At 69.3% G+C, this 55970-nt stretch carries 52 protein-coding genes and 1 tRNA gene (1 of these 53 cut by a window edge); 27 read left to right on the forward strand and 26 right to left on the reverse strand.

Going from position 1 to position 55970, the window contains the following annotated elements:
• A protein-coding gene (locus FA743_RS04420; protein WP_136884658.1) for an alpha/beta hydrolase family protein crosses the window boundary here: on the reverse strand, nucleotides 1-1257 show its 5' portion. The gene continues 54 nt to the left of window position 1, outside the view; 1257 of the gene's 1311 nt are visible here — the first part of the coding sequence; its start codon is at nucleotides 1255-1257; its stop codon lies off the left edge, out of view.
• Nucleotides 1258-1395: 138 nt separating this feature from the next.
• Here FA743_RS04420 and FA743_RS04425 point away from each other — a divergent pair, with 138 nt between their 5' ends.
• Together FA743_RS04425 and FA743_RS04430 are read left to right on the forward strand one after the other, a co-directional pair.
• The gene (locus FA743_RS04425; protein ID WP_136884659.1) at nucleotides 1396-2757 is read left to right on the forward strand and encodes an aminotransferase; all 1362 of its coding nucleotides are present in this window, start codon (nucleotides 1396-1398) and stop codon (nucleotides 2755-2757) included.
• Nucleotides 2758-2819: 62 nt separating this feature from the next.
• Nucleotides 2820-3044 (forward strand): DUF2798 domain-containing protein, encoded by a 225-nt coding sequence (locus FA743_RS04430; RefSeq protein WP_136884660.1) that lies wholly within the window; start codon nucleotides 2820-2822, stop codon nucleotides 3042-3044.
• Nucleotides 3045-3208: 164 nt separating this feature from the next.
• Here the strand turns inward: FA743_RS04430 and FA743_RS04435 are convergent, their stop codons facing one another.
• A complete protein-coding gene (locus FA743_RS04435) occupies nucleotides 3209-5368 on the reverse strand; it encodes a ComEC/Rec2 family competence protein (RefSeq protein ID WP_246054823.1) in 2160 nt (719 codons plus the stop codon).
• Between the two features lie 112 nt (nucleotides 5369-5480).
• On the opposite strand from FA743_RS04435, the gene gltX reads away from it, so the two are divergent.
• From gltX to FA743_RS04450, 3 genes are all read left to right on the forward strand, one after another.
• Nucleotides 5481-6875, forward strand: a complete 1395-nt coding sequence (gltX, locus tag FA743_RS04440; protein ID WP_136884661.1) for a glutamate--tRNA ligase — start codon at nucleotides 5481-5483, stop codon at nucleotides 6873-6875.
• A 78-nt stretch (nucleotides 6876-6953) separates the two neighbouring features.
• Nucleotides 6954-8243, forward strand: a complete 1290-nt coding sequence (locus FA743_RS04445; protein ID WP_136884662.1) for a citrate synthase — start codon at nucleotides 6954-6956, stop codon at nucleotides 8241-8243.
• Nucleotides 8244-8345: 102 nt separating this feature from the next.
• Nucleotides 8346-9011, forward strand: coding sequence for an SDR family NAD(P)-dependent oxidoreductase (locus FA743_RS04450; protein WP_136884663.1), 666 nt, complete (start codon nucleotides 8346-8348; stop codon nucleotides 9009-9011).
• Nucleotides 9012-9071: 60 nt separating this feature from the next.
• On the opposite strand, the gene FA743_RS04455 is transcribed toward FA743_RS04450, so the two are convergent.
• From FA743_RS04455 to FA743_RS04475, 5 genes are all read right to left on the reverse strand, one after another.
• Nucleotides 9072-10871, reverse strand: a complete 1800-nt coding sequence (locus FA743_RS04455; protein ID WP_136884664.1) for an aminopeptidase P family protein — start codon at nucleotides 10869-10871, stop codon at nucleotides 9072-9074.
• Nucleotides 10868-11560, reverse strand: a complete 693-nt coding sequence (locus FA743_RS04460; protein WP_136884665.1) for a metal-dependent hydrolase — start codon at nucleotides 11558-11560, stop codon at nucleotides 10868-10870. Before FA743_RS04460 ends, FA743_RS04455 begins: the two co-directional genes overlap by 4 nt.
• 84 nt (nucleotides 11561-11644) lie before the next feature.
• On the reverse strand, nucleotides 11645-13381 hold the full coding sequence (recJ, locus tag FA743_RS04465) for a single-stranded-DNA-specific exonuclease RecJ (protein ID WP_136884666.1): 1737 nt from the start codon (nucleotides 13379-13381) through the stop codon (nucleotides 11645-11647).
• A 78-nt stretch (nucleotides 13382-13459) separates the two neighbouring features.
• Nucleotides 13460-14425 (reverse strand): class II fructose-bisphosphatase, encoded by a 966-nt coding sequence (glpX, locus tag FA743_RS04470; RefSeq protein WP_136884667.1) that lies wholly within the window; start codon nucleotides 14423-14425, stop codon nucleotides 13460-13462.
• A 78-nt stretch (nucleotides 14426-14503) separates the two neighbouring features.
• Entirely contained in the window at nucleotides 14504-14755 is a 252-nt protein-coding gene (locus FA743_RS04475; protein ID WP_136884668.1) for a BolA family protein, read from the reverse strand.
• Nucleotides 14756-14836: 81 nt separating this feature from the next.
• Here FA743_RS04475 and FA743_RS04480 point away from each other — a divergent pair, with 81 nt between their 5' ends.
• Nucleotides 14837-15466 carry a J domain-containing protein gene (locus FA743_RS04480; RefSeq protein ID WP_136884669.1) on the forward strand — a complete coding sequence of 210 codons (630 nt, stop codon included), beginning with the start codon at nucleotides 14837-14839 and terminating at the stop codon, nucleotides 15464-15466.
• A gap of 89 nt (nucleotides 15467-15555) precedes the next feature.
• Here the strand turns inward: FA743_RS04480 and lnt are convergent, their stop codons facing one another.
• Both lnt and FA743_RS04490 read right to left on the reverse strand, forming a co-directional pair.
• Entirely contained in the window at nucleotides 15556-17085 is a 1530-nt protein-coding gene (lnt, locus tag FA743_RS04485; RefSeq protein ID WP_136884670.1) for an apolipoprotein N-acyltransferase, read from the reverse strand.
• Complete coding sequence (locus tag FA743_RS04490; RefSeq protein WP_136884671.1) at nucleotides 17085-19367, reverse strand: DEAD/DEAH box helicase; 2283 nt, start codon at nucleotides 19365-19367, stop codon at nucleotides 17085-17087. Before FA743_RS04490 ends, lnt begins: the two co-directional genes overlap by 1 nt.
• A gap of 274 nt (nucleotides 19368-19641) precedes the next feature.
• On the opposite strand from FA743_RS04490, the gene FA743_RS04495 reads away from it, so the two are divergent.
• From FA743_RS04495 to FA743_RS04530, 8 genes are all read left to right on the forward strand, one after another.
• Nucleotides 19642-21525, forward strand: coding sequence for a cation:proton antiporter (locus FA743_RS04495; protein WP_246054825.1), 1884 nt, complete (start codon nucleotides 19642-19644; stop codon nucleotides 21523-21525).
• 69 nt (nucleotides 21526-21594) lie between these two features.
• Complete coding sequence (gene argS / locus FA743_RS04500; protein ID WP_136884672.1) at nucleotides 21595-23337, forward strand: arginine--tRNA ligase; 1743 nt, start codon at nucleotides 21595-21597, stop codon at nucleotides 23335-23337.
• Between the two features lie 82 nt (nucleotides 23338-23419).
• On the forward strand, nucleotides 23420-24592 hold the full coding sequence (locus FA743_RS04505) for an SPOR domain-containing protein (RefSeq protein ID WP_246054826.1): 1173 nt from the start codon (nucleotides 23420-23422) through the stop codon (nucleotides 24590-24592).
• Nucleotides 24582-25577 (forward strand): glycoside hydrolase family 3 N-terminal domain-containing protein, encoded by a 996-nt coding sequence (locus FA743_RS04510; RefSeq protein ID WP_246054827.1) that lies wholly within the window; start codon nucleotides 24582-24584, stop codon nucleotides 25575-25577. The genes FA743_RS04505 and FA743_RS04510 overlap by 11 nt, the downstream gene beginning before the upstream one ends.
• The gene (locus tag FA743_RS04515) at nucleotides 25556-26410 is read left to right on the forward strand and encodes a segregation and condensation protein A (protein WP_136884674.1); all 855 of its coding nucleotides are present in this window, start codon (nucleotides 25556-25558) and stop codon (nucleotides 26408-26410) included. Before FA743_RS04510 ends, FA743_RS04515 begins: the two co-directional genes overlap by 22 nt.
• A complete protein-coding gene (gene scpB, locus FA743_RS04520; RefSeq protein WP_136884675.1) occupies nucleotides 26394-27071 on the forward strand; it encodes an SMC-Scp complex subunit ScpB in 678 nt (225 codons plus the stop codon). Before FA743_RS04515 ends, scpB begins: the two co-directional genes overlap by 17 nt.
• A 12-nt stretch (nucleotides 27072-27083) precedes the next feature.
• On the forward strand, nucleotides 27084-27299 hold the full coding sequence (locus tag FA743_RS04525; protein ID WP_136884676.1) for a hypothetical protein: 216 nt from the start codon (nucleotides 27084-27086) through the stop codon (nucleotides 27297-27299).
• A 62-nt stretch (nucleotides 27300-27361) separates the two neighbouring features.
• Nucleotides 27362-28468 (forward strand): THUMP domain-containing class I SAM-dependent RNA methyltransferase, encoded by a 1107-nt coding sequence (locus FA743_RS04530; protein WP_136884677.1) that lies wholly within the window; start codon nucleotides 27362-27364, stop codon nucleotides 28466-28468.
• 19 nt (nucleotides 28469-28487) lie between these two features.
• Here FA743_RS04530 and FA743_RS04535 read toward each other — a convergent pair whose 3' ends face one another.
• The 5 genes from FA743_RS04535 to ihfA all read right to left on the reverse strand — a co-directional run bounded on the left by FA743_RS04535 (nucleotide 28488) and on the right by ihfA (nucleotide 31072).
• Nucleotides 28488-28820 (reverse strand): transporter, encoded by a 333-nt coding sequence (locus tag FA743_RS04535; protein WP_136884678.1) that lies wholly within the window; start codon nucleotides 28818-28820, stop codon nucleotides 28488-28490.
• A gap of 89 nt (nucleotides 28821-28909) precedes the next feature.
• On the reverse strand, nucleotides 28910-29980 hold the full coding sequence (locus tag FA743_RS04540; protein ID WP_136884679.1) for a 2'-deoxycytidine 5'-triphosphate deaminase: 1071 nt from the start codon (nucleotides 29978-29980) through the stop codon (nucleotides 28910-28912).
• Between the two features lie 72 nt (nucleotides 29981-30052).
• A tRNA-Pro gene (locus tag FA743_RS04545) sits at nucleotides 30053-30130 on the reverse strand.
• 79 nt (nucleotides 30131-30209) lie between these two features.
• Nucleotides 30210-30755: a MerR family transcriptional regulator gene (locus FA743_RS04550; protein WP_136884680.1), complete on the reverse strand. Its 546-nt coding sequence runs from the start codon at nucleotides 30753-30755 to the stop codon at nucleotides 30210-30212.
• A 14-nt stretch (nucleotides 30756-30769) separates the two neighbouring features.
• Nucleotides 30770-31072 carry an integration host factor subunit alpha gene (gene ihfA / locus FA743_RS04555; protein ID WP_111299768.1) on the reverse strand — a complete coding sequence of 101 codons (303 nt, stop codon included), beginning with the start codon at nucleotides 31070-31072 and terminating at the stop codon, nucleotides 30770-30772.
• Between the two features lie 232 nt (nucleotides 31073-31304).
• On the opposite strand from ihfA, the gene FA743_RS04560 reads away from it, so the two are divergent.
• The gene (locus FA743_RS04560) at nucleotides 31305-31583 is read left to right on the forward strand and encodes a DksA/TraR family C4-type zinc finger protein (protein ID WP_136884681.1); all 279 of its coding nucleotides are present in this window, start codon (nucleotides 31305-31307) and stop codon (nucleotides 31581-31583) included.
• Nucleotides 31584-31656: 73 nt separating this feature from the next.
• Here FA743_RS04560 and FA743_RS04565 read toward each other — a convergent pair whose 3' ends face one another.
• The 4 genes from FA743_RS04565 to FA743_RS04580 form a co-directional block, all read right to left on the reverse strand.
• Nucleotides 31657-32628, reverse strand: coding sequence for a beta-ketoacyl-ACP synthase III (locus FA743_RS04565; RefSeq protein ID WP_136884682.1), 972 nt, complete (start codon nucleotides 32626-32628; stop codon nucleotides 31657-31659).
• On the reverse strand, nucleotides 32628-33737 hold the full coding sequence (gene plsX / locus FA743_RS04570; protein WP_136884683.1) for a phosphate acyltransferase PlsX: 1110 nt from the start codon (nucleotides 33735-33737) through the stop codon (nucleotides 32628-32630). The genes FA743_RS04565 and plsX overlap by 1 nt, the downstream gene beginning before the upstream one ends.
• 21 nt (nucleotides 33738-33758) lie before the next feature.
• Nucleotides 33759-33965, reverse strand: a complete 207-nt coding sequence (gene rpmF / locus FA743_RS04575; protein ID WP_136884684.1) for a 50S ribosomal protein L32 — start codon at nucleotides 33963-33965, stop codon at nucleotides 33759-33761.
• A 232-nt stretch (nucleotides 33966-34197) separates the two neighbouring features.
• Nucleotides 34198-34731 carry a YceD family protein gene (locus tag FA743_RS04580; RefSeq protein ID WP_136884685.1) on the reverse strand — a complete coding sequence of 178 codons (534 nt, stop codon included), beginning with the start codon at nucleotides 34729-34731 and terminating at the stop codon, nucleotides 34198-34200.
• Nucleotides 34732-34863: 132 nt separating this feature from the next.
• Between FA743_RS04580 and FA743_RS04585 the strand changes: the two genes are divergently transcribed.
• Entirely contained in the window at nucleotides 34864-35313 is a 450-nt protein-coding gene (locus FA743_RS04585; RefSeq protein ID WP_246054829.1) for an outer membrane protein assembly factor BamE, read from the forward strand.
• A 24-nt stretch (nucleotides 35314-35337) separates the two neighbouring features.
• Here the strand turns inward: FA743_RS04585 and FA743_RS04590 are convergent, their stop codons facing one another.
• On the reverse strand, nucleotides 35338-36348 hold the full coding sequence (locus tag FA743_RS04590; protein WP_136884686.1) for a serine hydrolase domain-containing protein: 1011 nt from the start codon (nucleotides 36346-36348) through the stop codon (nucleotides 35338-35340).
• Nucleotides 36349-36450: 102 nt separating this feature from the next.
• Here FA743_RS04590 and FA743_RS04595 point away from each other — a divergent pair, with 102 nt between their 5' ends.
• Together FA743_RS04595 and FA743_RS04600 are read left to right on the forward strand one after the other, a co-directional pair.
• Nucleotides 36451-37194 (forward strand): SseB family protein, encoded by a 744-nt coding sequence (locus FA743_RS04595; protein WP_136884687.1) that lies wholly within the window; start codon nucleotides 36451-36453, stop codon nucleotides 37192-37194.
• Nucleotides 37195-37243: 49 nt separating this feature from the next.
• Nucleotides 37244-37942, forward strand: a complete 699-nt coding sequence (locus tag FA743_RS04600) for a CDP-alcohol phosphatidyltransferase family protein (RefSeq protein WP_136884688.1) — start codon at nucleotides 37244-37246, stop codon at nucleotides 37940-37942.
• Here the strand turns inward: FA743_RS04600 and fucP are convergent.
• The 3 genes from fucP to FA743_RS04615 form a co-directional block, all read right to left on the reverse strand.
• Nucleotides 37939-39240 (reverse strand): L-fucose:H+ symporter permease, encoded by a 1302-nt coding sequence (gene fucP / locus FA743_RS04605; RefSeq protein WP_136884689.1) that lies wholly within the window; start codon nucleotides 39238-39240, stop codon nucleotides 37939-37941. The two genes, FA743_RS04600 and fucP, sit on opposite strands and share 4 nt — an antisense overlap.
• 157 nt (nucleotides 39241-39397) lie before the next feature.
• Nucleotides 39398-40927, reverse strand: a complete 1530-nt coding sequence (locus FA743_RS04610) for an alanine/glycine:cation symporter family protein (protein ID WP_425467165.1) — start codon at nucleotides 40925-40927, stop codon at nucleotides 39398-39400.
• Nucleotides 40928-40953: 26 nt separating this feature from the next.
• Nucleotides 40954-41388, reverse strand: coding sequence for a universal stress protein (locus tag FA743_RS04615; RefSeq protein WP_136884691.1), 435 nt, complete (start codon nucleotides 41386-41388; stop codon nucleotides 40954-40956).
• Between the two features lie 364 nt (nucleotides 41389-41752).
• On the opposite strand from FA743_RS04615, the gene FA743_RS04620 reads away from it, so the two are divergent.
• The 7 genes from FA743_RS04620 (at nucleotide 41753) to FA743_RS04650 (ending at nucleotide 50096) form a co-directional block, all read left to right on the forward strand.
• Entirely contained in the window at nucleotides 41753-43315 is a 1563-nt protein-coding gene (locus FA743_RS04620) for a 2-isopropylmalate synthase (RefSeq protein WP_136884692.1), read from the forward strand.
• Between the two features lie 201 nt (nucleotides 43316-43516).
• Nucleotides 43517-44551 (forward strand): rod shape-determining protein, encoded by a 1035-nt coding sequence (locus FA743_RS04625; protein WP_136884693.1) that lies wholly within the window; start codon nucleotides 43517-43519, stop codon nucleotides 44549-44551.
• Between the two features lie 26 nt (nucleotides 44552-44577).
• Entirely contained in the window at nucleotides 44578-45516 is a 939-nt protein-coding gene (gene mreC, locus FA743_RS04630) for a rod shape-determining protein MreC (protein ID WP_136884694.1), read from the forward strand.
• Nucleotides 45513-46034 carry a rod shape-determining protein MreD gene (locus FA743_RS04635; protein ID WP_136884695.1) on the forward strand — a complete coding sequence of 174 codons (522 nt, stop codon included), beginning with the start codon at nucleotides 45513-45515 and terminating at the stop codon, nucleotides 46032-46034. The genes mreC and FA743_RS04635 overlap by 4 nt, the downstream gene beginning before the upstream one ends.
• Before the next feature lie 57 nt (nucleotides 46035-46091).
• Entirely contained in the window at nucleotides 46092-48038 is a 1947-nt protein-coding gene (mrdA, locus tag FA743_RS04640) for a penicillin-binding protein 2 (protein ID WP_136884696.1), read from the forward strand.
• A 5-nt stretch (nucleotides 48039-48043) separates the two neighbouring features.
• Nucleotides 48044-49183 carry a rod shape-determining protein RodA gene (gene rodA / locus FA743_RS04645; RefSeq protein WP_136884697.1) on the forward strand — a complete coding sequence of 380 codons (1140 nt, stop codon included), beginning with the start codon at nucleotides 48044-48046 and terminating at the stop codon, nucleotides 49181-49183.
• Between the two features lie 4 nt (nucleotides 49184-49187).
• Nucleotides 49188-50096 carry a 2-hydroxyacid dehydrogenase gene (locus tag FA743_RS04650; RefSeq protein WP_136884736.1) on the forward strand — a complete coding sequence of 303 codons (909 nt, stop codon included), beginning with the start codon at nucleotides 49188-49190 and terminating at the stop codon, nucleotides 50094-50096.
• A gap of 19 nt (nucleotides 50097-50115) precedes the next feature.
• Here FA743_RS04650 and FA743_RS04655 read toward each other — a convergent pair whose 3' ends face one another.
• The 4 genes from FA743_RS04655 to folK all read right to left on the reverse strand — a co-directional run bounded on the left by FA743_RS04655 (nucleotide 50116) and on the right by folK (nucleotide 54043).
• Entirely contained in the window at nucleotides 50116-50811 is a 696-nt protein-coding gene (locus FA743_RS04655) for a DUF2062 domain-containing protein (protein WP_246054830.1), read from the reverse strand.
• 46 nt (nucleotides 50812-50857) lie between these two features.
• Nucleotides 50858-52972 carry a RelA/SpoT family protein gene (locus FA743_RS04660; RefSeq protein ID WP_136884698.1) on the reverse strand — a complete coding sequence of 705 codons (2115 nt, stop codon included), beginning with the start codon at nucleotides 52970-52972 and terminating at the stop codon, nucleotides 50858-50860.
• A gap of 42 nt (nucleotides 52973-53014) precedes the next feature.
• The gene (gene rpoZ, locus FA743_RS04665) at nucleotides 53015-53371 is read right to left on the reverse strand and encodes a DNA-directed RNA polymerase subunit omega (protein ID WP_136884699.1); all 357 of its coding nucleotides are present in this window, start codon (nucleotides 53369-53371) and stop codon (nucleotides 53015-53017) included.
• Between the two features lie 72 nt (nucleotides 53372-53443).
• Nucleotides 53444-54043: a 2-amino-4-hydroxy-6-hydroxymethyldihydropteridine diphosphokinase gene (folK, locus tag FA743_RS04670; protein WP_136884700.1), complete on the reverse strand. Its 600-nt coding sequence runs from the start codon at nucleotides 54041-54043 to the stop codon at nucleotides 53444-53446.
• A 107-nt stretch (nucleotides 54044-54150) separates the two neighbouring features.
• Between folK and FA743_RS04675 the strand changes: the two genes are divergently transcribed.
• A complete protein-coding gene (locus tag FA743_RS04675; protein WP_136884701.1) occupies nucleotides 54151-54702 on the forward strand; it encodes a LabA-like NYN domain-containing protein in 552 nt (183 codons plus the stop codon).
• Between the two features lie 38 nt (nucleotides 54703-54740).
• On the forward strand, nucleotides 54741-55913 hold the full coding sequence (locus FA743_RS04680) for an MFS transporter (protein ID WP_281281763.1): 1173 nt from the start codon (nucleotides 54741-54743) through the stop codon (nucleotides 55911-55913).
• Nucleotides 55914-55970: the final 57 nt, after the last annotated feature.

Genomic DNA, 55970 nt, shown 5'->3' on the forward strand with positions numbered 1-55970 from the left:
GAAGCCCGCCCAATAGCTGTGGGCGGCATCGGGCTGGTCGTCCTCGCCCACCGACCAGACCCCGTCGGCGCCGTCGGGGACCAGATCCAGATACTCGGCACGGTCCTCGCCCTTCAGGTGCTGGTCCAGGAAGGCGGTCGAGAAATGCTGCAGGATGTTGTTCATCCGCACCGTGTCCCAGACCGGATCGGCGTAGTGGTCGAAGGGTGCCCGGCCCAGGCTCTCCGAAAAGGCCCAGGCCTCGAGCGGGGCGGGGATCGGGGCAGCGGCATTGTGGTTGGCATTCTGATAGGTCAGCAGGTGCCGGGTCGTGCCGGTCGTCTGGTCGAAGATCTGCCGGATCGCGTCATATTCCGACACGTCGTCGGCGCTGCCCGCGACCAGCATCAGCGGCTTTTCCAGACCGGCCAGCCCCTCGGCATCCCAGAAATCGGCCTGCCGGCCCCAGGGGGCGATGGCGATCACCGCCTTGACGCGCGGATCGACCAGCGCCGCGTGATCCTCGCTGCCCGCCGCCAGGCGGCCCAGCAGGTCCTGCGGCGGGACATAGCCCGCGGGCTCGGTCCGCGCGATTGCCGTCTGCGGCAGCCCGGCGCCGCCGAAGATCAGCGCGCCGTAGCCGCCCATGGAATAGCCCACCACCGCCGCCCGGTCGGCATCGGTGACGGCGGCCAGGTCGCCCTCCAGCCCGGCCATGCTGTCCAGCAGGAAGCGCTGGTCCACCGCACGGTTCACCAGCGTCGAGGCGAAGGCCCCCTGGTCGGCATAGGTGCTGTCGGGATGGTCGGCGGCCACGACGACATAGCCCTTCGAGGCCAGGTTCTCGCCCAGATGGCTCATCAGGTGGCGGTTGCCGGGATAGCCGTGCGACAGGATCACCAGCGGAAAGGAGCCCTCGGCCGGGTCCGCGTCGCGTGCCGCCGCGCCGCTCAGGACGGCGGGCGTCACCCCGTCGCGCAGGATCGTGTCATAGGTCCCGCCGGGCGGCGTCCTTTCGGCGGCGGGATACCAGATTTCGGCCTCCAGCACGCGATCGGCGGTGGGCGGCGTGCCTTGGGGGCCGGTGGCGATCACGTCGATGCGGTCCGCATCGGTGAAGGTCGCGGCCCGCACGCCGACCGGATGGTCCCCGGTGGCGGCCAGCTCGGGCGCGTCGGGGCGGATCAGGTCGATGCGGTTGTGGTTGGCAGGGTCTTGGGCGGCCAGCGGCCCGGCGCAGGCCAGGCTCGCGGCACCGGCGATCAGCAGATGTCTCATGTCGGGGGTCCTCCGGCGGTTCCTTGGGGCGGACTGTGCCCGGCTTGCACGATCTGCACAAGCGCCGCACGCGGCCCCCATTGAACGCGGTCCCGCGCCCGGATAGCCTGCCCCCGACATCCAGCAAGGAGCCTGACCATGACCACCCCGCAAAGCTGGGAAGCCCGCGCCGACGAATATTCGCTGTACGGCTTCACCGACCTGCCAAGCGTGCACCAGCGCAGCGCGGTGGTCCTGACCCATGGCGAGGGGCCCTATGTCGTCGACGTGAACGGCAACCGCTATCTGGATGCCAATTCCGGCCTGTGGAACATGGTCGCGGGCTTCGATCACAAGGGCCTGGCCCAGGCCGCCAAGGACCAGTACGACCGCTTTCCGGGCTATCACGCCTTCTTCGGGCGCATGTCCGACCAGACGGTGATGCTGTCGGAGAAGCTGGTCGAGGTCTCGCCCTTCCCGCGCGGCAAGGTGTTCTACACCAACTCGGGGTCCGAGGCGAACGACACCATGGTCAAGATGCTGTGGTTCCTGCATGCCAGTGAGGGCAAGCCCGAAAAGCGCAAGATCCTGACCCGCTGGAACGCCTATCACGGCGTGACGGCGGTCTCGGCCAGCATGACCGGCAAGCCCTACAACTCGGTCTTCGGCCTGCCGCTGCCGGGCTTCATCCATCTGGGCTGCCCGCATTACTGGCGCTTCGGCGAGGCCGGCGAGACCGAGGACCAGTTCACCGCCCGCCTTGCGCGCGAGCTGGAGGAGACGATCCTGCGCGAGGGCGTCGACACCATCGCGGGCTTCTTCGCCGAGCCGGTGCAGGGCGCGGGCGGGGTCATCCCGCCCTCCAAGGGCTATTTCCAGGCGATCCTGCCGGTCCTGAAGAAATACGGCATCCCGATGATCGCCGACGAGGTCATCACGGGCTTCGGCCGGACCGGCAACACCTGGGGCAGCGAGACCTATGGCTTCGTGCCCGACGCCATCATCAGCTCCAAGAACCTGACGGCGGGGCTGTTCCCGATGGGCGCGGTCATTCTGGGCCCCGAGCTGACCGACCGGCTGCAGGCCGCCATCGACGTGATCGAGGAATTCCCCCACGGCTTCACCGCCTCGGGCCATCCGGTCGGCTGCGCCATCGCGCTGAAGGCCATCGATGTGGTGATGAACGAGGGGCTGGCGCAGAACGTCATCGACCTGGCCCCGCGCTTCGAGGACGGGCTGCGGCAGCTGGCCCAGAACCCCAATATCGGCGAATATCGCGGCGTGGGCTTCATGTGGGCGCTGGAGGCGGTGCGCGACAAGGCGACCAAGACCCCGTTCGAGGGGCATCTGTCGGTCAGCGAGCGCATCGCCAACACCTGCACCGACATGGGCCTGATCTGCCGCCCCCTGGGCCAGTCCATCGTGCTGTGCCCGCCCTTCGTCATGACGCCCGCCCAGATGGACGAGATGTTCGAGAAGCTGGACAAGGCGCTTGGCAAGGTCTTCGCCGAACTGGCCTGACATGGCGCCTCCCGCCCCCGCCGGGGGCGGGGTCGTTTCCCTTCCCATAGGACATTGCCGCCATGATCCCCGCCCGCTACGCGCCCATCCTGTTCGGCTTCATCCTGTCCGGGCTGATGTCCGCGCTCGTCTCGGCCATCGCGACCTTCCGCGCGGTTGGCATGGGCGAGGGGGTTGCGGGCCTGTGGCTGGGCACTTGGCTGTCCAGCTGGGCGGTGGCCTTTCCGGCCGTGCTGGTCGTGGCCCCCCTGGCCCGGCGGCTGGTCGCGCGGCTGACCCGGGCCTGAGCCGGGACGGGCTGCGGGTCTGATCACCCAATGCCCCATATTGGGGCCTGCGCCGGCAGGGACCGGCGGTGCGAACAGACAGACCGCCACTGAAAGGGACTATCGAGTAAGGGGCCGGAGACGGGCAATCCGACCCCAGCAGGTGCCGCTCTCCGGTTCCGTCCTCAGTCATCCAGCCGCATCGGCGCGGTAGCGCGCAGGTGCGGACCTTCGGGCGTAATCTCGATGGCCAGCGCGCCCGTGGTGCGCAGCCGCTCCGGATCCAGCAGCAGGCAGGGCGGCGGGCCGTCGAAGGCCACGGGTTCCGAGGCGATGACGATGCGTCGGGACCGGCATTCGGGCAAAGCGCGCGCGCCCGATCCCTTGCCGGTCAGATGCACCACCTGCCAGTCCTGCGGCAGGTCGGCCCACCGGTCGCGCGTGTCTCCTGTCCAGGCGGGGCGGGCGGCGGCCACCACCTGGTCGGCCATGTCGCCATCCTCCTGCAGCCAGGTCGAGACGACGAAGGCCCCGCCTGCCGGCTTGGACACCGCCCGCCCGGCAGGGGTCATCAGCCCCAACGCCTCGCCCTCGGGCGCGACCAGCAGCAGTGGGCGCCGCGCCGTCCCCCACAGGACCGCCGAGGCTGCCAGCAGCGCCAGCGCCAGCCCAAGGCCCGCCCGGCTGGCCAAGCCGCGCTGGCCCGGCGGACGCCAGCACAGGATGGCCAGCACCGCGCCGAACCCCATCAGCGCCACGACACCGCCGGGGGGCTTGGTCACCCCCATGACCGCGCCGTCCAGATCCGCCACGAAGCGCGCCACCCACAGCATCCATTCGGTGCCGATGCCCATGACCCACAGGGCCGGCGCCTCCAGCCCCACCAGCGCCAAGACGGCGCCGATCACGCCCGCGGGCATCACCAGCGTGCCCATGACCGGCACCGCCAGCAGGTTGGCCAGCATCCCGTATTGCGCCATCCGGTTGAAATGCGCCGCCGCGATCGGCGCGGTCGCCAGCCCCGCCACCAGCGACGACACGACCAGCATCGCCACCGGCCGCAGCCACCACGGCAGGCGCGGCGCGATCCGCGACCAGGGCCCGAAGGTCAGGATCAGCGCGATGGTGGCCGCGAAGCTCATCTGGAAGCCGGCGCTGGTCACCGCCTCGGGGCTGTAGATCAGCACCAGGGTCGCGGCCAGCGCCACGGTCCGAAGCGAGATCGCCCGCCGGTCCGCGATGATCGCCCCCAGCATCACGGCAACCATGATGAAGGCGCGTTCCGTCGCCACGCCGCCGCCCGACAGCCACAGATAGGCCGCCGCCGCCGCCAGCGCCACGCCCGCCGCCACCTTGTGCAGGGGCCGCGCCAGCCCGATCCCCGCGCCTTGGACCGCGACCAGCACCAGCCGCACCGCCCCGTAGACGAAGCCTGCCAGCATCCCCATGTGCAACCCGGAAATCGAGACGATGTGGTAGAGGTTCGAGGCGCGCATGACCTCGTTCGTCTCCTCCGAAATGCCGGAGCGGTCGCCGGTCATCAGTGCCGCCGCCACAGCGCCCGCCTGCCCGCCGATGCGGTCGCGGATCGCGGCGCTGATCGCCATGCGGGCGCGGTGCAGGCTCCAGACCCCGTCCTGGGGCGGGGCCACGGCCATGATCGGGGTCCGCGAATAGCCGACCGCGCCCAGCCCGTCGAACCAGGCATGCAGGCGGAAATCGAAGCTGCCGGGCGAGGACGGCGCGGGCGGCGGGCCCAGATGGCCGGTCAGCATCACTCGCTGGCCCAAGGGCGGCAGCGGCTCGTCGCCCATCAGGGACAGGCGCACGCGTGCGGGGGTGCGGGCGGGGGACAGGTCGTGCAGGACGACCCGGTCCAGCGTCAGCCGCATCCGGTCGCGGCCCGAGCGGTCGATCTGGATCACCCGCCCCTCGATCGGGCCGTAATAGCGCCATTGCAGCACGGGGGCCGCGACATGAGACGCGCGATGACCCACCAGCCCCCCGCCAAGCGCCAAGAAGCACAGGGCCAGCGCCCCCAGATGGGCGGCATCCGCCTGCGGCCAGCCGATCGCCCCCCGCGCGGCCCATCGCGGCGCGAGATGCGCCAGCGCCAAAGCCAAGGCCAGCACGACGGCCAGCAGCGCCCAATCGGCGGAGCCCAGCAACCGGGGCCGCAAAAACCACAGCCCGATCCCCGCCGACAGGCAGACGGGCACCCAAGGGAACAGCCCCGCCCGCAGTGCCGCCGCCGGCCGGGGTGCCGCCACGGGCCAGCTGCGGGCCATGGCGCGCGCCGGGGCCGGGGGCAGGGGGGCCGCAGCCGGGGGCGGTGGGGGCAACATCCTTGTCCTTTCCGGACCCGTTGACTATCACTCGGGCCGAAGATGGCATGGCGGTGCTTACCAAAGCGTTAACGCCCGTCCTGCACAGCCCCGAACCTGCCCGAAGGCCGCCATGACCCAGACCCCCGTCGTCACCCGCTTTGCCCCCTCGCCCACCGGCTATCTGCATGTGGGGGGCGCGCGGACGGCGCTGTTCAACTGGCTGTTTGCCCGCGGCCGGGGCGGCAGGTTCCTGCTGCGGATCGAGGATACCGACCGCGCCCGCTCCACCCCCGAGGCGACGGCTGCGATCCTGAAGGGCCTGGAATGGCTGGGGCTGGACTGGGACGGCGAACCCGTCAGCCAGTTTGCCGGCAAGGACCGCCATGCCGAGATCGCCCACCTCATGCTGGAGAACGGCACCGCCTATCGCTGCTTCTCGACCACCGACGAGATCGCCGCCTGGCGCGAGGCCAACCCGCGCCAGCCCTTCATCAGCCCCTGGCGCGACGCGGCGGACCTGCCCGACGCGCCCTTCGCGATCCGGCTGAAGGCACCCCGGTCGGGCGAGACGGTGATCGAGGACCAGGTGCAGGGCGCGGTGCGGGTCGCCAACGACCAGCTGGACGACATGGTCCTGTTGCGCAGCGACGGCACGCCCACCTACATGCTGGCCGTGGTGGTCGACGATCACGACATGGGCGTGACCCATGTGATCCGGGGCGACGATCACCTGACCAACACCGCGCGCCAGATCCAGATCTATGACGCGATGGGCTGGGACCGCCCGGTCTTTGCCCATATCCCGCTGATCCATGGCGAGGACGGCAAGAAGCTGTCCAAGCGTCATGGCGCGGTCGGCCTGCATGAATTCGCGGCGCTCGGCTATCCTCCGGCGGCAATGCGCAACTATCTGGCGCGGCTTGGCTGGAGCCATGGCGATGACGAGCTGTTCGACGATGCGCAAGCCCTCGAGTGGTTCGGGCTGGAGGGCATCGGTCGGGCGCCCGCCCGGCTGGACTTCAAGAAGCTGGAACATGTCAGCGGCCACCATCTGGGCGCCATGTCCGACGAGGCTGCGCTGGCTGCACTGCAGCATTACCTGGCCGAGACCGGCGCCCCCGACCTGACCGACACGCAGCGCCAGCGCATCCTGTCGGCCATGCCGGCGCTGAAGGAGAAGGCTCGGACCCTGCCCGGGCTGCTGGACCACGCACGCTTTGCGATGATCGACCGGCCCGTGCAGCCCGACGACAAGGCAGCCAAGGCGCTGGACACGGTATCCCGTGGTATGCTGAAATCCTTGACCGCCGCAGTGCAGAATGCTAGCTGGAGCCGAGACGATCTGGAGGAGGCGGCCCAGAAGGTCGCATCGGAAAACGGTGTCGGACTGGGCAAGATCGCAGGGCCCCTGCGCGCCGCCTTGGCCGGGACCAGCACGACCCCCAGTGTGTTCGACATGATGACTGCGCTCGGCCGCGAGGAAACTCTGGCCCGGCTTCAGGACCAGACCGATTTGGCAGGCTGAAGCCTGCCTTCACATGCTTGGGCTGTCTGACGGGGTAAGCGACGGACCGCCCGGCCAAAGCCGGAAAGGACGCCTTGCATGGCCGACAAGACCGCCACGTTGCGTATCAACGACCAGGACTATAACCTGCCCATCCTGACCCCGACCCAGGGGCCGGAGGTGCTGGACATCCGCAAGCTCTATGGGCAGGCGGACGTGTTCACCTATGACCCGGGCTTCACCTCGACCGCCAGCTGCGATTCGACCATCACCTATATCGATGGCGACAAGGGAGAGCTGTGGTATCGCGGCTATCCGATCGAGCAGCTGGCCGCCAATTCCCACTATCTGGAAGTCTGCTACCTGCTGCTCTACGCCGAGCTGCCCACGCCCGAGCAGATGCGCGATTTCGAGTTCCGCGTGACGCGGCACACGATGGTGCACGAGCAGATGCACAACTTCTTCCGCGGCTTCCGTCGCGACGCGCATCCGATGGCCACGATGGTCGGCGTGATCGGGGCCATGTCGGCCTTCTACCACGATTCGACCGACGTCAACGATCCCTGGCAGCGCGAGGTCGCGGCCATCCGCCTGATCGCCAAGCTGCCGACGATCGCGGCGATGGCCTACAAGTATTCGATCGGCCAGCCCTTCGTCTATCCGCAGAACGACCTGGATTATGCCAGCAACTTCCTCAACATGTGCTTTTCGGTCCCGGCCGAGAAATACAACGTCGATCCAGCCCTGGCCCGCGCCATGGACCGCATCTTCACGCTGCATGCCGATCACGAGCAGAACGCCTCGACCTCGACGGTGCGTCTGGCGGGCTCGTCGGGGGCCAACCCCTTCGCCTGCATCGCGGCGGGCATCGCCTGCCTGTGGGGGCCTGCCCATGGCGGCGCCAACCAGGCCTGCCTGGAGATGCTGCGCGAGATCGGGACCGTCGACCGGATCCCCGAATTCATCGCCCGCGCCAAGGACAAGAACGATCCGTTCAAACTGATGGGCTTCGGCCACCGGGTCTACAAGAACTTCGACCCGCGCGCGACGGTCATGAAGGAATCGGCCGACGAGGTCCTGGAGCTGCTGGGCGTGGGCGACAATCCGACCCTGCAGGTCGCCAAGGAGCTGGAGAAGATCGCGCTGGAGGACGAGTACTTCATCGAGAAGAAGCTCTATCCCAACGTGGACTTCTATTCGGGCATCATCCTGGAGGCGATGGGCTTCCCGACCTCGATGTTCACGCCGATCTTCGCGCTGTCGCGCACGGTCGGCTGGATCGCGCAGTGGAAAGAGATGATCGGCGATCCGCAGAACAAGATCGGCCGCCCGCGCCAGCTGTATGTCGGGGCCGACCGCCGCGACTATGTAGATCTGGACAAGCGCTGAGCGCTGCGCCGGGACGGTGACGGGGCCCCTTCGGGGGCCCCTTTTTCATGGGCGCGCTCGGGGCTCTTGCGCGCCGCGCGGCGGGGTGGCAAGGGAGCGGGCATGAGCGAGAACGATCAGGCAGGCGCGCCGAGACTGGCGCTGGTGACGGGGGCCTCGCGGGGTCTGGGTGCGGCGCTGGCCGAGGGGCTGGCCCTGCGCGGCTATCATGTGCTGGCGGTGGCCCGCACGGTGGGTGCGCTGGAAGAACTGGACGACCGCATCCGCGCCGCGGGCGGGCAGGCAACGCTGGCGCCGATGGACGTGACCGAACCTGCCGCGATGCAGCAGATGGTGCAGGCCATCGCCAGCCGGTGGGGCGGCCTCGATCTGTGGGCGCATTGCGCGGTCCATGCGGCGCCGATGTCGCCCGCGCCCCATATCGAGGGGCGGGACTGGACCAAGTCCATGCTGGTCAATGTCGAGGTCACGCGCGGCCTGATCGCGCTTCTGGAACCCGTGCTGCGCCAGAAACAGGGCACGGCGCTGTTCTTCGACGATGCACGGGGCGGGCAGAAGTTCTTCGGCGCCTATGGCGCGACCAAGGCCGCGCAGATCGCCCTGGCGCGCAGCTGGCAGGCCGAGACGGTCTCGACCGGGCCGCGCATCCTGATCGACGCCCCGGCGCCCATGCCGACCGCCGTCCGCGCCCGCTTCTATCCCGGCGAGGACCGCGCGGCCCTGACGCCCTGCAAGGACGAGGCCGCGCGCATCCTGTCGCTGCTCTAGGTCGTGCGTCCCGCGACGGCGGGGGGCTGCCCGCCCCCCGCACCCCCCGGGCGCCGTGCCTTAGGCCAGCGGCCGCGTCGCGGCAGCAAGCCAGTCCAGATCCGCACCTTGCAGATCCGGTGACAGCGCTGCGCGCACCCGTGCGTGATAGTCGTCCAGCCAGGCGATCTCATCCCGCGACAGCGCGTCACGGTCGATCAGCCGGCGGTCGATCGGGCAGAGCGTCAGCGTCTCGAAACCCAGCAGGCTGCGGCCCGGCTCGGCCTCTGCCGGGGCCACCGCGACCAGATTCTCGATGCGGATGCCGAAGGCGCCCTCGCGGTAATAGCCGGGCTCGTTCGACAGGATCATCCCGACCTCCAGCGCGACATCGCCCGCGCGGCTGATCCGCGCCGGCCCTTCGTGGACGCAGAGCGCGGCGCCCACGCCGTGACCCGTGCCATGGTCGAAATCCAGACCCTCGGCCCAGAGGAACTGCCGCGCCAGCGCATCCAGATGCGCCCCCGCCACGCCCTTGGGAAAGCGCGCCCTGCTGAGCGCGATCATGCCCCGCAGCACGGCGGTGAAGGGCGCCACCGCATCGGCCCGCACGGGACCAAGCGCCACGGTGCGGGTGATGTCGGTCGTGCCATCCGCGTACTGCCCGCCCGAATCGATCAGCAGCAGCTCGCCCGGTTCCAGCCGCCGGTTCGTGCCCTCGGTCACCCGGTAATGGACGATGGCGCCGTTCGGCCCCGCCCCCATGATCGTGTCGAAGCTGATGTCGAGGATGCCCGCCTGACGGCGCAGATCCTCCAGATGGCGTACCACGTCGATCTCGGTCAGGGCCGAGGGGTCCTGCCGGTCCAGCCAGGCCAGCAGGCACACCATTGCCACGCCGTCGCGGTGATGGGCGGCCCGCATGCCCGCCAGTTCGGCCTCGGTCTTGCGCGCCTTGGGCAGCACGGCAGGGTCGGGGCCGCGCGCGATGGTCGTGCCTGCGTCCTCAAGGATGCGGAAGGCCGCCTCGGGCGCGCTGGCGGGGTCCAGACGGACCGGTCCTTCCAGATCGGTCAGGGCGGCAGACAGCGAATCGGGCGGCAGGATGGTGACATCGGGGCCCAGATGGGCGCGCAGGGCGCCGTCGAACTTGGCGCCGTCTGCGAACAGCGCCAGATGGCCGCTGTCCGACAGCACCGCGAAGGACTGCACCACCGGGTTCTTGGGCAGGTCGCTGCCCCGGATGTTCAGAAGCCACGAGATCGAATCGGGCAGGGTCAGCAGCGCCGCCGCCTGATCCTCGGCCTTCAGCGCATCGGCCAGACGGCCACGTTTCGCTGCGGCGGTCTCTCCGGCCAGTTCGTCAGGATGAATGCGGGCCGCGCCCACGGGCGGGGCGGGGCGGTCGGGCCAGACCGCATCGACGGGATTGGCCTCCAGCGCGATCAGCCCGATGCCGGACCCTTCCAGCGCCGTCTCCATCCCCTCGATCTCGCGCCGGGCATGCAACCAGGGGTCGAAGCCCACGCGCCCGCCCTGCGGCAGCGCCTCGCGCAGCCAGTCCGAGGGCCGCGTCTCGGGCCAGTTCACCGGGGTGAACTGTGCCAGGTCCAACTGATCGCGCACCTGCACCCGATAGCGCCCGTCGACGAAGACGCCCGCCCGGTCGGCGCAGACGATGGCAAAGCCCGCGCTGCCGGTGAAGCCCGTCAGCCAGGCCAGCCGCGCATCGGCATCGGCCACGTATTCGCCCTGATGCACATCCGCGCGGGGCACGATGACGGCGGCCAGATCCTGCGCCCGCACCACCTGGCGCAGGGCCTCCAGCCGGGCGGCGTGATCGCTGCCGGGGGCGGGGTTGTCGAAGCTTTGGAACCTCACAACGAGATCGCCTTCATCACCTGCGGCTCGATCACCTGCGCATCCGGCAGGGCGTCGATCAGCACCTGCGCGGATTGCTCCAGCGCCGGGAAGGTCTTGTAATGGCAGGGGATCACGGTCTTGAACGCGAAATAGCGCTTGGCGGCATAGGCGGCGCGGGCCATGTCCATGGTGAAATGGCCCCCGGCGCAGAGGATGCCGATGTCGGGCTTGTGCAGATCGCCCATCCATTCCATGTCGGCCATGATGTCGGTGTCGCCCGAGACATAGATCACATGCCCCTCGCCGGCGATCATGTAGCCCGATTCGTGGCCTGCATAGACCGGCCCGTCCGGCCCGCTGATCGAACTGGAATGGGTCGCATTCACCATCGTCACCTTGGCGCCGCCCAGATCGATGGTGCCGCCCTTGTTGAAGCCGATGCCCTCGATCTTCTCGGACGCCTCCCAGTGGCTGATCAGGTCATAGATGCCCACCACCGGGATCTTCAGCTCGCGCGCCAAGGCCAGCGTGTCGCCGCTGTGATCGCCATGGCCATGGGTCAGCAGGATATGCGTCGCCCCCGCGATGGCCTCGGCGCGGGCGGTTTCGGGAAAGACGGGGTTGCCGGTCAGCCAGGGGTCGATGAGGATCACGGCCTCCTCGATTTGCAGACGGAAGCCGGAATGGCCAAGCCAGGTCAGGTTCATCGGGATCTCCTCAAGGTCTGTCGCCCACAGGGTAGCGAGGGCGCGCGGTCCTGACCAGAACGCATGGGGACAGTGCGGGTTGCCTCAGACCGGGGCGGCGTCGTCCAGCCGCAGACGCAGACGCTCGCGCCCGCCCCAGGTGGACAGCTCCAGCTTGCCGGCCAGATGGAACCGCCGGCCCTTGGCGCCGATCAGCCCGGGCCCGAGCGGGCCGTCCATCGCGCCCCAGGCCACGGCCTCCAGCGCCGGGCCGCCGGCGCTGCGGAAGGACAGGCGCAGATGCCGGTCGCCCATGGTGGCAGCGCTGTCGATCAGCTGGTCGGCAAAGGCGAAGCGCGGCGCCGGAGCGGCCTGCCCGAAGGGACCGGCATCCTCCAGCATCCGGAACATCTGCGGGGTCGCGCCCGAGGGCTCCAGCAGCCCCGAGATGCGCAGGTCGCCCGACCCGGTCCGGCCCGCCAGATCGCGGTCGATCAGGTCGGCCAGCCGCGCCATCGCGGCGGGGATCTGCGCCTCGGCCACGGTCAGGCCCGCCGCCATCGCATGACCGCCGCCCTTCAGCAGCAGGCCCTCGGCGGCCAGACGCTGGATCGCCCGTCCCAGATCGACGCCGGGCACCGACCGGGCGCTGCCCTTGCCGATGCCGTGATCCACCCCGATCACGACCGAGGGCAGGTCGGTGGCCTCCTTCAGCCGCGCGGCGACGATGCCCACGACCCCCGGATGCCAGCCCGGACCGGCGGCCCAGGACAGGCGCGGATCACCCCGCGCCTCGGCCTGCGCCAGGGCCTCCAGCCGGACGGAGGCCTCGATGCTGCGGCGGTCGCGGTTCAGCTCGTCCAGCTGCGCGGCCAGACGCCCGGCCTCGCCCGTGTCCCGGGTCGACAGGCACAGCGCCCCCAGATCGGCGCGCCCGACCCGGCCGCCTGCATTGATGCGCGGTCCCAGCAGGAAGCCCAGATGAAAGGCGGCGGGCGGCCCGTCCAGCCGGGCGATGTCGGACAGCGCGACCAGCCCGGGCCGTTGCCGCCGCGCCATCACCGCCAGCCCCTGCCGCACGAAGGCCCGGTTCACGCCGACCAGCGGCGCCACGTCGGCCACCGTGGCCAGCGCCACCAGATCCAGCATGGCCATCAGGTCCGGCTCGGGCAGGCCGCGGCCGCGAAGCACGCGCCCCGCCTGCACCAGCGTCAGAAAGACCACGCCCGCCGCGCAGAGATGCCCCAGGGCACCGTCCTCGTCCATGCGGTTGGGGTTCACCACGGCCAGCGCGGGGGGCAGCGTCTCGGCGCCCAGATGGTGGTCCAGCACGATCACGTCACAACCCGCGGCCGCCGCCAGCGCCTCGTGCGACAGCGTCCCGCAATCGACGCAGACGATCAGGTCATGGGCGGCGGCCAAGCCAGTCATCGCGGGCACGTTGGGGCCATAGCCCTCATCGATGCGGTCGGGAATATAGAGGGTCGCTGACCGCCCATGGCTGTGCAGCCAGTCGATCAGCAGCGCCGCCGAGGCCCCGCCATCGACGTCGTAATCGGCAAAGATCGCGATGCGCTGGCCCCTGACGGCGGCCTCGACCAGCCGCTCCGCCGCCAGGCCCATGTCGCGCAGCGCCAGCGGATCGGGCAGCAGGTCGCGCAGCTTCGGCGCCAGGAACCCCGCCGCCTCGGCCGGGTCGACCGCGCGTTCGGCCAACACCCGCGCCACCGGCAGGGGCAAGGCCGCCTGCTGCGCCAGCCCTTCGGCGCGGCGCTCCAGATCGGCTTCGGGCCCGGTCCAGCGCCGCCCGGTCAGCGAGCTGTCGATGCCCAGAAATGCCACGTCGCGCCTGCCTTCATCTTGGCCCAAATATCCCGGGGGGAGTCCCGGAACGGGACGGGGGGCAGCGCCCCCCTTACCTCACCTGACCGGGTTGCGATAGGTCATCCGCCGCACCGATCCGGTCTTGGACCGCATCAAGATGGTCTCGGTCGTCAGATAGCCCGGCTCGCGCTTGACGCCCGCCACGATCGATCCGTCGGTGACCCCGGTCGCGGCAAAGATCACATCGTCGGTCACCAGATCGTCGCGGGCATAGATGCGGTCCAGGTCGGTGATCCCTGCCTTGCGGGCACGGCCCTTCTCGTCCGCGTTGCGAAACAGCAGCCGCCCCCACATCTGCCCGCCCATGCATTTGAGCGCCGAGGCCGCCAGCACGCCCTCGGGCGCCCCGCCCGAGCCCATATACATGTCGATGCCGGTCAGCGCGGCCTCGGCGCAGTGGATGACGCCGGCCACGTCGCCATCGGTGATCAGCCGGATGGCCGCGCCGGTCTGGCGGACCTCGGCGATCAGGTCCTCGTGGCGGGGGCGTTCCAGGATGCAGACGGTGATGTCCGAGGGCGCGCAGCCCCGCGCGGCGGCCAGGGCGCGGACGCGTTCGGCGGGGGCCATGTCCAGACTGACCACGTCGACCGGATAGCCCGGGCCTACGGCCAGCTTGTCCATGTAGACGTCGGGCGCGTGCAGCAGCGTGCCGCGCGGGGCCATGGCGATGACGGTCAGGGCATTGGGCATGTCCTTGGCGGTCAGCGTGGTGCCCTCCAGCGGGTCCAGCGCGATGTCCACCTCGGGGCCGTTGCCGGTGCCCACCTCCTCGCCGATGAACAGCATCGGCGCCTCGTCGCGCTCGCCCTCGCCGATGACGACGACGCCCCTGATGTCCAGCATGTTCAACTGGTCGCGCATGGCGTTGACGGCGGCCTGATCGGCGGCCTTCTCGTCGCCGCGCCCGATCAGGCGGGCCGAGGCATGGGCGGCCGCCTCGCTGACGCGGGCCAGGCCCAGAGACAGCATCCGGTCGTTGAAATCCTGAGGTGCGGTCATGATCCCAGTCCCTCCCGTTGGGTTCGGGGCCTTCTAGGCGGCGGGGCAGGGGGCGGCAAGGCTGGGGGCGCTAACGGCTCAGCTTTCCGACAACTCCAGCGCGAGGGCGTGGATCTGCGGCACGATGTCGCCCAGGGTCGCATGCACCAGCCGGTGCCGGGCGATCCGCGACAGCCCGGCAAAGGCCGGGCTGGCCATGCGGATGCGGAAATGGCTTTCGCCGCCCTCGCGAAAGCCCGCATGGCCGCGATGGCCCTCGCTTTCGTCGATCACCTCCAGCCGGGTGGGGGTCAGTGCCGTCAGGCGTTCGGTCATTCTGTCCGCGATCATCCGCGTATCCTTCCGTCAAGGGCTTTCATGCGCCGCCAAATCGCCTAGACTGCCGCCTCCGAGTCGCAAAGGTGCCCCTCAATGAGCAAGAACGACCCGTTTGGCTTCGACATCTCCGCTGCCAAGGACAAGAAGCGCAAGACCAAGGGCCGGCGTGGCATGTCGGGGGCGTTCGAGACCTCGACCCGCATCTGCGAGCGCGAGGGCTGCGACGAGCCGGGCCAGTACCGCGCCCCCAAGAATCCCCGCAATCTGGACGATTACTTCTGGTTCTGCAAAGAGCATGTCCGCGAATACAATGCCAACTGGAACTATTTCCAGGGCCAGTCCGAGGAAGAATTCCAGCAGTTCATCGATAATGCCACCGTGTGGGAACGCCCCACCAAGCCCTTCGGCCGCTCGGCCGCCGAGGACAAATGGGCCCGCCACGGCGTCAGCGACCCGCTGGAGATCCTGGGCGCCAACGGCACCGCGCCCGAATCCCGCGCCCAGTCCAGCGCCCGCAAGCTACCGCCCACCGAGCGCCGTGCGCTGGACATCCTGGAGGCCAAGGATCACTGGACCCGGGCCGAGATCCGCAAGCAGTACAAGTCGCTGGTCAAGGACCTGCATCCCGACATGAATGGCGGCGACCGCTCGGACGAGGATCGCCTGTCCGAGGTGGTCTGGGCCTGGGATCAGATCAAGGAGAGCCGTTTCATCCGCGACTGACGGTGCAGGGGGTGGAGCGGGGCAGGGGGCTGCCGCCCCCGTCGCCTGCGGCGACTCCCCCGCGGATATTTCAGCCAAGATGAAAGGGGTCAGGTCGGGCGTCTGCGGCGGGGCCAAAGGCCTGCCGTGAGGATCAGGGCCAGGAGCACCAGAACGGGGGTGTTGCCGGTCTGGCTCCAGAGGGTGGGGGGCAGGGCGCCGGGCAGCGGGGCGTCGATCCGGCCCGCCTCGTTCAGGGGCAGGCTGGCGCGGATTTGGCCGCGGGCGTCAATAACCGCGCTGACGCCGGTATTGGCGGCGCGGACCAGCGGCAGGCCGGTCTCGATCGCGCGCAGCCTGGCCTGGGCCAGATGCTGGTAGGGGCCCGAGACGGCACCGAACCAGGCGTCGTTGGTCGCCTGCAGCAGCCAGCCGGGGCGCTGGTCCAAGGCGCGCAGGTGCTGGGGAAAGATCGCCTCGTAGCAGATCAGCGGTTGCAGGTCCGGAATGCCGGGCAGGGACAGCAGGGTCGGACCGTTGCCTGCGGAATAGCCGTTGCCCTGCTGCGCCGCGAAGGCGGTGATGCCGATGCGGGCCAAGGCGTCGCCCCAAGGCATGTATTCGCCGAAGGGCACGAGGTGGAACTTGTCATAGATCTGGCCGACCTCTCCGCCCGGGGCGACGGTGGCGAGGCTGTTGTAGAAGCGGCGGCCCTCGCGGCGCTGGATGCCCATGATCAGGGGGGCGCCGGCGGCCTGCGACATGGCGGGCAGGACCGGGCCGGCATCCTCGAGCAGGAAGTTCACCGCCGTCTCGGGCCAGATGACCAGATCGCGGGGGCCGGGTTCAGCGGACAGGTCCAGCAGACGGCGGAAGAACACCGCCGACCAGTCGGGATCCCACTTCAGGTCCTGTGCCGCATTGGGCTGGACCACGCGCAGGGCCAGGTCGCGGTCGGGGGGCAGGGGCTGCGCCAGCCGCGAGAGACCCGCGGCCCAGGTGCCGCCCAGCAGGATCAGGGCGAGAAGCGTGCCGGGCAGCAGCGGTGCCCGGTGGGCAGGGCGCCACAACAGGCCCGGCAGGGCGGCCATCGTCAGCGTCAGGACGCCCAGACCGAGGGCTCCGGTAAGGGCGGCCGTCTGGCCGATCGGGGTGTCGATCCAGACATGGCCGATCTGGGCCCAGGGAAATCCGGTGAAGATCCAGCCGCGCAGCCAGTCCGACAGGATCAGGGCCGCCGCGATGGCCAGTGCCTGACGCCGCCAGCCCGGCGCCAGCCGTGCTGCCGCCCAGGCCGGCAGGGCCCAGAACAGCGCCCCGCCAAGGGCCATCAGGATCAGCGCGAAGGGGGCCATCCAGCCGTGGCGGGCGATGTCGACCAGGAAGGGTTCGACGATCCAGCACAGCGCCAGGGCGAACCAGCCGAAGCCGGCGGCGAGGCTGTGCCAGAAGACGGCCGAGGGACGCGCCCGCGCCAGGCGCCAGATCAGCAGGCCCAGGGCCAAGGGCGTCGCGGCCCAGAGCCCGAAGGGCGCGAGGCCCAGGGCTGCCACCAGCCCCAGGCCCAGATCGGGAAGAAGCCGGCGCAAGGGCGGTCGGCCCCTGCGCGTCAATCGGGGAGGGCGGGTCGCCTGACGCATCACGCCTCGGCGTCGGCATCCCTGCTCTGGCTGGCGTCATCCGCCGCCGGGTCGGTCTTCTTGCGGCGGGTCCGTTTGGGCGCGGCTGCCGGGGTCGCATTTTCGGACGCGGCCTCATCGGTCGTGGCCGCCTCGGGGGCGGCATCGGCCTTGCGGCGGCTGCGGGTCTTCTTGGGCGCAGGGGCGTCCGTCTCGGCGGCGTCCGCCTTGGGGGCGGCCGTCTTGCGCGGACGACCGCGCTTGGGCTTTTCGGGCGCGACCTCGGCGGTTGCCTCCGAAGGCTGGGTCGCCTCGGTGGGGGCGGCCTCTGCGGGGGCCGCGTCCTTGACGGTCTCCACCGGAACGTCGGTCACCGGGGTCTTGCGGCTGCGGCTGCGCTTGGGCTTCGGGGCCGGATCGGCCTCGGGCGCCACCGGGTCTGCCGCCGGAACCGCAGCTTCGGCCGGAGCCTCGATCGGGGTTTCTGGGGTATCGGTCCGGGCCTCGGTCTCGGCAGATGCCTTACCGCGTCCGCGACCGCGGGTGCGGCGGGCGGGCTTGGCCTCGGGCTCGGCCTCGGCGGCGGGTGCGGCCTCGGGGCGGGGGGCGACATCCTCGGAGAGGCCGGCGCTGCGCAACTCGACCAGCATGAATTGCGGGACGTGATCGCCCAGACCCATCACCTGATGGCCCCGGCCCTCGCCGCTGCGGCCCTCCTGGTCGCGTCCACGCCGTCCGTCGCGGCGCTCGCCCCGGCGGTCGTCGCGCCGATCATCCCGGCGGGGTTCCTCGCGGCGGGTCTCGTCGCGGGCGGGCTGTTCGGCCCGGGCCTCGTCCCGGCGCGGCTCCGACCTGCGCGGCTCGTCGCGACGCGGCTCGGGGCGGCTGTCGGTCCGGGTTTCTGCCCGGCTGTCAGGACGTGCCTCGGGCAGGGCCTCCGGCGCAGCTTGGGCGACAGGCTGAGCTGCGGGCTGGTGCTGCTCGACGCGCGTCTCGACGGGCTGCTCCACCGGGGTCTGCGCCTGCGGCTCGGCGTCGCGGCGACGGCGGCTGCGGTCGCGCGAACCGCCCTTGCGATCCTCGGACTTGGTGTCGGCGCCCTTGCGGCCTTCGCGGGGGCGATCCTCGTCAGACGGCGCGTCCGAGGCGACGAAGCCTTCGGGCATCTCGACGCGGGGCAGGCTTTGCTTGAGCAGCTGCTCGATGGCGGTCAGGTATTTCTCGTCCGAGGGCATGCCGATGCTGATCGAGGTGCCCAAGCGTCCGGCGCGACCGGTGCGGCCGATGCGGTGGACGTAATCCTCGGCATGGCTGGGCAGGTCGAAGTTGAACACATGGCTGACCGCCGGGATGTCCAGACCGCGTGCCGCCACATCCGAGGCGACCAGCAGCCGCAGCTTGCCGTCGCGGAAGGATTCCAGCGTGCGCGTGCGCTGGCTCTGGTCCAGATCGCCATGGATGGGGGCCGCGTCATAGCCGTACTTGGCCAGCGACTTGGACACGATGTCCACGTCGGTCTTGCGGTTGCAGAAGATGATCGCGTTGGTCAGCAGCTCGCCCTCGGCGTCGATCAGCGCGCGCAGCAGGTCGCGCTTCTGGCGTGCGGCCACGTCGCGGCGGGCCGGGGCCATCTGCACCAGGCGCTGCGTGATCGTCTCGCTGGCCGAGGCCTGGCGGGCGACCTCGACCCGTTCGGGCGAGTGCAGGAAGGTGTTGGTGATGCGCTCGATCTCCGGCGCCATGGTGGCGCTGAAGAACAGCGTCTGGCGGGTGAAGGGCGTCAGCTGGAAGATGCGCTCGATATCGGGGATGAAGCCCATGTCCAGCATGCGGTCGGCCTCGTCCACGACCATGATCTGCACGCCCGTCAGCAGCAGCTTGCCGCGTTCGACATGGTCCAGCAGGCGGCCGGGCGTGGCGATCAGCACGTCGACGCCGCGGTCGATCAGCTTGTCCTGCTCGCCGAAGCTGACGCCGCCGATCAGCAGCGCCTTGGTCAGGCGGGTGTGCTTGGAATAGGTGTCGAAGTTCTCGGCCACCTGGGCGGCCAGTTCGCGGGTCGGGCACAGCACCAGGCTGCGCGGCATGCGCGCGCGCGCACGGCCACGCCCCAGCAGCGTGATCATCGGCAGCACGAAGCCCGCCGTCTTGCCGGTTCCGGTCTGCGCGATCCCCAGCACGTCGCGGCCTTCCAGGGCGGGCGGGATGGCCCCCATCTGGATGGGCGTCGGCGTTTCGTAGCCGGCCTCGAGCACGGCCTGCAGAACCTTGGGATCCAGCTTCAGATCAGAAAATTTGGTCATTCGGGGCTTTCCATTAAGCCGCGCCCTTGCCGGGCACGTTGCGTTCCATGCCGCGCGCCGCGAGGGGCGCTAGGGCGGCAAAGTTGGGACGCAGTCACGGACGCCCCGCCTTGATGCCTGCCGGATGCAGACCCGCACCGCCTAGACCAAACAGGCTGCCGCGTCAATCTTTTGCGTCAAGCTGCCTGCAGGGACGCCCCACATTGCGCTTGACCGGAACCCCAGGGCCCGCCAGGGGCTTGTCCGCGACAGCCGAAATGACGAAGGGGCCGCCATGGACGGAGAGATGGTGCAGGGCCTCAGCCCCGTGCAGGTGGTGGCGCTGGTCGGTGTCCTGGGCGTGGGGGCGCAGTGGCTGGCCTGGCGGTTCAGGCTGCCGGCGATCGTGCTGATGCTGGGGATCGGCCTGCTGGTCGGCCCGGTCTTCGGCCTGTTCCTGCCCGACCGCGACCTGGGCCCGATCTATCGCCCGCTGATCGCCGTGGCCGTCGCCATCATCCTGTTCGAGGGCGGGCTGACGCTGGATTACAGCCGCTTGGGCGATGCCCGCGCGCCGGTGCAGCGGCTGGTCTATCTGGGCGCGCCCCTGGGCTGGGCGCTGTCGGCGCTGGTCCTGTGGCTGGCGGTCGGCCTGTCCTGGCAGGCGGCGGCGGTCTTCGGCGGGGTGATGGTCGTCACCGGCCCCACCGTCATCGCACCGATGCTGCGCCAGGCCCGGCTGCGCGCCCGCCCCGCCCAGATCCTGCAATGGGAGGCGATCGTCAACGACCCCATCGGCGTGCTGATCGCGGTTCTGGTGCTGGAGGTCGTGCTGGTGCTGGAGACCGGCTTGTCGGTCGGCGCCGCCGCATGGGTCATCGGGTCGGGCATCGGCTTCGCGGCACTTCTGGGCTGGGCTGCGGGGCGCTTCATGGCGCTGGCCTTCACCCGGGCCTGGGTGCCCGAATACATGAAGGTGCCCGTGCTGTTCGTGGGGGTCATCGCGGTCTTTGCCGCCACCGACAGCGTCCTGCACGAGACCGGCCTCTTGGCCGTCACCATCATGGGCATGGTGCTGGCCAATTCCCGGCTGTCCTCCTATGCCGAGCTGCACCGCTTCAAGGAACATGCGACGATCCTGCTGGTCTCGGGCGTCTTCGTGCTGATGGCGGCCTCGCTGGATTTCGCCACCTTGGGCGAGCTGACCTGGCGCGCGGCGCTGTTCGTGATCTTCACCGTCGCGCTGGCGCGGCCCCTGCAGGTGCTGATCCCGCTGATCGGAACCTCGCTGCCCCTGAACGAGCGCTGGCTGATCGCGCTGACCGGGCCGAGGGGCGTGGTGATGATCGCGGTCTCGGGCCTGTTCGGCGACAAGCTGGTCGAGGCGGGGATCGCGGACGGGGCGACGCTGGCGCCCCTGGCCTTCATCATCGTGCTGTCCACGGTGGTCATCCACGGCTTCACGCTGGCGCCGCTGGCCCGCAGGCTGGGCCTGTCGGGGCCCGAACGTCCGGGGCTGCTGCTGGTGGGCGGATCGCCCTTCGCGGTGTCGCTGGCGCAGGCGCTGGAAAAGGCCGGCGTCGGCACGCTGATCGCCGACACCAACCGCCAGCACCTGACCCGCGCCCGGCAGGAGGGCATCCCCACCTATTACGGCGACATCCTGGGCGAGACGGCCGAACATCAGGTCGAGTTCATCGCCTATCCCGCCGTGCTGGCGGCGTCCGACAACGATGCCTACAACACGCTGGTGGCGACCGATCTGGGCCCCGACCTGGGGCGCGAGGCGGTCTGGCAGATCAGCCGTGAACGCGACCACGCCCGCCACGCCCTTCCCGCGCAGCTGGGCGGGCAGCGGCTGGAGGGGCGCCCGACCTTCGCATCGGTGAACCAGCGGCTGGCCGATGGCTGGACCCTGCGATCGACCCGGCTGACCGAGGAATACGATCTGGACGACTGGCGGTCGGAACGCCCGGGGGCCGAGCCGCTGGTGATCGTGTCCAAGGCCGGCGCGCTGCGCTTCGTCACCGAGGACACGGCCGTGACGGCGGGGGCGGGCGACTGGATCACCGCCTTTCTGCCGCCCGAGCAGTCGCGCACCGCCCCGCAGCCGCAGATCGCCGCCGAGGCCGCCGAGACGGCCCGCGAACAGCGGGAAAAGGCGGAAAGCGGCAGCTGACCGGGGGCTATGTGTTGACCTTCCCCGGCCTGGGGCGTTAACCCGCTTGGGTCAATCAGGAAGCGTATGATGAACCTTTTCACGGATCTTCGCGGCGTCGTCGTCGAGGCGCTGGACCGGATGGTGCAGGCGGGCGAGCTGCCCGCAGGTCTCGATTTCGCCAATGTCACCGTCGAGCCGCCGCGCGATCCGGCGCATGGCGACATGGCCACCAATGCCGCGATGGTGCTGGCCAAGCCCGCAGGCCTGAAGCCGCGCGAGATCGCCGACCGCCTGGCCGCCCGGCTGACCGACCCGCGCATCGCGTCGGCCGAGGTCGCGGGGCCGGGCTTCCTGAACCTGCGCCTGTCGCCCGCCGTCTGGCAGGGCGTGATCACCGCCGCCCTGAAGGCGGGGATCGGTTATGGCCGCTCGGACATGGGCGTGGGCAGCAAGGTCAATGTGGAATTCGTCAGCGCCAACCCGACCGGGCCGATGCATGTGGGCCATGTGCGCGGCGCGGTCTTCGGCGATGCGCTGGCGCGGCTGTTGTCCTTCAGCGGCCATGACGTGACGCGCGAATACTACATCAACGACGGCGGCGCGCAGGTCGACGTGCTGGCACGCTCGGCCTACGAGCGCTACCGCGAGGCCAACGGGCGGGAACCCGAGATCCGCGAGGGGCTCTATCCCGGCGACTACCTGATCCCGGTGGGCGAGGCGCTGAAGGCGAAATACGGCGACAGTCTGCTGGACCGCCCCGAGGAAGACTGGCTGGACGACTTCCGTGAGTTCGCCACACTGGCGATGATGGAGCAGATCCGCGGCGATCTGGCCATTCTGGGTGTCCAGATGGATGTCTATTCCAGCGAGAAGGCCCTGTATGGCACCGGCCGGATCGAGGCCGCCATCGCGCGGCTGGACGGCATGGGGCTGATCTATCGCGGCGTGCTGGAGCCTCCCAAGGGCAAGCTGCCCGAGGATTGGGAGGCGCGCGAGCAGCTGCTGTTCCGGTCCTCGGCCCATGGCGACGACGTGGACCGCCCGATCCAGAAATCGGACGGCGCCTGGACCTATTTCGCGCCCGACATCGCCTATCACTGGGATAAGATCGACCGGGGCTTCGACCAGCTGATCGACGTGTTCGGCGCCGATCACGGCGGCTATGTCAAGCGCATGTCGGCGGCGGTGAAGGCGCTGTCCAACGGTCGCGTGCCTTTGGACGTCAAGCTGATCCAGCTGGTCAAGCTGTACAAGAACGGCGAGCCCTTCAAGATGTCCAAGCGCGCGGGCACCTTCGTCACGCTGCGCGACGTGGTCGAGGAGGCGGGGGCCGATGTCACCCGCTTCATCATGCTGACGCGCAAGAACGACGCCTCGCTGGATTTCGACTTCGCCAAGGTGCTGGAGCAGTCCAAGGACAACCCGGTCTGGTATGTGCAATACGCCAATGCCCGGGTGAACTCGGTCCTGCGCCGGGCAGCCGAGGCGGGCATCGCGGTCGATGATTCGACCCTGGCGGGTGCCGATCTGTCGGTGCTGGCGCATCCGGCGGAACTGGACCTGGCCCGCAAGGTCGCCGAATGGCCGCGGCTGGTCGAACATGCGGCACGCGCCCACGAGCCGCATCGCGTGGCCTTCTTCCTCTATGAACTGGCCTCCGACCTGCATTCGCTGTGGAATCGCGGCAATGACGACACCTCGCTGCGCTTCATCCAGGACGGCGATGCGGTCACAAGTCAGGGAAAAATTGCGCTGGTCCGGGCGGTTGGCGTTGTTATTTCATCTGGTCTCGCTATTCTTGGCGTCACTCCGGCGGAAGAAATGCGCTGACCGAATGCGCCATCGCCGGATGTGCTGAGAGCAGGCAAAACGTTAATCCGGAACAACCGGCGGGCAGGCGAAAATGGCAGTGATGGATTTCCGCGAAGGCGGCTACGTGTTCTCGCGTCACAAGGTGAAGCGTGAATTCTCTTATGATCAGGCGGGCTGGAACGGCCAGCCCGAGGCGGGGCAGGGCGCCGCCCCGGCAGCCGCCGACAGCGACGGGCTGTCGGCGCGTCTGGCGCGGGTGACGCATTATGTCGGCGCCGTGGCCTCGGTCGGGCTGATGGTCGGGCTTCTGGCCTGGGGCTGGCAGATGGTGTCGCGCGACGTGTCGGGCGTGCCGATCATCCGCGCCATTGAGGGCGAGGCCCGGACCACCGCCGAGAACCCCGGCGGTCAGCTGACCAACCATACGGGGCTGGCGGTGAACTCGGTCGCGGGCGGTCAGGCGATGACCCCCGCGCAAGAGGTCGCCATCGCCCCCGCCCCGGTCGACCTGTCCGAGGATGACGTCGCGATGGGCGAGCTGGGCGCCCTGGCCCGCGAACCCTCGAACCCGTCCGAGACGCCCCTGACCTTCGCGGGCGAGCCGATCGTGCCGCTGTCCGACAGCGAGGCCCGCGCCCTGGCCGCCGCGACCGAGGCCGCCGCCGCCGAACGCGCGCTGGCCGATCAGGCGGTGAATCAGGCCGCCATCATCGACGCCCCCGCCAGCGAGGGCCCGGTGACCGAGGTCGTCACCGACGAGAACGGCGTGCCCGCCCAGGCCGCCGCCATCGCCGAGGCGCTGGCCGAAGCGCAGGCCGAGGCCGATCCGGGGATGCTTGTCGCCTCGACCCGTCCCGCGCCGCGTCCGCGCGTGACCCGCGTCTCGGCCGCTCCAGCCGCCGCCGCGGCCCAGCCCGCGGTCGTGCAGACCGCCGCCGCCGAGGCGCCCGCCGCCCGGCCGGCCACCTCTGATGCGACCCCCGCACCCGAGCCGACCCCCGAACCCGTGGCGGCGAGCAGCAGCGCCGGCGGTCCGGTCGTGCAGGTCGGCGCCTTCGACAGCGATGCCATCGCCTCGGGCGAGTGGCAGCGTCTTGCGGGACGCAATGGCGGGCTGTTCTCGGGCAAGTCGCCGGTCATCCAGGAACACCAGTCGAACGGCCGCACCTTCTGGCGGCTGCGGGTGGCGGGCTTCGAGTCGATCTCCGAGGCGCGGCAGTTCTGCTCGGCGCTGCAATCCTCGGGGACGGACTGCCTGGCGCTTGGCGGCTGATCCGGTGGCCGGCAGCGCGACCATCCTGGGGGGCATTGCCGGCCCGACCCTGACCCCGGACGAGGCCGCCTTCTTTCGCGAGGCCGACCCCTGGGGCTTCATCCTTTTTGGGCGCAACGTGGACAGCCCCGACCAGCTGCGCCGCCTGACCGGCGATCTGCGCGCGGCGGTGGGCCGCGACGCGGTCATCACCGTCGATCAGGAGGGCGGGCGCGTGCAGCGCCTGCGCGCGCCGCACTGGATCGACTGGCCCGCGCCCCTGGATCAGGCGGTGGCGGGACCGCGCGCGATGTGGCTGCGCTATCACCTGATCGGGCAGGAGCTGCGCGCGGTGGGCATCGATTCGGATTGCGCCCCCACGCTGGACGTGGCGCAGGACGCGACCCATGCCTTCCTGCGCAACCGCTGTCTGGGCTCCGACCCGGCCCGGGTGGCCCTGCTGGGCCGCGCGGCGGCGGACGGGCTGCTGGCGGCGGGCGTGCTGCCAGTGGTCAAGCATCTGCCCGGCCATGGTCGGGCGCAGGTGGACAGCCATCACGGCTTGCCGGTGGTCGAGGCCGCGCTGGCGGATCTGGACGCCGTCGATTTCGCGCCGTTCCGGGCGCTGAACGACCTGCCGATGGGCATGACCGCCCATATCCGCTTCATCGCGCTGGACCCGGCCCCGGCGACCGCCTCGGCCCGGATGATCGGGCTGATCCGCGACCGGATCGGCTTTGACGGGCTGCTGATGACCGATGACATCACCATGAATGCCCTGTCGGGAACGCAAGCCGAGCGCGCGGCAGCCTCGATCACGGCGGGCTGCGATCTTGTGCTGCATTGCAATGGCACGGTGGCCGAAATGGCCCCGGTCGTGCAGGCGGCGGGCTCCATGACCCCGGACGCGACCCGCCGGGCCGGGGCCGCGCTGGCCCGCCGCCTGTCGCCTGCTGACGCCGACCTTGCCGCGCTGCGCGCCGAATGGCAGACGCTGGTCGCGTGAGCGCGCCTGCCGCCGATCCCCAGGAACCCTCCGTGACCCGCGCTGCCCCGCCCGCCGATGATGCCGCCTCCGTGGCGCAGCGCCGCGCCGACGAGGCGCTGATCGTCGATGTCGACGGCTACGAGGGGCCGCTGGACCTGCTGCTGACGCTGGCGCGCACGCAGAAGGTGGACCTGCTGAAGATCCGCGTGCTGGATCTGGCCGAGCAATACCTGACCTTCGTCGAGGAGGCCCGCGCGCTGCGGATCGAGCTGGCGGCGGATTACCTGGTCATGGCCGCCTGGCTGGCCTTCCTGAAATCACGGCTGCTGTTGCCCCCCGATCCCGAGGCGCCCGGCCCCTCGGCCCAGGACATGGCCGCGCATCTGGCCTTCCAGCTGGAACGCCTGGCCGCGATGCGGCAGGCGGCGGCGCAGCTGATGGGCCGCGACCGGCTTGGCCAGCAGCGCTTTGCCCGGGGCGCGCCGGAAACCGTGGCCCGCCACCGCCGCACCGACTGGCAGGCGGGGCTGATCGACCTGATGCGCGCCTATGCCCGGCTGAAGACGCGCGACGAGTTCCGCCCCTATGCCTTCGACCGGCACGACGTCTTCACGATGGAACAGGCGCTGGAGCGGATGCGCCGCCTGATCGGCTTTACCGGCGACTGGACCGATCTGGCGGTCTTTCTGCCAGAGGGGTGGCAGGCCGACCCCGCGCGGCGGCGCAGCGCGACGGCGGCCACCTTCGCCGCCTCGCTGGAGCTTGCGCGCCAGGGCCGGCTGGAGATACGGCAGGACAGCAATTTCGCGCCCATCCATTACCGGCACCGATCCCATGACGACCGCCCCTGACGCCCCGCCGCCTCCCTCGCCCGCCCCCTCCCTGTCCGAGCAGGAGCGGATGGTCGAGGCGATCCTGTTCGCGGCGACCCGGCCCGTGACGCTGCGCGATCTGGCCGCGCGGATGCCGCACGGCTGCGATCCGGCCGAGGCGCTGGCCGGGCTGCAGCGCCTTTATGCCGGGCGCGGGGTGGTGCTGGAGCGGATCGGCGAGGGCCATGCCTTCCGCACCGCCCCGGACCTGTCCTTCCTGATGCAGACCGAGACGGTCGAGACCCGCCGCCTGTCGCGCCCCGCCGTCGAGACGCTGGCCATCATCGCCTATCACCAGCCCGTCACCCGCACCGAGATCGAGGAGGTGCGCGGCGTCGCCGTCAGCCGCGGCACGCTGGACCAGCTGATCGAGATGGGCTGGGTGCGCATGGGGCGGCGCCGGATGTCTCCGGGCCGTCCCGCGACCTTCGTGGTGACCGAGGAGTTTCTGGATCATTTCGGTCTGGAATCGGCCCGTGACCTGCCCGGCCTGTCGGAATTGCGGGCAGCGGGGCTTCTGGACTCGCGCCCGCTGGCCGGGGGCCTGGGCCCTCCCCTTGCGGGAGAGGCGGGGGATGATGATATGGAACCGGAGGGCCTGGGGTCTGTTCCACCAGAGCCGTCGGATGACGACGCGTGAAAAGGTGCGACCATGAATATGAATATGCTGTTCAACATGTTTACCCGGCTCGTCATGCGGCGGGCGATGAACTGGGGCATCAACAAGGGCATGGGCAAGATGTCCCGCGGCAAGGGCAAGCCGCCTGCAGGCGGTCAGCCGGGCGCCGGGCAGGGCCGGGGCCAGCCGAACGGGTCCGCCGATCTGGCCCGGAAGATGCGCACGCTCAGCCGCCTGACCCGGCGCTGACTCTGCCTGTCCGAAAACTGGCGCCTCTGGCCATGACGCGCGGCCCGCGCTAGGGCTTCGCGATGGACAACACCGAATTCGAGATCTTCCTGGTGGCAACGCCCGGCCTTGAGGCGCCGTTGGCCGCCGAGGCCGCAGCCTTGGGCTGGACCCCCGTCACCCAGCCCGGCGGCGTCACCATCCGGGGCGGCTGGCCGAATGTCTGGCGTGCCAATCTGATGCTGCGCGGCGCCACCCGGGTGCTGGCCCGCATCGGCGGCTTCCGCGCCATGCATCTGGCGCAGTTGGACAAGCGGGCCCGCAAGTTCCCTTGGGGGGACCTCTTGCGCCCCGACCTGCCGGTCAAGGTGGAGTCGGTCTGCCGCGCCTCGAAGATCTACCATGCCGGGGCCGCGACGCAGCGCATCGAACGCGCCATCACCGAAGAGCTGGGCGCCCCTCTGGCCGCTGACGCTCCAATCACCGTCAAGGCCCGGATCGAGGACGATCTGGTCACCTTCAGCCTGGATACGACCGGGGACTCGCTGCACAAGCGCGGCCACAAGGAAGCCGTCGCCAAGGCCCCCATGCGCGAGACGATGGCCGCGATGTTCCTGGCCCAGATGGGCTATGACGGCAGCCAGCCGGTGCTGGACCCGATGTGCGGCTCGGGCACCTTCGTGCTGGAGGCCGCCGAGATGGCGCTTGGTCTGGCCCCGGGCCGCTCGCGCGCCTTCGCCTTCCAGCAGCTGGCGAATTATGACACCTCCGCCTTCACCCGGATGAGGGACGCGGTGACGCCCCGCGCCGCCCCCGCGCAGTTCACGGGCAGCGACCGCGACCCCGGCGCCATCCGCATGAGCCTGGCCAACGCCGCCCGCGCCGGAGTGACCGACATTACCCGCTTCGAGGCCTGCCAGATCACCGACCTGCAGCGCCCCGAGGGCGCGCCCGGCATCGTCATCGTGAACCCGCCCTATGGCGCGCGAATCGGCGGCAAGGGTCCGCTCTTCGGCCTGCATGCGCAGATGGGCGAGGTATTCCGGACCCGCTTCAAGGGCTGGCGGGTCGGCATCGTGACCTCCGAGGCGGGTCTGGCCAAGGCCACCGGCCTGCCGTGGCAGGCCCCGGGGCCGATCGTGGCGCATGGCGGGCTGAAGGTCCGCCTGTGGCAGACGGGCCCCCTGTGACGGCCTGGGCGGTGGCCCGTCAGGACGTCTCGACCAGCAGGATCGCGCCCAGGGCCATCGCGACCGCCGCGATGTCGCGCCAGCCCAGATCCTCGTCGAAGACGATCACCCCCAGAAGGGTCAGCAGGATCAGCGTCGCCCCCGAATAGGTCACCGCGATCCATGTCAGCGGGTGGTGCCGGATCAGAAAGAACCAGCCGAAGGCCGACAGCGCATAAAGGGCCACCGCGACCAGAAACAGGCCAGAGCCCATCCCCGCCACATGGATGGTCGCCGATTTGATCAGATAGTCCCCCCCGATCGTCAACGCCGTGACGACCGCCAGCAGGACAAGGCTGTTCGTAAGCACCATGACCACACCATGAACCGGCAACGCGCGGATCATGCCACAATCGGGGATTCGCACAAAGCGGGACGCGCGGGGCCATCGGGCCCGGTGCCTCAGACGAACTGCTTGGCCAGCTTCAGGCCCTGGCCCTGATAGTTGGACCGGATCCCCTCGCCATAGAGCCGCTCGGGCCGCGCGCTCATGCGTTCATAGACCAGCCGGCCGACGGTCTGGCCATGCTCCAGCACGAAGGGCGCCTCGTGGCAGCGTACCTCTAGGACGCCGCGCGCCCCGGCGCCGGCCTCTCCGATCCCGAAGCCCGGGTCGAAGAACCCCGCGTAATGGACGCGGAACTCGCCCACCATCGCCAAGTAGGGGGCCATCTCGGCAGCGTAATCGGCGGGGATGGCCACCGATTCGCGGCTGACGAGGATGTAGAAGGCGCCGGGGTCCAGGATCAGCCGCCCCTGGGTCGTGCGCAGCTCGTCCCAGAACTCGGTCGAGGGATAGGCGCCGATGCGGTCCAGGTCGATCACCCCGCTATGGGGCCGCGCCCGATAGCCGACCAGATCGCCCGCAGCGGGGCGCAGGTCCACCGAGAACCCCAGACCCTGGTCGATCAGCGCGGGCGCTCCGCCGACCAGCGGCTGCTCGGCATGCAGCGCCGTCAGCTGGGCATCCGTCAGCACCGCCTGCCCCTGCCGCAGGCGCAGCTGGTTCAGGCGCATGCCCGGGCGCACCAGGACAGAGAAGCTGCGCGGGCAGATCTCGGCATACAGGGGGCCGTCATAGCCCTCGGGCAGGCGGTCGAACTCGGTCCCGTCATCGGTGACCAGCCGCGTCAGAAGGTCCAGCCGCCCGGTCGAGGATTTCGCATTGGCCACGGCCGAGATCCCGGCGGGCAGGGTGATCGCCTCCTGCAGCGGGATCAGGTAGACGCAGCCGCGCTCCAGCACGGCGCCGTCCGACAGGTCCATCCGGTGCATGCAGAAATCGTCCAGCCGGTCTTCGATGCGCTTGCCGCGCCCGGCCAGAAAGCTGGCACGCAGCCGCAGGGCGGTGGTCCCCAAGCGCAGGTCCAGGCTGGCGGGCTGGATCTGTTCGGGCGTGACGGGCAGATCGGCCCGGATCGCGCCTTGGGCGATCAGGTCGCGGATCCGATGGTCGGGCAGAACGCCGTTCATCCTGAACTCTCCTGCAGGGAAAGGGGGGAAAGGGAAACGCCCATCCCCGCAAGGGAATGGGCGTTTTCGGAATGGTCGGGCCGGAGAGATTCGAACTCTCGGCCTTCCGTCCCCCAGACGGACGCGCTAACCAGGCTGCGCCACGGCCCGACGAGCACCCTATAGTGCGATCCGGCGGACCAGCACAAGGGCTGCGGGGCGGAAATCGTCACCAAATCGCAATGACCCGTCAGCCAAGCCGCAACATCGCCTGGCCAAGCCGCAGGGCGACCGGCCGCACCGCCGGCCAGCGCGGATCGGCGGGCGTGATCTGCTGAAGATGCCGGGTGATCTGGGTCAGCCGGACCAGCCAGGCTGTTGGTTGCGGCGCGTGGTCCAGCGGGGCAGACGGAGGCATGGGGATGGCGGATTGCCGGGGCAGATCGTCGGACATGGGCAGTCTTTCCTCGTCGGCAGGGATCGGGTCGGGCAGGGCCGCATCGCCCAAGGCTGGCGCCGCCAACTGCGCCGCCCCGCGCCGGCGCACGCTCTCGCCCCGGTCCTGATCGATCAGCTTGCGGGCGCCCCGGATGGTCAGCCCATCATCGCGCAGTAGCGCACAGATCCCGGCGACCAGATCCAGATCGCCGGGCCGGTAATAGCGCCGCCCATCGGGTCGCTTCATCGGCTTCAGCGCCGCGAACTGGGTTTCCCAATAGCGCAGGACATGGGGTGCGACACCGATCAGGGTCGCCGCCTCGCCGATCGACCGGAATGCCTCTGCGCCCTTTGCCATCCGCTGCGGCGCGCCTACCGCTTGTTCCCGGCGGCCACGCGATCCTTCATCAGGTGCGAGGGCCGGAAGGACAGCACGCGGCGAGGCGTGATCGGCACCTCTTCCCCGGTCTTGGGATTGCGGCCGATCCGCTCGTTCTTGTCGCGCACCGAAAATGTCCCGAAGGACGAGATCTTGACCTGCTCCCCCCGGACGAGCGCGTCCGAGATATGGTCCAGCACGCTTTCGACCAGCTGCGCGGATTCGTGGCGGGACAGGCCGACATCGCGGAACACCGCTTCGGCAAGGTCCATTCGGGTCAAGGTCTTGTCGCCCATGGTGGGTCCTCATGAATTGGAGGGAAGATGGTTCGATTTTCGCTGCCTGTCAACGAGAAGGCGGGGAAATCGTTCCCCGTCCGATACTTGTCCGTGCGAAAGGCCCCGCAATCCGCCCATCCCTGCCGCGCGGACGGCGGGCCATCCCGGATCGGCTCGGGGCCATCCGCTCCTTTTCATTGCAGCGCCGCGCCCCCATCTAGGGATCAGCGCACAAGGACAGGAGAGCCGGATGGCAGGCGGATGGGCCCGCGACGACGCGGTGAACGACCAGATCGAGATCAGCACGGCCGAGGCCATCGCCCGCGCCCGTCAGGCCGCCGCCCGGCGCACGGCCCAAGGCGACAGCGCCACGCAGTGCGCCGAATGCGACGAGCCGATCCCCGAGGCGCGCCGTCTGGCCCAGCCCGGCGTCAAGCTGTGCATGACCTGCCAGTCCGGCCATGACCACAGCCGCCGCCCGGCAGGCGGCCCGAACCGCCGCGCCAGCAAGGATGCCCTGCTGAAATAGCCCGCCGCTTCATCTTGGCAAAAATATCCCGGGGGGAGTCCGACAGGACGGGGGGCAGCGCCCCCCTGCGGCGCTACCAGCGCAGGACCACCGCGCCCCAGCTCAGGCCCCCGCCGATCGCCTCGGTCAGCAGCACGTCGCCGGGCGCGAAGCGTCCCTCGCCATCGGCCACGGACAGGGCCAGCGGGATGGACGCGGCAGAGGTGTTGCCGTGATCGGCGACGGTCAGCACGACCTTGTCCAGCGGCAGGCCCATCTTCTGGGCAGTGGCGGTGATGATGCGCAGATTGGCCTGATGCGGCACCAGCCAGTCCACATCCGCGGCCGTCAGCCCGGCCCGTCCGAGGGCGGTCTGGGCGGTGCTGGCCAGTTTCTCGACCGCGTGGCGAAAGACCAGATTGCCCTGCATCCGCAGCTTGCCGACCGTTCCCGTCGCCGAGACCCCGCCATCGACATAGAGAAGCTCGCGGTACTTTCCGTCGCTGTTCAGATCCGAGGCGAGAAGGCCGCGATCCTCGCTGGTCCCCTCGCTTTCCTGGGCTTCCAGGATGACCGCCCCGGCGCCGTCGCCGAACAGCACGCAGGTGCTGCGATCGGTCCAGTCCATGATGCGGGAAAAGGTCTCGGCGCCGATCACCAGGATGCGATCGGCCTGGCCTGCGCGAATCATCGCGTCCGCATTGGCCAGCGCGAAGACGAAGCCCGCGCAGACGGCCTGCACGTCGAAGGCGAAACCCCGCGACATGCCCAGACCCGCCTGCACGATGGTCGCGGTGGCGGGAAAGGTGAAATCGGGGGTCGAGGTCGCCAGGATGATCCCGTCGATCTGGCCGATCTCCATGCCGGCGCGCTCAAGTGCGGCGCGGGCGGCGCGGATGCCCAGATCGCTGGTCGTCTGGCCCTCGGCGGCGAAGTGGCGCCGCTCGATCCCGGTGCGCGACCGGATCCAGTCGTCCGAGGTCTCCAGCTTGTCCTCGAACCAGCTGTTCTCGACGATGCGCTCGGGCAGGTAGTGGCCGGTTCCCCGGACGATCGCACGTCGCATCACGAAGCCTCTCCTGCATCGGCCGCACCCGCCGAGGCGGCGGCGGCGCCTTGGGCCACGCGCGCGGCCAGGCGGTCCTGAAAGCCGGACTTGGCCAGCGTGAAGGCCAGCTTGATGGCCGCCGACACGCCGGTCGCATCGGCCGATCCGTGGGATTTCACGACCGTGCCGTTCAGCCCTAGGAAGATGCCGCCATTCACCCGGCGCGGGTCGATGCGTTTCTGCAGACGTTTCAGCGAGGTCATGGCCAGCACCGCCGCGAATTTCGACATGATCGAATTCGAGAAGGCCTCCTTGAGGAAATCGCCGACCAGCTTGGCGGTCCCCTCGCCGGTCTTCAAGGCGACATTGCCGGTGAACCCGTCGGTCACGATCACATCCACGCGGTCCGAGGGCAGATCGCCCCCCTCGACGAAGCCCACATAGGCATAGCTGCCATTGGCGGCGGCCTCGATCATCTCATGGGCCTGTTTCAGCTCGGCGCGGCCTTTGTGATCCTCGGTGCCCACGTTCAGCAGGCCGACCCGGGGCATCTCGACCCCCAGCCCGTTGCGGGCATAGGAGGCGCCCATCAGCGCATATTGCAGCAGGTCATGCGCGTCGGCGCGGATGTCGGCGCCCACGTCCAGCATGATGTTGAACCCCTGCGGGCTGCGCGAGGGCCACAGGCAGGCGATGGCGGGACGGTTCACGCCCGGCAGCTTGCGCAGGCGCAGCATCGACAGCGCCATCAGCGCGCCGGTATTCCCGCAGGAGACGGCGACCTGCGCCTCGCCCTGCCGCACCGATTCGACGGCGGACCACATGGACGTGCCCTCGCCCTTGCGGATGATCTGGCTGGGCTTGTCATGCATGGTGACGACGCCGCCCGCATGGCGGATGTCGCAGCGGCCGGCCAGCCCCTTGCGGCGCGCGATCAGACCCGTCAGCTGCGCCTGATCGCCATGGACGATGAAGCGGATCTCGGGGTTCTTCTCGGCGCTTTCGGCCATGCCCGCGACCACGACCGAGGGGCCACGATCGCCGCCCATGGCATCAACCGATATGACCACGCTGCCCCCGGTGTCAGGGGCGCGCGGTGCCGGCATGCTCGCGGAGGAAACGGTCATCAGGACGCGCTGCGGGCCAAATCAGGCCGCGTCGTCGTCCAGGTCAACCTCGGTCGCCTGCGCGATCACTTCGCGGCCCGCGTAATGGCCGCAGGACGGGCAGACGTGATGCGGGCGCTTCAGCTCGCCGCAGTTCGAGCATTCGTTCGGGTTGCCCGCGACCAGCGCATCATGCGCACGGCGCATGTTGCGCTTGGACCGGGTTACGCGATTCTGAGGGACAGCCATGTCACCACCTGATGTAAAGGGATGCCGCGCCGCAACGCCGATGCATCCAGGATTTGAAGTCGTAAATGAACCGCGCAGATACGCGATCACTTCCCGGGCTGCAAGCCCTCTAGGCCGGGCAGGGGCAGGAAATGCACCGCCCGGACCCCTGCAACCGCACGAATTCCGGTCCGGTGCGGCACGGATGCCTCCCTTGCGGCGCTTTCACGCCCCGCGGGCGAACCACGCGCGGTCAGGATTCGCGCGGCGTCTCGCCCAGCAGCTTCTCCAGTCCGGCAAAGGGGCGGCGGGTGTCGTCCGCCTCTTCGGGCGCCGGGGCCGTGGCGGTCAGGGCCGCCCCCTTGGCGCGGGGATATTCCGGCAGGGCCAGCGACAGGGCCTCGACCATGATGGCGCTGAGGTCGATGAAATTGCCCAGGGGCTCCAGCGTCTCGTCGGGCATCTCGACCTCGTCGCCCTCGGGCTGGCTCAGATGCGGGGTGAACTGGATGCGCACCTGATCGGTGATGTCGCTCTTCACCGGCTTCAGCGTCACCACGCAGGGCTGCGTCACGCGGGCGCTCAGCGTGCCGGTCAGCAGCCAGCCATCGGTGCCGTGACCGCGCAGCTGGCCCGCAAAGTCGAGGCGGGATAGGGCATCAAGGCCCAGTTCCCCGGCGATGGCGGTGCAGACCTCGCTGGTCGGACGCAGGTGAAAGGGTGTGGTCGTGTTGGGGTTGAGATGCGCGACGCGCAGGCGCTGCGGATGCTTGGTGGGATCGGTCATGGGGGCCTCGGTCGGTCGGATGGAAGAGGGAAGGGCAGGGGCGCGGCCCGCGGATTGATATTCTTGAGCAGGGTGCCCGAGTTTGCTAGGCAGGGCGGGCCGCGTCAACCGCCCCAAGGAGGGACCACGCCCATGACCGCCATCAGGACCCTGATGACACTGGCGATTCTGGCTGTCCTCGGGCTTGCCGCCTGTGCACCCATCTATCGCAACCACGGCTATGTGCCCCCCGCGCTGGATCTGGCGCAGGTGGTGCCCGGCCAGACCACCGTCGACGACCTGCCCGCGCTGATCGGGCGCCCCTCGGCCCAGGGGCTGCTGACCGGATCCGGCTGGTACTATGTCGGCTCGCGCTGGCGCCGCATGGGCGCCGCCGCCTCGCAAGAGATCGACCGCAGCGTCGTCGCGATCTCGTTCGCGCCCACCGGCGTGGTCAGCAATGTCGAGACCTTCGGGCTGGAACGGGGCCGCGTCGTCACCCTGTCGCGCCGCGTCACCGATGGCAGCGTGACCGAGATCTCGCTGATCGGGCAGCTGTTCGGCAACCTGGGCAACTTCCAGGCGGGCGACTTCATCGACTGACGATCGGGCGGCGCGGGGCCTGTCTCAGGCCGCCGCCGCCAGCCGTTCCGCCATCCGGTGCAGGTCGTCGCGGTGCCCGGTCCGGCCCGAGGGCAGGTCCGGGTCCGAGGTCATCGCCATGGCCAGCGCCGGCTGTCGGCGCGTCGCGGGAAAGACATAGACCATCTGCCCGCCATAGCCCCAGCCATAGCGGACGTCGCGCCCGGCCATCTGGCCCAGGAACCAGCCATAGCCATAGCCCTGCCCGCTGAAGATGCTCGAGGTGCGGCGCTGCCAGCTTTCATCGATCCAAGACCCGGGCACGATCTGGCGCCCGCCGGCCTGCCCGCCTTGCGCATACATCGCCCCGAAAGCCAGCAGCGACCGGGTGGTCATCGCCATCTGGTTTCCGCCCAGATAGATGCCCTGCGGATCGCGGTCCCATCCTGTGATGCGGAAGCCCGGGACCGGTCCCAGCCAGTCGCCCGCCACATCCAGCAGAGGCCGCCCGGTCACGCGGGTCAGGATCGCCGCGACCAGATGGGTCGAGGCGGTCGAATACTGCATCCGCGTGCCCGGATCCTGGGTGAATTCGGCGGCCAGCGCGCTGCGCACCCAGTTGGGGCTGTTGACCCACCGGCCATAGTTCCGGCCCGACTGACGCTCCAGCCCGGCCTGCATCGACAGAAGATTGCCGATCGTTATGCGGTTCAGCCTGGGGTCGGGGTCGGCGGGCAGATCGGCGCGCAGCAGGGGCGCGATGGGCTGGTCCGCGCCCTCCAGCAGGCCCTGCCCGATGGCGATGCCGGTCAGGGCCGAGACGATGGATTTCGAGGCCGACTTGATGTTCGTGGGGCTGTCGGGGGTGAAGCCGTGATAGCCCTCGGCCGCCAGCTCGGTTCCCGGACCGCCATCGTCGCGCCACAGCGCGATGGCGCGCAGGGGCGCCATTTGGCCGGCCTCGGCCAGAAGGGGCTGCAGGGCGGCCTGCGCAAGGCGGGGGGCGGCCAGCAAAGGCAGGGCGGCGGCGGTCAGGATCAGGGTGCGACGTTTCATGGCGGCAGTATGCGGCGCCATGTCCGGCAGGGGCAATCACGCTTGCGTGGGGCGGGTGCGACCATTACGCAGGTCCGGTTCCTGCCCCGAAAGGCCCCCGACATGAGCGCATTGGACGATCTTGCCCCGGTTCCCTTTCACGATGCGGACGCGCCGCAGCGCGCGCGGATGCTGTCGCGGCTGGCCGATACCGAGCTGTCGGTGGCCCTGCTGCGCGAACCTCTCCATGACGCGGTCGAATTGCAGATCTTTGATCTTGAGGGCGCGCGCGTGGCGCTGGCCTGCGACAGCGAGGACCGGCTGGCCGATTTCTTCGGCCGGGCCGTGGCCTATGCCGCCCTGCCGGGCCGGGTGCTGGCCGAGCTGCTGAAGGCTGACGGCGCGGGGCTGCTGGTCAATCCCGGCCACCCGTCCGAGATGATGCTGGACGCGGCGATGCTGGACTGGCTGACCGGCGCCCTGCAGGCCGCCCCCCAGACGGGCGAGGCGCAGCTGCGCCTGACCGCGCCCGATCCGCAGGTGGCCGAGGTGCTGGGCCGGCCCCTGTCCGAACGGTTGGCCGATCTGCGCGGGCTGATCGCCGGGGCGGCGCTGGTCGGCAGCCAGGCCGCGGGCGGCGCGGATCGCGGGCATCTGCTGCTGATCGCGGGCGCGCCCGTGGACCGCCAGCCCGCCATCGCCAAGGCCCTGTCCGAGGCGCTGGCCTTCCTGCCCCCCCAGCCCGGCGGCGTCGACATCAGCTTTGCCGAGACCCCGCCGCCCCCCGGCGCGCTGCTGTTCGATCTGGCCCTGCCTGCGCCCGAGGAACCGGCGCCCCGGCCCAAGGGCCCCCCGATCCTGCGCTGAGGCGGCCAAGCGCGGTTGCAGAGCCGGGGTCAACCTGCGACAAACCGGCATGCAGTTGCGTCACAAGGCCCTTGCCGTTCATCTTCTCACCGCCACCGGGGCGGTTCTTGCCATGCTGGCCATGCTGGCCGCGGTCCAGGCCGATTGGGCGCTGATGTTCCTGTGGCTGGTCGTGGCCTTCGTCGTGGACGGCATCGACGGCCCGCTGGCGCGGCGCTACGAGGTCAAGAGCAACTGGCCCGCCTATGACGGCGAGCTGATGGACCTGATCATCGACTATCTGACCTATGTGTTCATCCCGGCCTTCGCGCTGTTCCAGTCGGGGCTGCTGTCGGGCTGGACGGGCTGGTTCGCGATCATCGTCATCGTCTTCACCAGTGTGGTCTATTTCGCCGACACCCGCATGAAGACCCGCGACAATTCCTTCGCGGGCTTTCCGGGCTGCTGGAACATGGTCGTCCTCGTCCTCTTCGCGGTCGAGCCGCACTGGACGATCATCCTGCTGATCGTCACCGCGCTGAGCATCGCGATGTTCACCAACATCAAGTTCGTCCACCCGGTCCGGACCGAGCGCTGGCGCCTGATCACGCTGCCGGTGGCGCTGGCCTGGGTGGTCTTCGCGGGCTGGGCGGCGCTGGTCGACTTCCACCCGCAAAGCTGGGCGAACCTGGGGCTGATCGCCTCGTCGGTCTGGCTGCTCTTCGCGGGCGGCGCTCAGCAGCTGATGCCGCGCCGCCGCCGCGGCTAGGCCCGCGCCGAGGCCTGCGACCGGGTGCCGCCTGCGCCATGGCGCATGTCGAACAGGCCGAACGCCGCCACCACCAGGAAGCACAGCCCCGGCACGACATAGGCCAGCGCGGCGCCCTGCGCGTCCATCAGGGCGCCATGGGCCAACGGCATCACCGCCCCGCCCAGGATCGCCATGACCAGCCCTGCCGCACCGAACTTGGTGTCCTGCCCCAGCCCGTGCAGGGCGATGCCATAGATGGTGGGAAACATCAGCGACAGGCAGGCCGACAGCGCGACCACCGCCCAGACCCCGCCCAGACCCGGCGCTGCGGCGGCATAGAAGCACAGTGCCGTGCCCAGCAAAGCCATCGCCGCCAGCAGCAGGGCGGGCCGGATCACGACCATCAGTCCCACCATGGCAAAGCGCGCGATCAGGAAGACGATCAGGCTGGCCTGCAGGTACCAGCCCGCCTGCGCCTCGGTCCCGCCGAGGGCCGCCAGCACATAGGGGATGGTGAAGGTCCAGACGCAGGTCTGCGCCGCGACGTTGAAGAACTGCGCCCCCACGCCGAAGACATAGTGCCGGTTCGACATCAGGCGGCGCAGGGTCGCGCCGAACTGCAGCGGCGCCTCGGCCTCCTGCACGCGCTCCTGCCGGGTGGGCATGGGGATCAGCGCGATGGCGACCCAGATCGCCAGCAAGACGAAGGCGAAGCCCACATAGGGGGTCATCACCGCCTGCAGCTCGGCCTGACGGACGGCGTTCAGCGCCTCGGGCGCCATGGCGGCGCGGTCGGCGGCGCTGGCGACGTTCAGCTGCGGCAGGATCAGCGTCGCGGCCAGGAAGACCCCGATATTGGTGCCCACCGGGTTGAAGGCCTGCGCCAAGTTCAGGCGGCGGGTGCCGTTCGCCTCGGGGCCCATCGCCATCACGAAGGGATTGGCCGAGGTCTCCAGGATCGACAGCCCGCCCGCCAGCAGGAACAGCGCCAGCAGGAAGAACCCGAAGGTCATCGCCTGCGCCGCCGGATAGAACATGAACGCCCCCAGGATCGCGCAGCCCAGCCCCGTCAGGATCCCGGTGCGGTAGGAAAAGCGCCGGTTGAGGAAGGCCGCCGGCAGCGCCAGCAGGAAATACGCCCCGTAATAGGCGAACTGCACGAAGGAGGCCTGCAGCGTGGTCATCGAGAAGATTCGCGAGAAGACCTGCACCAGCGGGTCGGTCATGTTCGCCGCGATCCCCCAGGCCGCGAAGCAGGTCACCAGCAGCGCGAAGGGCAGCCGCATGCCGGGATGAACGAAGGGGGGCTTGGTCATGGGATCCTCGGACGCTCTGGGTTTGGGGCGCGTCCTTCGCACGGATCGGCGCGCCGGGCCACCGCGAATTCCACCCCCTTGTCATGATGGCCACCATGACAAGGGGGCGCGGGTGCCGCAGCGCCCGCGCCCCTGTCCGCTGCCCCGGGGGGCGGCCCTATTCGAACTTGCGGATCTCGCCCGTCTTCAGGCGGGAGAGATAGCGGTTCATCTCGGCCTTCACGATCGGCATCAGCAGATAGAGCGCGATGATGTTCGGGATCGCCATGGCGAAGATCATCGCATCCGAGAAGTCGATGACCGGACCCAGATTGGCCGAGGCGCCGATGATCACGAACAGGCAGAAGATGATCTTGAAGATCAGCTCCTTGGTCTGGCCCTCGCCGAAGAGGAAGGTCCAGGCCTTCAGCCCGTAATAGCTCCACGAGATCATCGTCGAGAAGGCGAACAGCACCACGGCCAGCACCAGGATGTAGCGGAACCAGCCGAAGGCGCTGCTGAACGCGTCCGAGGTCAGGGTGACGCCGGAATTGCCCGTCACGGTCTGGATGCCGTCGCCCGCCTCGTTCAGCAGGAAGAGGCCGGTGGTCGGATCCTGGATCAGCTGGCCGGTGATGATGATCACCAGCGCGGTCATCGTGCAGATGACGACCGTGTCGATGAACGGTTCCAGCAGGGACACGAAGCCTTCGGTGATGGGCTCCTTGGTGCGCACGGCGCTGTGGGCGATGGCGGCCGAGCCGATGCCCGCCTCGTTGGAGAAGGCCGCGCGGCGGAAGCCCTGGATCAGCGCGCCGATGGCCCCGCCCACGACCCCGTCATTGGTGAAGGCGCCCGTCAGGATCTGGCTGAAGGCCGTGCCGATCATGTCGAAGTTCATGCCGATGATGATCACCGCCGTGCCGACATAGACCGCCGCCATGAAGGGCACGATCTTTTCGGTGACGCTGGCGATGGACTTCAGGCCGCCGACGATGACCAGAAAGACCACGATGGCCATGACGAGGCCGGTGATCCAGCCGGGAAAGGCGCCGGTGACATTGGCGATCTGGGCATGGGCCTGATTGGCCTGGAACATGTTGCCGCCGCCAAAGCTGCCGAGGATGCAGAAGACCGCGAAGAGCACCGCCAGAAACTTGCCGCCCGGCAGGCCGCGCTCGGCGAAGCCCTTGGTCATGTAGTACATCGGCCCGCCCGAGACGGTGCCGTCGGCATATTCGTTGCGGTATTTGACGCCAAGCGTGCATTCGGTGAACTTCGACGCCATGCCCAGCAGGCCTGCCAGGATCATCCAGAAGGTCGCCCCCGGACCGCCGATGCCGATGGCCACCGCGACGCCCGCGATGTTGCCCAGGCCCACGGTGCCCGACAGGGCGGTGGTCAGGGCCTGGAAATGGCTGACCTCGCCCGCATCGTTGGGATCGGAATAGTCGCCCCGGACCAGCGCCAGGGCATGGCCGAAGGCGCGGATCTGGATCAGCCCGAAATAGACGGTGAAGACGCTGGCCGCGACCACCAGCCAGCCGACGATCCAGGGGAAGGTCGTGCCGGGAAAGTTGGAAAAGATCAGGCTGACGAACCAGCCTGTCGAATTGGCGAAGACCTGGTTCACCGTCTCGTCGATGCCTTGGGCACCTGCGGGGCCGGCGGCCAGCACGGCCAGAGCCGCGAGTGATGCTTTGGTCATATATGTCATCCCTGTTGAGGCGCCGGTCATGGCACGATGACCACGGGCACGGGCGAGACCTGCGCCAGCGTGGCCGCGACCGATCCGAAGATGCGCGAGGCGAAGCCGGAATTGCCCATTCGGCCGATGAAGATCATCGCGGCCCCCTCGTCCTTCGCGATCCGGCACAGCGTCTCGGCGATATGGCCATAGCGCAGCGTGGTGGCGCAGGGGATGCCCGCATCCTCGACGTGGCGGACCACCGGGGTCAGGATGGCGGTCTCGGCGCGCTGCAACTCCTCCTTGCGGCGGCGGTGGCGTTCCTCGACCTCGGCGGCGGTCAGGAAGCTGTAGGGCGACCATTCCAGCACATGCGCGATCAGGATGTTGTCCCCCTGCGCCTGCGCGCGGGTGATGGCGAAGTCCAGGGCGCGCCTCGAGGCATCGCTGCCGTCGAAGCCCACGACGATCTTTCGTGACATCGTTCCCTCATCTGTTGGTTGTCGTTTCTGGTTGTCGTGCTGAAAGGATAGGCAGGCTTGCCGAAGGGGGCCAGCGAAAATGTGTCGTTACAATGACGGCCGGCCGGGAATGTGGCCCGGCTGCCTCCTCCATGGGCGATGACGATCAGGGCTTTTCAAGCCGCGCGCGGGGGGGCATATTCGCCCGCATGACCCGGATGCGTTCCCCATTCATCGCCCCGACCGCGCCCCCGACGGTGCGCCGGGCCGTGCCGTCCCGCGGTCTGCTGCTTCTTACGCTGCGCTGAGCGGGTCTTCCGGGCCACCGCTCAGTCAGGTCAGCGCCCGGATCCGATCCCAAGGCACCGTAAGAAAGACCCCTCAGATGACCGATCAGAACCGCGTCGTGATCTTCGACACCACCCTGCGCGACGGCGAGCAATCGCCCGGCGCCACTATGTCCCATGCCGAGAAGCTGGAAATCGCCGGGATGCTGGACGAGATGGGCGTGGACATCATCGAGGCGGGCTTTCCCATCGCCTCGGAAGGCGATTTCGCCGCCGTGTCCGAGATCGCGCGGATGGCCCGGACCAGCGTGATCTGCGGCCTGGCCCGCGCCCAGATCCCCGACATCGACCGCTGCTGGGAGGCGGTGAAGCACGCCCGCCAGCCCCGCATCCACACCTTCATCGGCACCTCGCCGCTGCACCGCGCGATCCCCAATCTGGACATGGACCAGATGGCGGACCGCATCTTCCAGACCGTCACCCATGCCCGCAACCTGTGCGACAACGTGCAATGGTCGCCCATGGACGCGACGCGGACCGAACATGACTATCTGTGCCGGGTGGTCGAGATCGCCATCAAGGCGGGCGCCACGACGATCAACATCCCCGACACGGTCGGCTATACCGCGCCGCGCGAATCCGCCGCCCTCATCCGGATGCTGCTGGAGCGCGTGCCGGGCGCGGATCAGATCATCTTCGCCACGCATTGCCACAACGACCTGGGCATGGCGACCGCCAACAGCCTGGCCGCCGTCGAGGCGGGCGCCCGCCAGATCGAATGCACGATCAACGGGTTGGGCGAACGCGCCGGCAACACCGCGCTGGAAGAGGTGGTGATGGCGATGCGGGTCAGGAACGACATCCTGCCCTACCGGACCGGGATCGACACGACCAAGATCATGGGCATCTCGCGCCGCGTGGCCGCCGTGTCCGGCTTTCCGGTGCAGTTCAACAAGGCCATCGTCGGCAAGAACGCCTTCCTGCACGAATCCGGCATCCATCAGGACGGCGTGCTGAAGAATGTCGAGACCTTCGAGATCATGCGCCCCGCCGATATCGGCCTGACCGAGAACAACATCGCCATGGGCAAGCATTCGGGCCGCGCCGCCCTGCGCGCCAAGCTGGCCGATCTGGGCCATGAGGTCGGGGACAACCAGCTCAAGGACATCTTCGTGCGCTTCAAGGCCTTGGCCGACCGCAAGAAGGAGGTCTATGACGACGACATCATCGCGCTGGTGCTGGATGCCGCCGCCAACACCGCCGAGGATCACCTGCAGGTCAAGCACCTGCGCGTCATCTGCGGCAGCGACGGGCAGTCGGCGGATCTGACCATGATCGTGGACGGCGAGGAGAAGCGCGCCGAGACGACCGGCGACGGTCCCGTGGACGCCTGCTTCAACGCCGTGCGGCAGATCTTTCCGCACGAGGCGCGGCTGCTGCTGTACCAGGTCCATGCCGTGACCGAGGGCACCGATGCCCAGGCCACGGTCAGCGTCCGCATGGAGGAGGATGGCCGCATCGTCACCGGTCAGGCCGCCGACACGGACACGATCCTGGCCTCGGTCAAGGCCTATGTGGGGGCGCTGAACCGGCTGATCCTGCGCCGGGCCATGACCGCCGAAGGCAGCGATGCCCGGCAGATCAGCATGTACTCTCACTAAACCTGGGGGTTCAGTCCCGAGGGGCGTTCGCACGCCGGACGCGCAAGAAGCCGCTTTCGCGGCGCCTTGCGCGCATCGGGGCTTTCCGGGTGGGCGGCGTGGCTCTATACGGACGCTTGGACAGGCGATCGGGGGGCAAGGCCCCCCTGCGGGACATCAGAACAGGGCAGGCCGGGACAACCGGCGCGAAAGGATACGGGCATGGCATTCGGCGGTTTGTTTTCGACCGACATCGCAATCGATCTGGGGACGGCGAACACGCTGATCTATGTCAAGGGCAAGGGCATCATCCTGAACGAGCCCTCGGTCGTGGCCTATCACGTCAAGGATGGCAAGCGCGTCGTTCTGGCCGTGGGCGAGGATGCCAAACTGATGCTGGGCCGCACGCCGGGCAGCATCGAGGCGATCCGGCCCATGCGCGAGGGCGTCATCGCCGATTTCGACAGCGCCGAGCAGATGATCAAGCACTTCATCAAGAAGGTGTTCAAGCGCACGACCTTCTCCAAGCCCAAGATCATCGTCTGCGTGCCCCACGGCGCGACCCCCGTTGAAAAGCGCGCGATCCGCCAGTCGGTCCTGTCCGCAGGCGCCCGCAAGGCCGGCCTGATCGCGGAACCGATCGCGGCGGCCATCGGCGCGGGCATGCCGATCACCGAACCGACCGGCTCCATGGTCGTCGACATCGGCGGCGGCACGACCGAGGTGGCGGTGTTGTCCCTGGGCGACGTGGTCTATGCCCGGTCCGTCCGCATCGGCGGCGACCGCATGGACGAGGCGATCATCAACTATCTGCGCCGCAACCAGAACATGCTGATCGGTGAATCGACGGCGGAACGCATCAAGACCAGCATCGGCACCGCCCGCATGCCCGATGACGGGCGCGGTGCGACGTTGATGATCCGGGGCCGTGACCTGCTGAACGGCATCCCGAAAGAGATCGAGATCAGCCAGGCCATGGTCGCTGAGGCGCTGTCCGAACCCGTGCAGGCCATCTGCGAGGCCGTGATGGTCGCGCTGGAAGCGACGCCCCCGGATCTGGCCGCCGACATCGTCGACCGCGGCGTCATGCTGACCGGCGGCGGCGCCATGCTGGGCGAGCTGGATCTGGCTTTGCGCGAGCAGACCGGCCTGTCGATCAGCCTGGCCGATCAGCCGATGAGCTGCGTGGCGCTTGGCACCGGCAAGGCGCTGGAATTCGAAAAGCAGCTGCGTCACGTCATCGACTACGACAGCTGATCCGGCCAGAAGGCAGGGGGCGCTGAATGGCGCAGAGGGGTCCTGATTTCGCCACGCCCGTCCGGCGCGTGCTGATCGCCGTTCTGGCGCTGGCCCTGCTGGGGCTGTTCCTGTTCTGGCGCATCGACAGCCCGCGCGCCGAACAGATGCGCACCGCGATGATCGACCGCATCGTGCCCCGCTTTGAATGGGCGCTGGTGCCGGTCACGCGGATGACCCAGATGGTCGCGGGCTTCCAGAGCTATGCCCGGCTCTACGAACAGAACCAGGAGCTGCGCCGCGAATTGCAGCGCATGTCGGCCTGGAAAGAGGCTGCCGTTCAGCTGGAGCAGGAGAACTCCAAGCTGCTGGCGCAGAACAACGTGCGCATCGACCCGGCCCTGACCAGCGTGACGGGGGTGGTGATGGTCGACAGCGGCTCGGCCTTCCGCCAGTCGGTGCTGCTGAACGTGGGCGCGCAGGACGGCATCATCGAGGGCTGGGCCACGATGGACGGGCTGGGGCTGGTGGGCCGCATCTCGGGCGTGGGCAACCGCACCAGCCGGGTGGTGCTGCTGACCGATCCCTCGTCGCGCCTGCCGGTGACGGTGCAGCCGACGGGCGAACGCGCGCTGCTGACTGGCGACAACACGCCGCTGCCGCTTCTGGACTTCGTGGAACAGGCCGACAATGTGCGCCCCGGCGACCGGGTCGTCAGCTCGGGCGATGGCGGGGTGTTTCCGCCGGGGCTGCTGGTGGGGCAGGTGGCGCAGGGCAGCGACGGGCGGCTGCGCCTGCGGATGGCCGCCGATTACGAGCGGCTGGAGTTCCTGCGCGTGCTGCGCTCCCACCCGGCCGAGGCCGTGGTGGACAGCCAGGCCGTGATCCGGGGCGGGCGCCGCGACTTCATCGGCCCGCTGCTGCCGACCTCGCCCGTGGATGCGGCGCGGGCGACCGATCCGCTGGACCCGGGCACCGCGCCGTGATCCAGATCCCCAACCGCAGCCTGGTCCTGGGGTCGCTGGTCTTTCTGGGCGCGGCCTGGGCCTTGCTGTTCATCCGTCTGCTGCCCTTGTCCGAGGGGATCATGGGCTGGCCCGGCCCGGATCTGGGACTGGCGCTGATCCTGGCTTGGGTGCTGCGCCGCCCCGACCAGCTGGCCGCCGCCGTCATCGTGCTGGCCGTGCTGGTCGAGGATGTGCTGCTGATGCGCCCCCTGGGCCTGTGGACCGCCGTGGTGCTGATCGGCTCGGAGGCCGCACGCCTGCGCGAGCCCCGTTGGCGCGACCAGCCATTCATGGTTGAATGGCTGCGGGTCGGCCTTCTCATCGGGGGCATGATGCTGGGCTATCGCCTGATGCAGATCCTGGTCCTGCTGCCGGTGGCGGCGCTCGGTCAGGTGATCCTGCAATATCTGGCGACGGTCATGGCCTATCCGCTGGTGGTCTTTGCCGCGCGCTGGCTGCTGGGTCTGCGCCGCCACGGCCACGGCGAGACGACATAGCGGCGGCCACAAGGCAAGGGCCCCCGGAACGCGGGGCCGGGACGGATCGGGGACGGCATGAAGAAATCCCAACGCGAGATCATCGACAGCACCCGCCAGATCACCCGGCGCGGGCTGATGCTGGCCGGCATCCAGGTGGCGACGGTCACCACGCTGGCGCTGAAGATGCGGTCGATGCAGCTGGACCATGCCGAGGAATACCGGATGCTGGCGGACGGCAACTCGATCAAGATCCGCCTGCTTCCGCCCTCGCGCGGGCTGATCCTGGACCGCACCGGCCTCATCATCGCGGGGAACGAACAGAACTATCGCGTCACCCTGACCCGCGAGGAGGCGGGCGGCGATGTCGCGCCGGTCCTGCGCCGCCTGTCCCAGCTGATCCCGATGTCCGAGGCCCGCATCGCCGAGCTGGTCGAGGAATTCTCGCGCCGCAGCGCGATCACCCCCATCGTGCTGGCCGACCGCCTGTCCTGGGAACAGTTCAGCGCCATCGCCGTCAACGCCCCCTCGCTGCCCGGCGTGACGCCCGAATCGGCCCTGTCGCGTGCCTATCCCCGTGCCGGCGATTTCGCCCATGTCATGGGCTATGTCGGCCCGGTCAGCGATTACGACCTGTCGCGGATCGAGGATCCGGACCCGGTCCTGCGCCTGCCCGATTTTCAGCTGGGCAAGATCGGCGTGGAGGGCCGGCTGGAGGACGTGCTGCGCGGCAAGGCCGGCGCCCGCCGCGTCGAGGTGAACAGTGCCGGCCGCGAGATGCGCCAGCTGTCGCGTCAGCAGGGCGAGCAGGGCGCCACGGTCCAGCTGACCGTGGATGCGGCCCTGCAGAACTATGCCGCGCAGCGCATGGGCACGGAAAGCGCCGCCGCCGTGGTGATGGATTGCCAGACGGGCGAGCTGATCTCGATCTGCTCGTCCCCCAGCTTCGATCCGAACAAGTTCGTGCGCGGGATCAGCAGCCCCGAATACCGCGCCCTGATGGATCACGACCACCGGCCCCTGGCGGACAAGACCGTGCAGGGCGTCTATCCCCCCGGCTCGACCTTCAAGATGGTCACCCTGATGGCGGGTCTGGAGGCCGGGGTGATCGACGCGGGCACCCGCTTCTACTGCCCCGGCCATACCGAGCTGGGGGGGCGGCGCTTCCATTGCTGGCGGCGCGGCGGGCATGGCACGGTCGATGCGATCAAGAGCCTCGAGGAAAGCTGCGACGTCTATTTCTACGAGCTGGCGCAGCGCGTGGGCATCGACCGTATCGCGATCATGGCCCGCAAGCTGGGTCTGGGGATGCGCCATGACCTGCCCATGTCGGCGGTGGCCGAGGGCATCGCGCCCGACCGCGCCTGGAAAGAGGCCCGCTATGGCGAAAGCTGGCAGATCGGCGACAGCCTGAACGCCTCGATCGGGCAGGGCTTTGTGCTGGCCTCCCCCTTGCAGCTGGCGGTGATGACCGCGCGCATCGCCTCGGGGCGCCAGATCGCGCCGCAGCTGGTCCGCTCCATCGACGGGGTGCGCCAGCCGGTCCCCGAAGCGCCGCCGCTGGACATCAGCGAGGCGTCGCTGCGTGTGGCGCGGCTTGGCATGGACGCGGTGATGAACAGCGCGCGCGGCACCGCCCGCGGCGCCCGCATCTCGCGCGAGGACTGGCGCATGGCCGGCAAGACCGGCACCAGTCAGGTGCGCAACATCACCGTGGCCGAACGCGCGCGCGGCGTCATCTCGAACGACCAGCTGCCTTGGGCGCGGCGCGACCATGCGCTGTTCGTGGCCTATGCGCCCTATGAGGCGCCGAAATACGCCGTCTCGCTGGTGGTCGAACATGGCGGCGGCGGCTCGGCGGTGGCCGCGCCCATCGCCCGCGACATCCTGCTCTTCGCGCTGAACGGGGGGCTGCCGCCCACCGATGCCGTGCCCTCGGACCAGCGCGCCGCGATGCAGGCCCGCCACGAGGCCATGCAGCTTTACACCCCCGAGGCCCCGCGCCCCGGCCGCAGCAGGGCCTGAGGCGCATGTCCTATCTCGACTATCAGACGGCGCAGGTCCCGACCGGCTTTCGCAAGATCCTCTACATCAACTGGCCCCTGGTCCTCTTGATCACCGCGGTCAGCTGCATCGGCTTCCTGATGCTCTATTCCGTGGCAGGAGGCCGGATCGACACCTGGGCCGAGCCGCAGATGATCCGCTTTGCCATCGGCATGGTCCTGATGCTGGGGCTGGCCTTCGTGCCGATGTGGTTCTGGCGCGGCATCTCGGTCGCGGCCTATGTGGCCTGCTTCCTGATGCTGATCGCGGTGGACCTGTTCGGCACGATCGGCATGGGCGCGCAGCGCTGGATCGACATCGGCCCGGTCCGCATCCAGCCGTCCGAGCTGATGAAGATCGCGCTGGTCCTGCTGCTGGCCGCCTATTACGACTGGCTGCCGCTGGACCGCGTGTCCCGGCCGCTCTGGGTGCTGCTGCCCATCCTGCTGATCGTCGCCCCGACCGCGCTGGTGCTGATCCAGCCCGACCTGGGCACCTCGATCATGCTGATCGCGGGGGGCGGGATCGTGATGTTCGCGGCAGGCGTCTCGCTGTGGTATTTCGGCGCGGTGATCGGGGCCGCCGTGGGGCTGGTGGTGGCGGTGATGCGCAGCCGGGGCACCGACTGGCAGCTTCTGAAGGACTATCAGTTCCGCCGCATCGACACCTTTCTGGACCCCACCGCCGACCCCCTGGGGGCGGGCTACAACATCATCCAGAGCCAGATCGCGCTCGGCTCGGGCGGGCTGTCGGGGCGGGGCTTCATGCAGGGCACGCAGTCGCGGCTGAACTTCCTGCCCGAAAAGCACACCGATTTCATCTTCACCGTCCTCTCCGAGGAATTCGGCTTCATCGGCGCCTCGTCGCTTCTGGTCCTCTACATGCTGATCCTGGGCTTCTGCCTCTATTCGGCGCTGACCAACCGCGACCGCTTCGCCAGCCTGATCACCATCGGCATCTCGGGGACGTTCTTTCTGTATTTCGCGATCAACATGGCGACGGTGATGGGGCTTCTGCCCGCCAAGGGCTCGCCGCTGCCGCTGGTCAGCTACGGGGGCACCTCGCTGATGATCCTGATGCTGGGCTTCGGCCTGGTGCAATCCGCCCATGTCCACAGACCGAGGTGACGCCATGAAGGTCCGCTTTTCCGCCCGCGACACTGCCTGGTCCGAATGGGCCCCGGCCCTGCGCGCCGCCCTGCCCGAGATGGAGCTGGCGCGCGAGGGCGATCCGGCCTCCTTCGACGCGATCATCTACGCGCCCGGGGGCGACATCGACGATTTCACCCCCTATCGCCACGTCAAGCTGGTCCAGAGCCTCTGGGCCGGGGTCGAGCGCATCGTGACGAACCCGACCCTGACCCAGCCTTTGGCGCGGATGGTCGATCCGGGGCTGGCGCGCGGCATGGCCGAATACTGCACGGGCTGGGCCCTGCGCGCGCATCTGGGCATGGACGGCTATGCCCAGGACGGTCTCTGGCGCAACGGCGCCGTCCCGCCCTTGGCCCCCGAGCGCCCCGTCACGATCCTGGGGATGGGAGAGTTGGGGCGCGCCACCGCCGCCATGCTGGGGGGGATCGGCTTTCCCCTGACCGGGATCAGCGCCTCGGGCAGCCCGGTCCCGGGCGTCACCGTCCATTCCATCGCGGCGCTGGACGCGGCACTGGCCGAGGCGCAGATCCTCATCTGCCTGCTGCCCGACACGCCGGCCACCCGCGACCTTCTGGATGCCCGCCGCCTGTCGCTGCTGCCGAAAGGGGCCTGGCTCATCAATCCCGGCCGCGGCACGCTGATCGACGACGCGGCCATGCTGGACGGGCTGGACCAAGGCCGCCCGGCCCATGCGGTGCTGGACGTCTTCCGGACGGAACCGCTGCCCGAGGACCATCCCTTCTGGTCCCACCCCGCCGTCACCGTCACGCCCCACATCGCCGCCGAGACCCGCCCCGCCACCGCCGCCCCGGTCGCCGCCGACAACCTGCGCCGCGCGATGTCGGGCCGCCCGGTCCTCAATCTCGTGGACCGCGCCAAGGGCTACTGACCGCCTCCTGCGGCGGTCCTCAAATATCCCGGGGGGAGTCCGCAGGACGGGGGGCAGCGCCCCCCTCGGCCTCGGCCGCCCGCGCGACGGCCAGTTCCGCCGCCCGCGTCGAGGCCCGCGCGATGCGCTCGGCCATCTTCTTCTCGCGCCGCCGGTGATAGGCGCGAAAGACCGGCACGGTCAGGTAATGCGTGCCGACCGACACGGACAGCCCCAGGATCCCGCCGCCCACCACATAGGGCCAGAAGATCTCGAAGAAGAAATCCGCCAGATTGTGCCAATGCGCGACCTCGGACCCGAAGACCGACCGAAGGTTGTGCCACAGCTCGCCCGTCGCCCGCGAGAACTCGCCGAAGATGAATTGCGGCGACAGATCGCCCTCCAGCCCCAGGATCTTGCGCCCCAGCCCGACCGAGACCAGCGCGATGAAGGGCAGCGTGACCGGATTGCCCACGAAGGTCGCCAGCAGGGCGGCCAGCACGTTGCCCCGGATGATCCAGGCCACCGCCGCCGCCGACAGGAAGTGGAACCCGAAAAGCGGCGTGAAGGATACGAAGACCCCCGCCGCCACGCCCCGCGCGATCCGGTGGGGCTGGTCGGGCAGGCGGCTCAGCCGGTGGGCCACATAGGTGCCCGCCCGCCGCCAGCCGCCCCGGGGATAGATCAGCTCGCTGGCCATCTGGCCATAGCTGCGCGGCTTGCGGCGTTTGAACACGAAGACCACCCGTTGCGTCTGCGGCAGCGGGCCCGGCCCGCCGACCTCAGGGTTTCAGAGCCGGGTCCCGCACCCGCGAGACCTGCGCCACGTCGCTTTCCGCCTCGAGGGCGGTCAGCAGGTTGTGCAGATGCTCATGGTCGCGCAGTTCGACCTCGACCTCGATGCGGTAGAAGTCGGGCTTGCGCGCGATGAACTCGAGGTTCGAGATATTCGCCCCCTGCGCCCCGATCAAGGTGCAGATGCGCCCCAGCACGCCGGCATCGTGCCGGATCGTCAGATTGAGCACAGTGGAATAGGCCGCCGGGTGGCGCCCCTCCTGCCATTGCAGGTCCACCCACCGGTCGGGCGCATCCTCGAATTCGGCCAGCACGGGGCAGTCGATGGCATGGATGACCACGCCCGCGCCGCGATAGGTGATGCCGATGATCCGCTCGCCCGGCAGCGGGTTGCAGCAAGGCGCGCGCTTGAAGTTCGCATCGGCCTCCAGCCCCGCGAAGGGGCGCTGGCCGTCGATCTCGTCATGGCGGTCGGCCAGCTCGGGATAGAGGACGCCCAAGACCTCCTTGGCCGAGTTCTCGGCGCTGCCGATCCGGGCCAGCAGCTCCTCGGCCGAGGGGATGCCCATCTGCTTGGCGGCGGTGCGCAGCGCCTTGTCGGTGACCTTGCGGCCCACATGCTCGAAGCTGACCCGCACCAGTTCGCGCCCAAGCCGCATGAAGCGGTCGCGGTCCTCCTCGCGCAAGCTGCGCCGGATCGCGGCCTTGGCGCGGCCCGTCACCACGATATCCAGCCAGGTGGCCTGCGGGCGCTGCCCCGAGGCGGCGATGATCTCGACCGACTGGCCGTTCTTCAGCCGCGTCCACAAGGGCACGCGGATACCGTCGATCTTGGCGCCCACGCAGGAATTGCCCAACCGCGTGTGGATCGCATAGGCGAAGTCGATGGGCGTCGCGCCGCGCGGCATCTGCATCACGTCGCCCTTTGGGGTGAAGCAGAAGACCTGATCCTGATACATCTCCATCTTGACGTGCTCGAGGAACTCGTTGTGGTCCTCGGTGTCGAAACGGTCGGTCAGCTGGGCGATCCATTCGGCGGGATCGACGGCGAAGGGGTTCCGCGTGCGCACCCCGTCGCGATAGGCCCAATGCGCGGCCACGCCCGCCTCGGCCACCTCGTGCATCTGGCGGGTGCGGATCTGCACCTCGACCAGCTTTCCGTCGCGCCCCGACACGGTGGTGTGGATGGACCGGTAGCCGTTGGACTTGGGCTGGCTGATGTAATCCTTGAACCGCCCCGGCACCGCCCGCCAGCGATGGTGGATCACGCCCAACGCGCGATAGCAGTCCATTTCCGACCGGGTGATGATGCGGAACCCGTAGATGTCGGACAGGCGCGAGAAGGCCAGCTGCTTTTCCTGCATCTTGCGCCAGACGCTGAAGGGCTTCTTGGCGCGGCCGAAGACATCGGCCTCGATACCCTCCTTCTCCAGCTCGGTGCGGATGTCGGCGGTGATCTTGCCGATGATGTCGCCGCTGTCCTTCTGCAGGCTGACGAAGCGGCGGATGATGGAACTGCGGGCCTCGGGATTGATGACCTTGAAGGCCAGATCCTCCAGCTCCTCGCGCATCCATTGCATGCCCATCCGCCCCGCCAGGGGGGCATAGATGTCCATCGTCTCGCGCGCCTTCCTGACCTGCTTCTCGGGACGCATGGAGCGGATGGTGCGCATGTTGTGCAGCCGGTCGGCCAGCTTGACCAGGATCACCCGCATGTCGCGCGACATGGCCATGAACAGCTTGCGAAAGTTCTCGGCCTGCTTGGACTGGGTGCTGGACAGTTCCAGATTGGTCAGCTTGGTGACCCCGTCGACCAGCTCGGCGATCTCGGCCGAGAACATCGCCGTGACCTCGTCCTTGGTGGAGCGCGTGTCCTCGATCGTGTCGTGCAGCAGGGCGGTAACGATGGTCGCGTCGTCCAGCCGCATCTCGGTCAGGATGGCGGCGACGGCGATGGGGTGGGTGAAATAGGGCTCGCCCGAATGGCGGAACTGCCCCTCATGCATCCGCATGCCGTATTCATAGGCATCGCGGATCAGGGCGCAGTTGCTGCGGGGGTTGTAGTTCCGGACCAGCGCCAGAAGGTCTTCGACGTCAATCATGCTGCTGCCGAAGACCTTGTGTCGTGCATGTCAGGGACCGTATCAGCCGCGCTGGTTGGCTTCCAGCATCATGCGCAGCATCCGCTCCTCGGATTCCTCGTCGGCGGGCTTGGGACGGTCCACTTCGGCGCCCAGAAGCAGCGCCATGGCGTCCTCCTCGGGCTCGTCGACCTCGATCTGGGTCTGGGTCGATTCGATCATCCGCTCGCGCAGATCGTCGACGGGCTGGGTTTCCTCGGCGATTTCGCGCAGGGCGACCACCGGGTTCTTGTCGTTGTCGCGGTCCACCGTCGGCGCGGAGCCGGCCGTGATCTCGCGGGCGCGATGCGAGGCGAGCAACACCAGGTCAAAGCGGTTGGGAACTTTGTCGACGCAGTCTTCAACCGTTACGCGGGCCATGAATCTACCTGTGCAGTTGCGAATCGGACATTCGGGACGAAAAAGGACACCTGACCGGCATCGCGTCCCGTGTCAAGTCCGCGCAGGCCGATCGGACCCGTCCATCGGGACCAGTCCGGCCAGCGCCTGCGGCCCCAGGGCGTCCCGCATCTGCGCCACGCTACGACCGGTCAGCGGGTGGCACCAGCCCGGCGCGATCTCGGCCAGGGGGGCCAGCACGAAGGCGCGGTCCTGCAGGCGCGGATGGGGCAGGATCAGCTGGTCGGGCGTCAGGACCCGCTGGCGGTCGGGGGGCAGGTCGATCCAGGCCCGCAGATGATCGGCGTCCGGCAGGATCAGGTCGTCCAGCGCGATGAGGTCCAGATCCAGCACCCGCGCCGACCAGCGCCCGCCGCTGCGGTCGCGACCATGATCGGCCTCGATCCCGTGCAGCACCGCCAGCACGGCCGGCGCGGGCAGCCCGGTGCGGATCAGCGCCACCGCATTGGCATAGTCCGGCCCCGCCCCGGCGGGTAGGGCAGGGGTCCGCCAGATCCGGCTGACGGCGGACACCCGGACCTGCGGCACGTCCTGCAGCCGGCCCAGGGCGCCGCGCAGGGTCTCTGCCGGGTCCTGTCCGGGCAGCGGAAGATTGGCGCCCAAGGCAACGATACCAAAAGACAGGTCAGCCATGCATTCCTCTTTTTCCCGCGAGTCCATAGTGTAAGCCGATCGCGTCGGGCCCCCGGGCCCTGATTCGATCCGTGCCTTGACTGCATTCCCGAACCGAAGGCAACATGATGTTTTACAAAGACGACCGATTGGCACTCTTCATAGACGGCGCGAACCTTTATGCCGCCGGAAAATCCTTGGGCTTCGATATCGACTACAAGCTGCTGCGTCAGGAATTCGACCGGCGCGGCAAACTGACGCGCGCCTATTATTATACGGCCCTGGTCGAAGGCGAGGAATATTCGCCCATCCGGCCGCTGGTCGACTGGCTGCATTACAACGGCTTCTGCGTCGTCACCAAGCCGGCGCGCGAATACACCGATGCCCAGGGCCGCCGCAAGGTCAAGGGCAACATGGATATCGAGCTGGCCGTCGATGCGATGGAGCTGGCCCCGCATCTGGACCATGCCGTGCTGTTCTCGGGCGATGGCGATTTTCGCCCTCTGGTTGCGGCGCTGCAGCGGCAGGGGGTGCGCGTCTCGGTCGTGTCCACCATCCGCAGCCAGCCGCCGATGATCGCCGACGACCTGCGGCGCCAGGCGGACAACTTCATCGAGCTGGACGCCCTGCGCGACATCATCGGCCGTCCCCCGCGCGAGCCGCAGCAGGTCGAGGCCTGACAGACCCGGCCCCCGGCCGCTGGAGGGCGCTGGCGCTGATCTGCGCCGGCGTCATCGGCGCCATGGCCTGCTGGTTTTCCACCACCGCCATCGGCCCCGATCTGGTCGCCCATTGGGCCCTCTCCGAAGGCCAGGCGGCCTGGCTGACCAATGCGGTTCAGATCGGCTTCGTGCTGGGGGCGCTGGCGGCCTCGGCGGTGAACCTTCCCGACATCCTGCGCATGACGCGGCTGATCACCGTCGCGGCGCTGCTGGCGGCGCTGGCCAATGCGGTCGTGCTGCTGCAGCCGGGCTTCGGCGGCCTTCTGGCCGCGCGGCTGGCCACCGGCGTCGCGCTGGCCGGGGTCTATCCGCCGGCGCTGAAGCTGATGGCCACCTGGTTCGTGATGGGCCGGGGGCTGGCCATGGGCCTGCTGGTGGGCGCGCTCACGCTCGGCTCGGCGCTGCCGCATCTGTTGCGGGGCCTCGGCGGCGGCCTCGACTGGCGCCTGGTGGTCGCGGGGGCCAGCGCGGGGGCGCTGGTCTCGGCGGCGATCTTCGGGCTGGCGGTGCGCGAGGGGCCGCATGGCTTCGCCCGTGCCCGCTTCGATCCCCGCCAGACGCTGCGCGTGCTGCGCGACCGGCCCCTGCGGCTGGCGACCCTGGGCTATCTGGGCCACATGTGGGAGCTGTATGCGATGTGGGCGTGGTTTTTGGCCTATGCGCTGGCGGCCCCTGCGGCGGGCGAGGGGCCGCTTGGCGGGGCGTCGCTGCTGACCTTCGCGGTGATCGCGGCGGGCGTCATCGGCTGCGCGCTTGGCGGCTGGCTGTCGGACCGTATCGGGCGCTGCCTGACCACGGCGGGGATGATGGCGGTCTCGGGCGGCTGCGCGGCGCTGATCGGATGGGCCTGGGGCGGGCCGCCCTGGCTGCTGGCGCTGATCGCACTGGTCTGGGGGATCAGCATCGTCGGCGACAGCGCGCAGTTCTCGGCCGCCGTGTCCGAACTGGCCGATCCCCGGCTGGTCGGCACCGCCCTGACGCTGCAGCTGGCCTTGGGCTTTGCCCTGACGGTGGTGGCGATCTGGCTGCTGCCGCTGCTGGCCATGGCCCTGGGCGGCTGGCGATGGGTCTTCCTGGCGCTGGTGCCGGGGCCTGCGGTGGGGGTCTGGGCGATGCTGCGGCTGCGGGCCCTGCCGCAGGCACGTGCGCTGGCCGGGGGGCGGCGCTGAGGATGATGGTGCGGACGGCGGGACTTGAACCCGCACTTCCGAAGAAAACAGATTTTC

It is taken from the genome of Paracoccus gahaiensis, assembly GCF_005048225.1.
GTDB classification, from domain to species: Bacteria; Pseudomonadota; Alphaproteobacteria; order Rhodobacterales; family Rhodobacteraceae; genus Paracoccus; species Paracoccus gahaiensis.

Excerpts from the sequence above, each read along its gene's own strand:
- FA743_RS04475 (WP_136884668.1), bottom strand. The coding sequence starts at position 14,755 with ATGATCGCGGACAGAATGACCGAACGCCTGACGGCACTGACCCCCACC.
- rodA (WP_136884697.1), top strand. The coding sequence starts at position 48,044 with ATGTCCTATCTCGACTATCAGACGGCGCAGGTCCCGACCGGCTTTCGC.
- FA743_RS04535 (WP_136884678.1), bottom strand. The coding sequence starts at position 28,820 with ATGGTGCTTACGAACAGCCTTGTCCTGCTGGCGGTCGTCACGGCGTTG.
- rpoZ (WP_136884699.1), bottom strand. The coding sequence starts at position 53,371 with ATGGCCCGCGTAACGGTTGAAGACTGCGTCGACAAAGTTCCCAACCGC.
- FA743_RS04560 (WP_136884681.1), top strand. The coding sequence starts at position 31,305 with ATGGCAGGCGGATGGGCCCGCGACGACGCGGTGAACGACCAGATCGAG.
- FA743_RS04595 (WP_136884687.1), top strand. The coding sequence starts at position 36,451 with ATGAGCGCATTGGACGATCTTGCCCCGGTTCCCTTTCACGATGCGGAC.
- FA743_RS04450 (WP_136884663.1), top strand. The coding sequence starts at position 8,346 with ATGAGCGAGAACGATCAGGCAGGCGCGCCGAGACTGGCGCTGGTGACG.
- gltX (WP_136884661.1), top strand. The coding sequence starts at position 5,481 with ATGACCCAGACCCCCGTCGTCACCCGCTTTGCCCCCTCGCCCACCGGC.
- FA743_RS04610 (WP_425467165.1), bottom strand. The coding sequence starts at position 40,927 with ATGACCAAAGCATCACTCGCGGCTCTGGCCGTGCTGGCCGCCGGCCCC.
- FA743_RS04540 (WP_136884679.1), bottom strand. The coding sequence starts at position 29,980 with ATGAACGGCGTTCTGCCCGACCATCGGATCCGCGACCTGATCGCCCAA.
- FA743_RS04550 (WP_136884680.1), bottom strand. The coding sequence starts at position 30,755 with ATGGCAAAGGGCGCAGAGGCATTCCGGTCGATCGGCGAGGCGGCGACC.
- FA743_RS04430 (WP_136884660.1), top strand. The coding sequence starts at position 2,820 with ATGATCCCCGCCCGCTACGCGCCCATCCTGTTCGGCTTCATCCTGTCC.
- mrdA (WP_136884696.1), top strand. The coding sequence starts at position 46,092 with ATGAAGAAATCCCAACGCGAGATCATCGACAGCACCCGCCAGATCACC.
- FA743_RS04620 (WP_136884692.1), top strand. The coding sequence starts at position 41,753 with ATGACCGATCAGAACCGCGTCGTGATCTTCGACACCACCCTGCGCGAC.
- FA743_RS04625 (WP_136884693.1), top strand. The coding sequence starts at position 43,517 with ATGGCATTCGGCGGTTTGTTTTCGACCGACATCGCAATCGATCTGGGG.
- FA743_RS04585 (WP_246054829.1), top strand. The coding sequence starts at position 34,864 with ATGACCGCCATCAGGACCCTGATGACACTGGCGATTCTGGCTGTCCTC.
- ihfA (WP_111299768.1), bottom strand. The coding sequence starts at position 31,072 with ATGGGCGACAAGACCTTGACCCGAATGGACCTTGCCGAAGCGGTGTTC.
- FA743_RS04675 (WP_136884701.1), top strand. The coding sequence starts at position 54,151 with ATGTTTTACAAAGACGACCGATTGGCACTCTTCATAGACGGCGCGAAC.
- scpB (WP_136884675.1), top strand. The coding sequence starts at position 26,394 with ATGACGACCGCCCCTGACGCCCCGCCGCCTCCCTCGCCCGCCCCCTCC.
- argS (WP_136884672.1), top strand. The coding sequence starts at position 21,595 with ATGAACCTTTTCACGGATCTTCGCGGCGTCGTCGTCGAGGCGCTGGAC.
- mreC (WP_136884694.1), top strand. The coding sequence starts at position 44,578 with ATGGCGCAGAGGGGTCCTGATTTCGCCACGCCCGTCCGGCGCGTGCTG.
- FA743_RS04525 (WP_136884676.1), top strand. The coding sequence starts at position 27,084 with ATGAATATGAATATGCTGTTCAACATGTTTACCCGGCTCGTCATGCGG.
- FA743_RS04590 (WP_136884686.1), bottom strand. The coding sequence starts at position 36,348 with ATGAAACGTCGCACCCTGATCCTGACCGCCGCCGCCCTGCCTTTGCTG.
- FA743_RS04565 (WP_136884682.1), bottom strand. The coding sequence starts at position 32,628 with ATGCGACGTGCGATCGTCCGGGGAACCGGCCACTACCTGCCCGAGCGC.
- FA743_RS04425 (WP_136884659.1), top strand. The coding sequence starts at position 1,396 with ATGACCACCCCGCAAAGCTGGGAAGCCCGCGCCGACGAATATTCGCTG.
- lnt (WP_136884670.1), bottom strand. The coding sequence starts at position 17,085 with ATGCGTCAGGCGACCCGCCCTCCCCGATTGACGCGCAGGGGCCGACCG.
- FA743_RS04650 (WP_136884736.1), top strand. The coding sequence starts at position 49,188 with ATGAAGGTCCGCTTTTCCGCCCGCGACACTGCCTGGTCCGAATGGGCC.
- fucP (WP_136884689.1), bottom strand. The coding sequence starts at position 39,240 with ATGACCAAGCCCCCCTTCGTTCATCCCGGCATGCGGCTGCCCTTCGCG.
- plsX (WP_136884683.1), bottom strand. The coding sequence starts at position 33,737 with ATGACCGTTTCCTCCGCGAGCATGCCGGCACCGCGCGCCCCTGACACC.
- FA743_RS04490 (WP_136884671.1), bottom strand. The coding sequence starts at position 19,367 with ATGACCAAATTTTCTGATCTGAAGCTGGATCCCAAGGTTCTGCAGGCC.
- rpmF (WP_136884684.1), bottom strand. The coding sequence starts at position 33,965 with ATGGCTGTCCCTCAGAATCGCGTAACCCGGTCCAAGCGCAACATGCGC.
- FA743_RS04615 (WP_136884691.1), bottom strand. The coding sequence starts at position 41,388 with ATGTCACGAAAGATCGTCGTGGGCTTCGACGGCAGCGATGCCTCGAGG.
- FA743_RS04660 (WP_136884698.1), bottom strand. The coding sequence starts at position 52,972 with ATGATTGACGTCGAAGACCTTCTGGCGCTGGTCCGGAACTACAACCCC.
- FA743_RS04505 (WP_246054826.1), top strand. The coding sequence starts at position 23,420 with ATGGATTTCCGCGAAGGCGGCTACGTGTTCTCGCGTCACAAGGTGAAG.
- FA743_RS04435 (WP_246054823.1), bottom strand. The coding sequence starts at position 5,368 with ATGTTGCCCCCACCGCCCCCGGCTGCGGCCCCCCTGCCCCCGGCCCCG.
- FA743_RS04495 (WP_246054825.1), top strand. The coding sequence starts at position 19,642 with ATGGACGGAGAGATGGTGCAGGGCCTCAGCCCCGTGCAGGTGGTGGCG.
- folK (WP_136884700.1), bottom strand. The coding sequence starts at position 54,043 with ATGGCTGACCTGTCTTTTGGTATCGTTGCCTTGGGCGCCAATCTTCCG.
- FA743_RS04580 (WP_136884685.1), bottom strand. The coding sequence starts at position 34,731 with ATGACCGATCCCACCAAGCATCCGCAGCGCCTGCGCGTCGCGCATCTC.
- FA743_RS04445 (WP_136884662.1), top strand. The coding sequence starts at position 6,954 with ATGGCCGACAAGACCGCCACGTTGCGTATCAACGACCAGGACTATAAC.
- FA743_RS04530 (WP_136884677.1), top strand. The coding sequence starts at position 27,362 with ATGGACAACACCGAATTCGAGATCTTCCTGGTGGCAACGCCCGGCCTT.
- FA743_RS04460 (WP_136884665.1), bottom strand. The coding sequence starts at position 11,560 with ATGAACCTGACCTGGCTTGGCCATTCCGGCTTCCGTCTGCAAATCGAG.
- FA743_RS04480 (WP_136884669.1), top strand. The coding sequence starts at position 14,837 with ATGAGCAAGAACGACCCGTTTGGCTTCGACATCTCCGCTGCCAAGGAC.
- FA743_RS04515 (WP_136884674.1), top strand. The coding sequence starts at position 25,556 with ATGGCAGACGCTGGTCGCGTGAGCGCGCCTGCCGCCGATCCCCAGGAA.
- FA743_RS04600 (WP_136884688.1), top strand. The coding sequence starts at position 37,244 with ATGCAGTTGCGTCACAAGGCCCTTGCCGTTCATCTTCTCACCGCCACC.
- glpX (WP_136884667.1), bottom strand. The coding sequence starts at position 14,425 with ATGACCGCACCTCAGGATTTCAACGACCGGATGCTGTCTCTGGGCCTG.